Source organism: Nonomuraea sp. B10E15 (genome assembly GCF_039871615.1).
GTDB lineage: Bacteria > Actinomycetota > Actinomycetes > Streptosporangiales > Streptosporangiaceae > Nonomuraea.
Genome location: NZ_JBDPMB010000033.1, coordinates 1 through 55,658 on the forward strand (window position 1 = coordinate 1; position 55,658 = coordinate 55,658).

At 71.1% G+C, this 55,658-nt stretch carries 57 protein-coding genes, 2 tRNA genes and 1 pseudogene (1 of these 60 running past the window's edge); 49 read left to right on the top strand and 11 right to left on the bottom strand.

Going from position 1 to position 55,658, the window contains the following annotated elements; all coding sequences use genetic code 11:
• The first annotated feature begins 192 nt into the window (after positions 1-192).
• The 15 genes from ABGB14_RS46135 (at position 193) to obgE (ending at position 18,589) form a co-directional block, all read left to right on the top strand.
• Positions 193-1,482: a folylpolyglutamate synthase/dihydrofolate synthase family protein gene (locus ABGB14_RS46135; RefSeq protein ID WP_347650321.1), complete on the top strand. Its 1,290-nt coding sequence runs from the start codon at positions 193-195 to the stop codon at positions 1,480-1,482.
• Entirely contained in the window at positions 1,482-1,823 is a 342-nt protein-coding gene (locus tag ABGB14_RS46140; protein WP_347650322.1) for a DUF4233 domain-containing protein, read from the top strand. The genes ABGB14_RS46135 and ABGB14_RS46140 overlap by 1 nt, the downstream gene beginning before the upstream one ends.
• An 11-nt stretch (positions 1,824-1,834) precedes the next feature.
• On the top strand, positions 1,835-3,409 hold the full coding sequence (locus tag ABGB14_RS46145; protein ID WP_347650235.1) for a hypothetical protein: 1,575 nt from the start codon (positions 1,835-1,837) through the stop codon (positions 3,407-3,409).
• 138 nt (positions 3,410-3,547) lie between these two features.
• The gene (gene ndk / locus ABGB14_RS46150; protein ID WP_020546379.1) at positions 3,548-3,958 is read left to right on the top strand and encodes a nucleoside-diphosphate kinase; all 411 of its coding nucleotides are present in this window, start codon (positions 3,548-3,550) and stop codon (positions 3,956-3,958) included.
• Positions 3,959-4,276: 318 nt separating this feature from the next.
• Positions 4,277-5,308, top strand: coding sequence for a rod shape-determining protein (locus ABGB14_RS46155; RefSeq protein WP_347650236.1), 1,032 nt, complete (start codon positions 4,277-4,279; stop codon positions 5,306-5,308).
• Complete coding sequence (gene mreC, locus ABGB14_RS46160) at positions 5,308-6,186, top strand: rod shape-determining protein MreC (RefSeq protein WP_347650237.1); 879 nt, start codon at positions 5,308-5,310, stop codon at positions 6,184-6,186. The genes ABGB14_RS46155 and mreC overlap by 1 nt, the downstream gene beginning before the upstream one ends.
• A 100-nt stretch (positions 6,187-6,286) precedes the next feature.
• Positions 6,287-6,751 (top strand): rod shape-determining protein MreD, encoded by a 465-nt coding sequence (gene mreD, locus ABGB14_RS46165; RefSeq protein WP_347650238.1) that lies wholly within the window; start codon positions 6,287-6,289, stop codon positions 6,749-6,751.
• Positions 6,748-8,793: a penicillin-binding protein 2 gene (gene mrdA, locus ABGB14_RS46170; RefSeq protein ID WP_347650239.1), complete on the top strand. Its 2,046-nt coding sequence runs from the start codon at positions 6,748-6,750 to the stop codon at positions 8,791-8,793. The genes mreD and mrdA overlap by 4 nt, the downstream gene beginning before the upstream one ends.
• Positions 8,790-9,956 (top strand): rod shape-determining protein RodA, encoded by a 1,167-nt coding sequence (gene rodA, locus ABGB14_RS46175; RefSeq protein ID WP_347650240.1) that lies wholly within the window; start codon positions 8,790-8,792, stop codon positions 9,954-9,956. Before mrdA ends, rodA begins: the two co-directional genes overlap by 4 nt.
• A gap of 67 nt (positions 9,957-10,023) precedes the next feature.
• Positions 10,024-11,934, top strand: coding sequence for a TIGR03960 family B12-binding radical SAM protein (locus ABGB14_RS46180; RefSeq protein WP_347650241.1), 1,911 nt, complete (start codon positions 10,024-10,026; stop codon positions 11,932-11,934).
• A gap of 153 nt (positions 11,935-12,087) precedes the next feature.
• Complete coding sequence (locus ABGB14_RS46185) at positions 12,088-12,840, top strand: TIGR03936 family radical SAM-associated protein (protein ID WP_347650242.1); 753 nt, start codon at positions 12,088-12,090, stop codon at positions 12,838-12,840.
• A 318-nt stretch (positions 12,841-13,158) separates the two neighbouring features.
• Entirely contained in the window at positions 13,159-16,254 is a 3,096-nt protein-coding gene (locus ABGB14_RS46190) for an Rne/Rng family ribonuclease (protein ID WP_347650243.1), read from the top strand.
• Positions 16,255-16,476: 222 nt separating this feature from the next.
• Positions 16,477-16,779, top strand: coding sequence for a 50S ribosomal protein L21 (gene rplU / locus ABGB14_RS46195; protein ID WP_132638318.1), 303 nt, complete (start codon positions 16,477-16,479; stop codon positions 16,777-16,779).
• A gap of 15 nt (positions 16,780-16,794) precedes the next feature.
• Positions 16,795-17,052, top strand: a complete 258-nt coding sequence (gene rpmA / locus ABGB14_RS46200; RefSeq protein WP_132516546.1) for a 50S ribosomal protein L27 — start codon at positions 16,795-16,797, stop codon at positions 17,050-17,052.
• Positions 17,053-17,236: 184 nt separating this feature from the next.
• A complete protein-coding gene (gene obgE / locus ABGB14_RS46205) occupies positions 17,237-18,589 on the top strand; it encodes a GTPase ObgE (RefSeq protein WP_347650244.1) in 1,353 nt (450 codons plus the stop codon).
• A gap of 279 nt (positions 18,590-18,868) precedes the next feature.
• Here the strand turns inward: obgE and ABGB14_RS46210 are convergent, their stop codons facing one another.
• A complete protein-coding gene (locus ABGB14_RS46210) occupies positions 18,869-19,639 on the bottom strand; it encodes an SDR family oxidoreductase (protein WP_347650245.1) in 771 nt (256 codons plus the stop codon).
• 54 nt (positions 19,640-19,693) lie between these two features.
• Between ABGB14_RS46210 and ABGB14_RS46215 the strand changes: the two genes are divergently transcribed.
• From ABGB14_RS46215 to ABGB14_RS46235, 5 genes are all read left to right on the top strand, one after another.
• Positions 19,694-20,293 carry a TetR family transcriptional regulator gene (locus ABGB14_RS46215; RefSeq protein WP_347650246.1) on the top strand — a complete coding sequence of 200 codons (600 nt, stop codon included), beginning with the start codon at positions 19,694-19,696 and terminating at the stop codon, positions 20,291-20,293.
• 1 nt (position 20,294) lies between these two features.
• Positions 20,295-21,422: a glutamate 5-kinase gene (gene proB / locus ABGB14_RS46220; RefSeq protein WP_347650323.1), complete on the top strand. Its 1,128-nt coding sequence runs from the start codon at positions 20,295-20,297 to the stop codon at positions 21,420-21,422.
• 84 nt (positions 21,423-21,506) lie between these two features.
• Complete coding sequence (locus ABGB14_RS46225; protein ID WP_347650247.1) at positions 21,507-22,778, top strand: glutamate-5-semialdehyde dehydrogenase; 1,272 nt, start codon at positions 21,507-21,509, stop codon at positions 22,776-22,778.
• 49 nt (positions 22,779-22,827) lie between these two features.
• Entirely contained in the window at positions 22,828-23,016 is a 189-nt protein-coding gene (locus ABGB14_RS46230) for a hypothetical protein (RefSeq protein ID WP_347650248.1), read from the top strand.
• Positions 23,017-23,097: 81 nt separating this feature from the next.
• Positions 23,098-25,170, top strand: a complete 2,073-nt coding sequence (locus ABGB14_RS46235; protein WP_347650249.1) for a protein kinase — start codon at positions 23,098-23,100, stop codon at positions 25,168-25,170.
• Between the two features lie 67 nt (positions 25,171-25,237).
• On the opposite strand, the gene ABGB14_RS46240 is transcribed toward ABGB14_RS46235, so the two are convergent.
• The gene (locus ABGB14_RS46240) at positions 25,238-26,260 is read right to left on the bottom strand and encodes a M48 family metallopeptidase (protein ID WP_347650250.1); all 1,023 of its coding nucleotides are present in this window, start codon (positions 26,258-26,260) and stop codon (positions 25,238-25,240) included.
• Positions 26,261-26,356: 96 nt separating this feature from the next.
• On the opposite strand from ABGB14_RS46240, the gene nadD reads away from it, so the two are divergent.
• From nadD to ABGB14_RS46300, 12 genes are all read left to right on the top strand, one after another.
• Positions 26,357-26,974 carry a nicotinate-nucleotide adenylyltransferase gene (gene nadD / locus ABGB14_RS46245; RefSeq protein ID WP_347650251.1) on the top strand — a complete coding sequence of 206 codons (618 nt, stop codon included), beginning with the start codon at positions 26,357-26,359 and terminating at the stop codon, positions 26,972-26,974.
• A 90-nt stretch (positions 26,975-27,064) separates the two neighbouring features.
• Positions 27,065-27,460, top strand: coding sequence for a ribosome silencing factor (gene rsfS, locus ABGB14_RS46250; RefSeq protein ID WP_347650252.1), 396 nt, complete (start codon positions 27,065-27,067; stop codon positions 27,458-27,460).
• The gene (locus ABGB14_RS46255; protein ID WP_347650253.1) at positions 27,457-28,086 is read left to right on the top strand and encodes a histidine phosphatase family protein; all 630 of its coding nucleotides are present in this window, start codon (positions 27,457-27,459) and stop codon (positions 28,084-28,086) included. Before rsfS ends, ABGB14_RS46255 begins: the two co-directional genes overlap by 4 nt.
• Before the next feature lie 121 nt (positions 28,087-28,207).
• Positions 28,208-28,280 (top strand) — tRNA-Ala (locus tag ABGB14_RS46260).
• 566 nt (positions 28,281-28,846) lie between these two features.
• On the top strand, positions 28,847-30,175 hold the full coding sequence (locus tag ABGB14_RS46265) for a hypothetical protein (RefSeq protein WP_347650254.1): 1,329 nt from the start codon (positions 28,847-28,849) through the stop codon (positions 30,173-30,175).
• Between the two features lie 387 nt (positions 30,176-30,562).
• Complete coding sequence (locus tag ABGB14_RS46270; RefSeq protein ID WP_347650255.1) at positions 30,563-31,498, top strand: GNAT family N-acetyltransferase; 936 nt, start codon at positions 30,563-30,565, stop codon at positions 31,496-31,498.
• The gene (locus ABGB14_RS46275) at positions 31,495-32,205 is read left to right on the top strand and encodes a PIG-L family deacetylase (RefSeq protein ID WP_347650256.1); all 711 of its coding nucleotides are present in this window, start codon (positions 31,495-31,497) and stop codon (positions 32,203-32,205) included. Before ABGB14_RS46270 ends, ABGB14_RS46275 begins: the two co-directional genes overlap by 4 nt.
• Positions 32,206-32,216: 11 nt before the next feature.
• The gene (locus ABGB14_RS46280; protein ID WP_347650257.1) at positions 32,217-33,827 is read left to right on the top strand and encodes an ABC transporter substrate-binding protein; all 1,611 of its coding nucleotides are present in this window, start codon (positions 32,217-32,219) and stop codon (positions 33,825-33,827) included.
• A complete protein-coding gene (locus tag ABGB14_RS46285; RefSeq protein WP_347650258.1) occupies positions 33,824-34,804 on the top strand; it encodes an ABC transporter permease in 981 nt (326 codons plus the stop codon). The genes ABGB14_RS46280 and ABGB14_RS46285 overlap by 4 nt, the downstream gene beginning before the upstream one ends.
• A complete protein-coding gene (locus tag ABGB14_RS46290) occupies positions 34,801-35,634 on the top strand; it encodes an ABC transporter permease (RefSeq protein WP_132606084.1) in 834 nt (277 codons plus the stop codon). Before ABGB14_RS46285 ends, ABGB14_RS46290 begins: the two co-directional genes overlap by 4 nt.
• Positions 35,631-36,632 carry an ABC transporter ATP-binding protein gene (locus ABGB14_RS46295; protein WP_347650259.1) on the top strand — a complete coding sequence of 334 codons (1,002 nt, stop codon included), beginning with the start codon at positions 35,631-35,633 and terminating at the stop codon, positions 36,630-36,632. Before ABGB14_RS46290 ends, ABGB14_RS46295 begins: the two co-directional genes overlap by 4 nt.
• The gene (locus ABGB14_RS46300; protein ID WP_347650260.1) at positions 36,629-37,624 is read left to right on the top strand and encodes an ABC transporter ATP-binding protein; all 996 of its coding nucleotides are present in this window, start codon (positions 36,629-36,631) and stop codon (positions 37,622-37,624) included. Before ABGB14_RS46295 ends, ABGB14_RS46300 begins: the two co-directional genes overlap by 4 nt.
• Positions 37,625-37,733: 109 nt before the next feature.
• On the opposite strand, the pseudogene ABGB14_RS46305 reads toward ABGB14_RS46300, so the two are convergent.
• Positions 37,734-38,207 (bottom strand): annotated as a pseudogene (locus ABGB14_RS46305) (SDR family NAD(P)-dependent oxidoreductase); the annotation flags it as partial.
• Here ABGB14_RS46305 and ABGB14_RS46310 point away from each other — a divergent pair.
• Both ABGB14_RS46310 and ABGB14_RS46315 read left to right on the top strand, forming a co-directional pair.
• Positions 38,133-39,044: an NAD(P)-dependent oxidoreductase gene (locus tag ABGB14_RS46310; protein WP_347650261.1), complete on the top strand. Its 912-nt coding sequence runs from the start codon at positions 38,133-38,135 to the stop codon at positions 39,042-39,044. The pseudogene ABGB14_RS46305 and the gene ABGB14_RS46310 sit on opposite strands and share 75 nt — an antisense overlap.
• Complete coding sequence (locus ABGB14_RS46315) at positions 39,041-39,976, top strand: RNA polymerase sigma-70 factor (protein WP_347650262.1); 936 nt, start codon at positions 39,041-39,043, stop codon at positions 39,974-39,976. Before ABGB14_RS46310 ends, ABGB14_RS46315 begins: the two co-directional genes overlap by 4 nt.
• 42 nt (positions 39,977-40,018) lie before the next feature.
• Here the strand turns inward: ABGB14_RS46315 and ABGB14_RS46320 are convergent, their stop codons facing one another.
• The 4 genes from ABGB14_RS46320 to ABGB14_RS46335 form a co-directional block, all read right to left on the bottom strand.
• Positions 40,019-40,351: a hypothetical protein gene (locus tag ABGB14_RS46320; RefSeq protein ID WP_347650263.1), complete on the bottom strand. Its 333-nt coding sequence runs from the start codon at positions 40,349-40,351 to the stop codon at positions 40,019-40,021.
• A gap of 105 nt (positions 40,352-40,456) precedes the next feature.
• On the bottom strand, positions 40,457-40,906 hold the full coding sequence (locus ABGB14_RS46325; RefSeq protein ID WP_347650264.1) for a hypothetical protein: 450 nt from the start codon (positions 40,904-40,906) through the stop codon (positions 40,457-40,459).
• The gene (gene nhaA / locus ABGB14_RS46330) at positions 40,906-42,741 is read right to left on the bottom strand and encodes a Na+/H+ antiporter NhaA (RefSeq protein WP_347650265.1); all 1,836 of its coding nucleotides are present in this window, start codon (positions 42,739-42,741) and stop codon (positions 40,906-40,908) included. Before nhaA ends, ABGB14_RS46325 begins: the two co-directional genes overlap by 1 nt.
• Before the next feature lie 156 nt (positions 42,742-42,897).
• A complete protein-coding gene (locus ABGB14_RS46335; RefSeq protein WP_347650266.1) occupies positions 42,898-43,581 on the bottom strand; it encodes a GAP family protein in 684 nt (227 codons plus the stop codon).
• A 136-nt stretch (positions 43,582-43,717) separates the two neighbouring features.
• Between ABGB14_RS46335 and ABGB14_RS46340 the strand changes: the two genes are divergently transcribed.
• Together ABGB14_RS46340 and ABGB14_RS46345 are read left to right on the top strand one after the other, a co-directional pair.
• Positions 43,718-44,314, top strand: a complete 597-nt coding sequence (locus tag ABGB14_RS46340; protein WP_347650267.1) for a helix-turn-helix domain-containing protein — start codon at positions 43,718-43,720, stop codon at positions 44,312-44,314.
• Between the two features lie 41 nt (positions 44,315-44,355).
• Complete coding sequence (locus ABGB14_RS46345) at positions 44,356-44,733, top strand: hypothetical protein (protein ID WP_347650268.1); 378 nt, start codon at positions 44,356-44,358, stop codon at positions 44,731-44,733.
• On the opposite strand, the gene ABGB14_RS46350 is transcribed toward ABGB14_RS46345, so the two are convergent.
• Positions 44,709-45,203: a DUF523 domain-containing protein gene (locus ABGB14_RS46350; RefSeq protein ID WP_347650269.1), complete on the bottom strand. Its 495-nt coding sequence runs from the start codon at positions 45,201-45,203 to the stop codon at positions 44,709-44,711. The genes ABGB14_RS46345 and ABGB14_RS46350 overlap by 25 nt on opposite strands.
• Positions 45,173-46,531: a DHA2 family efflux MFS transporter permease subunit gene (locus tag ABGB14_RS46355; RefSeq protein ID WP_347650270.1), complete on the bottom strand. Its 1,359-nt coding sequence runs from the start codon at positions 46,529-46,531 to the stop codon at positions 45,173-45,175. The genes ABGB14_RS46350 and ABGB14_RS46355 overlap by 31 nt, the downstream gene beginning before the upstream one ends.
• 44 nt (positions 46,532-46,575) lie before the next feature.
• Here ABGB14_RS46355 and ABGB14_RS46360 point away from each other — a divergent pair, with 44 nt between their 5' ends.
• From ABGB14_RS46360 to ABGB14_RS46395, 8 genes are all read left to right on the top strand, one after another.
• The gene (locus ABGB14_RS46360; RefSeq protein WP_347650271.1) at positions 46,576-47,265 is read left to right on the top strand and encodes a TetR/AcrR family transcriptional regulator C-terminal domain-containing protein; all 690 of its coding nucleotides are present in this window, start codon (positions 46,576-46,578) and stop codon (positions 47,263-47,265) included.
• 11 nt (positions 47,266-47,276) lie between these two features.
• Positions 47,277-47,639, top strand: coding sequence for a hypothetical protein (locus ABGB14_RS46365; protein WP_347650272.1), 363 nt, complete (start codon positions 47,277-47,279; stop codon positions 47,637-47,639).
• On the top strand, positions 47,636-48,013 hold the full coding sequence (locus ABGB14_RS46370; RefSeq protein WP_347650273.1) for a hypothetical protein: 378 nt from the start codon (positions 47,636-47,638) through the stop codon (positions 48,011-48,013). Before ABGB14_RS46365 ends, ABGB14_RS46370 begins: the two co-directional genes overlap by 4 nt.
• A gap of 52 nt (positions 48,014-48,065) precedes the next feature.
• Positions 48,066-48,671, top strand: a complete 606-nt coding sequence (locus ABGB14_RS46375) for an SRPBCC family protein (protein ID WP_347650274.1) — start codon at positions 48,066-48,068, stop codon at positions 48,669-48,671.
• Between the two features lie 121 nt (positions 48,672-48,792).
• Positions 48,793-50,043 (top strand): MFS transporter, encoded by a 1,251-nt coding sequence (locus ABGB14_RS46380; RefSeq protein WP_347650275.1) that lies wholly within the window; start codon positions 48,793-48,795, stop codon positions 50,041-50,043.
• Positions 50,040-50,861, top strand: coding sequence for a metal-dependent hydrolase (locus ABGB14_RS46385; protein ID WP_347650276.1), 822 nt, complete (start codon positions 50,040-50,042; stop codon positions 50,859-50,861). The genes ABGB14_RS46380 and ABGB14_RS46385 overlap by 4 nt, the downstream gene beginning before the upstream one ends.
• A gap of 68 nt (positions 50,862-50,929) precedes the next feature.
• Positions 50,930-51,145, top strand: coding sequence for a helix-turn-helix domain-containing protein (locus ABGB14_RS46390; RefSeq protein ID WP_347650277.1), 216 nt, complete (start codon positions 50,930-50,932; stop codon positions 51,143-51,145).
• Between the two features lie 3 nt (positions 51,146-51,148).
• Complete coding sequence (locus tag ABGB14_RS46395; protein WP_347650278.1) at positions 51,149-51,679, top strand: Clp protease N-terminal domain-containing protein; 531 nt, start codon at positions 51,149-51,151, stop codon at positions 51,677-51,679.
• Between the two features lie 4 nt (positions 51,680-51,683).
• On the opposite strand, the gene ABGB14_RS46400 is transcribed toward ABGB14_RS46395, so the two are convergent.
• Complete coding sequence (locus ABGB14_RS46400) at positions 51,684-52,589, bottom strand: RNA polymerase sigma-70 factor (protein ID WP_347650279.1); 906 nt, start codon at positions 52,587-52,589, stop codon at positions 51,684-51,686.
• Positions 52,590-52,664: 75 nt separating this feature from the next.
• Between ABGB14_RS46400 and ABGB14_RS46405 the strand changes: the two genes are divergently transcribed.
• The 4 genes from ABGB14_RS46405 (at position 52,665) to ABGB14_RS46420 (ending at position 54,720) form a co-directional block, all read left to right on the top strand.
• Positions 52,665-52,737: transfer RNA gene (locus ABGB14_RS46405), tRNA-Ala, on the top strand.
• A gap of 151 nt (positions 52,738-52,888) precedes the next feature.
• The gene (locus ABGB14_RS46410) at positions 52,889-53,323 is read left to right on the top strand and encodes a GNAT family N-acetyltransferase (RefSeq protein WP_347650280.1); all 435 of its coding nucleotides are present in this window, start codon (positions 52,889-52,891) and stop codon (positions 53,321-53,323) included.
• A 29-nt stretch (positions 53,324-53,352) separates the two neighbouring features.
• Positions 53,353-54,183: a maleylpyruvate isomerase family mycothiol-dependent enzyme gene (locus ABGB14_RS46415; protein ID WP_347650281.1), complete on the top strand. Its 831-nt coding sequence runs from the start codon at positions 53,353-53,355 to the stop codon at positions 54,181-54,183.
• A gap of 51 nt (positions 54,184-54,234) precedes the next feature.
• Positions 54,235-54,720 (top strand): WYL domain-containing protein, encoded by a 486-nt coding sequence (locus ABGB14_RS46420; protein ID WP_347650282.1) that lies wholly within the window; start codon positions 54,235-54,237, stop codon positions 54,718-54,720.
• A 69-nt stretch (positions 54,721-54,789) separates the two neighbouring features.
• Here ABGB14_RS46420 and ABGB14_RS46425 read toward each other — a convergent pair whose 3' ends face one another.
• Positions 54,790-54,996 carry a DUF4236 domain-containing protein gene (locus tag ABGB14_RS46425; RefSeq protein ID WP_347650283.1) on the bottom strand — a complete coding sequence of 69 codons (207 nt, stop codon included), beginning with the start codon at positions 54,994-54,996 and terminating at the stop codon, positions 54,790-54,792.
• 98 nt (positions 54,997-55,094) lie between these two features.
• On the opposite strand from ABGB14_RS46425, the gene ABGB14_RS46430 reads away from it, so the two are divergent.
• Positions 55,095-55,658, top strand: the 5' portion of a protein-coding gene (locus tag ABGB14_RS46430) for a metallophosphoesterase (RefSeq protein WP_347650284.1). The gene runs 213 nt beyond the window's last position; the window shows 564 of its 777 coding nt (coding positions 1-564); it begins with the start codon at positions 55,095-55,097; the stop codon falls past the right edge of the window.

The window sequence follows — 55,658 nt, forward strand, 5'->3', positions numbered from 1 at the left end:
GGTACTGCACTCGGGAGGGTGTGGGAGAGTAGGTCACCGCCGGACAATCTTTGTGGAGGGGGTTCCGACGCTGAGCGCGTCGGGACCCCCTCTTTTTGTGTTGGGCCACCTCCGCGGCCAGGCCGCGTCGTGAGCGGTGGGGGCGGTCAGTAGGGTTGGGGTGTGGATTTTCGTGCGGTAGAACGCGCGATCATGGAGCGTGGCGTCGAGTGGGATTTCGAGCCGACGCTCGACAGGATCGCGGCCCTTCTTGACGTGCTCGGCTCCCCGCAGCGGGCGTACCCCGTCATGCACATTGCCGGCACCAACGGCAAGACGAGCACGGCGCGGCTGGCAGAGGCGCTCCTCAGGGAGCGCAACCTCAGAGTGGGGCGGTTCACCAGCCCGCACCTGGTGTCGATGCGCGAGCGGATCACCGTTGACGGTGCGCCGCTGAGTGAGGAACGGTTCGCCGAGGTTTACGAGGAGATCATCCCGTATGTCGAACTGACCGACACACAGGGGCGGCGCATCCAGTTCTTCGAGTTGCTGACGGCGATGGCGTTCGCGGCGTTCGCCGACACCCCGGTCGATGTCGCGGTCGTCGAGGCCGGGATGGGCGGCTCCTGGGACGCCACCAACGTCGCGGACGGCACCGTGTCGGTGATCACGCCCATCTCGCTCGACCACACCGATCGGCTCGGGCCCGACATCCCCAGCATCGCCGCGGAGAAGGCAGGCATCATCAAGGCCGGCTCCACCGCCGTGCTCGCCCAGCAGGAGCTGCCGGCCGCCGAGGTTCTCATGAGACGCGCGGCCGACGTCGGCGCCGTCGTGGCGCGGGAGGGGCTCGAGTTCGGGGTGCTCAACCGCGAGGTGGCGCTCGGAGGGCAACTGCTCACGCTGCGCGGGCTCAAGGGCGTCTACGACGAGGTCTACCTACCGCTTCACGGCGCCCATCAGGCCGGCAACGCCGTCTGCGCGCTGGCCGCCGTCGAGGCGGTGACCGGCGGCGACGACCCGCTCGACGTCGACCTCGTGCGCCAGGCGTTCTCCGAGGTCGCCTCGCCGGGGCGGATGGAGGTCGTGCGGCGTACACCGGCGGTCGTGGTCGACGCCGCTCACAACCCCGCCGGTATGCAGGCGACGTTGGAGGGGCTGCACGAGGCGTTCGACTTCGCGAAGGTCGTCGGCGTGGTCGCGGTCATGCGCGACAAGGACGTCGACGCCTTGCTGGAGTTGCTTGAGCCCGTGCTCGACGAGATCATCGTCACGCGCAACTCCTCTCCTCGGTCGATGACGCCACAGGAGCTGGGGGCCATGGCGGCGCCGGTCTTCGGGGAGGAGCGCGTGCACGTCGTCGACCGCCTCGATGACGCCATCGACCAGGGCATCGGCATCGCCGACGCCGAGGGAGAGTTCAGCGGCACGGGCGTGCTCATCACCGGGTCCGTGGTCACCGCGGGGGATGCGCGGCTGTTGCTGAAGGCGGATGGTTCGTGATGAACTTCGAGGTCACCCCAGGGATGCGGCGGCTCGGCGCCAGCGTGCTCGGCATGGAGGCGATCGTCGCCGGGCTGATCACACCCGTGGCGATCAGCGTCGTCGGGGTTGAGCCGTGGCTCGCGGTCACCGTCGGCATCGGCCTGGCCGTGTTGTGCGTGGTCGCCGCGGGCCTGCTCAAAAAGCCCTTCGGCTACGTTCTCGGGAGCGTCGTCCAGGTGCTGGCCATCTGCGCGGGCTTCCTCGTGCCGGCGATGTTCTTCCTCGGGGCGATCTTCGCCGCACTGTGGATCACAGTGATTATCGTCGCTCGCCGTGTCGAAGGCGCTACTACCCGCTAAAGTCGGCCTACATGGCCGTCCCCCCGATCCACCGGTCGCCGCGCCCGGCTGGCCCCAGGCTTCCATGGCTGCTCGATGCCGTGCTCGGGCTCCTCGTCGTGGCCGCGCTGCCGCTGGCGATCGTCGCGATCCCCAACACACTCTCCGTCGTCGCCAAGCTGCTGCCCGGCGACATCGACCAGATCGGGCTCATGCGCACTCACGGGCTCGCCCTGCCCGCGCTGATGCTCACCGTGCCGCTCGCCTCTGTGGCGTTGCGCCGGGTGAAGGCCGCGCACCTCTTGCTCGCCGGGTTGACGCTGGTGGCGCTCTCCGACGCCGCGGGCGGCTACGCCGGGTCTGAGCTGCTGGTCGGAGCGGTGCGCGTGGTGCGTGGCATCGGCGCGGGCCTGATCCTGCCCGCCACGCTCGCCGCCGTCTGGGATCGGGCTCGGGTGCTGCGCGCCCTGTGGGTGGGCACGTTCGGTCTGAGCCTGCTCGCGGCCCAGGCGCTGGCGCTCTGGCCGCTCGACGCGGTGAGCAGCTGGAAGGTGACGTTGCAGCCCTACCCGTTGGTGACGGGTGTGGCGCTCGCTCTGGCCGCCGTCCACCTCGTCGGATGGATGGTGCTCGGCCGGCCGTCCACGCAGGCGGCCGACGACGAGGACCGCGGCAGGCTGCTGCTGGCCGTCGCGCCGGCGGCGGGCATCGCCATCATGGCGATCAGCACCGCGAACGAAGGCTGGCGGGCGGTCCCGGTCATCGCGCTGGCCGGCCTGGCCGTCGTCGGGTTGCTGGTGCTGGCCTCATTCGGGCCGCCGCCGAACCGTACGCTGTCGTACTCGATGGTGGCGGTGGGCGTGGTGCTCCTGCCGAGCGCGGCGCAGGTCACGCTCATGGAGATGGGCGGGCTCGGCGGGCCGGGGCTGCGCGGGTTGTGGGTTCCGTTCGGGTTGGCCGGGCTGCTCGCCGGCGCGGCGGCTGTGGCCGTGCGGCTGTTCGCCGGGATCGCCGCGCGGTGGCTGGTGCCTCTGGGGCTGCTGGCCATGGTCGCGGGCTTGTGCTCGGTCAGGCTGGTCGTGCCCGCCGCTGACGGGCTGGTGTTGGTGGTGCCGTTCACCCTGCTCGCCGCAGGGGCGGCGGTGGCGCTGACGGCGGCGTCGCAGGAGGTGGGATTCGGGGCGGCGGTCTACGGGCTGTCGTTGTGCTGCGCCGGGGTGCTGGCGGGTTTCCTGCTGGGCACCGGGGTGCAGATGACGATGCTCGACGGGGTGCGCTCCGCCCAGGAACTGGTCGACCGCTTCGTCGGGGCCCTCCATTGGTGGGCGTTGATCGGCGGCTTCCTGCTGGTCGTGGTGATCGCGCTCACCTCGGTGATGGCCCGGCGGCAGGTGAGGGAGGAGGCGCCGTCCCCGCACGAGAGGACGGACGCCCGCGCGGCGGAGCGACCCTGCGCCGGAGGGCCCGCCGATGAGGGTGCTCGAGCCGGCACGCCCCCCGAGTCGGCCTTCGACACGGGCCGGCCGAGGTGGGGTGACGAGCGGCGGCCCGAGCCGCCGGCGGTGCCGCCACAGGCGCATTCGCCCGAGGACACCGCCTCCGCGTAGCGAAACGAGGGTGCGGCACGGGACGGTAAGCTGAGGGCCCTGTCATGGCGACGCGTGGGCCCGTGCCCCGCGGAGCGTTCACCGGGCCAGGTCCGGTGCCTGTCGCCGCGTCCCACTCTGTTCGAAGGAGAACATCAAGTGTCCGAGCGCACTCTTGTCCTGATCAAGCCCGACGGGGTCAAGCGCGGCCTCATCGGTGACGTGATCGCCCGCGTGGAGCGCAAGGGCCTCAAGGTCGTGGCGATGGACCTGCGCACCCTCGACGCCGACACCGCGAAGGCTCACTACGCCGAGCACTCCGAGCGGCCGTTCTTCGGCGAGCTCGTCGAGTTCATCACCTCCGGGCCGCTCGTCGCCATGGTGCTCGAGGGTCCGCGCGCGGTCGAGGCCTTCCGCGCGCTGGCCGGCGCCACTGACCCGGTCAAGTCGGCCCCCGGCACGATCCGGGGCGACCACGCCCTCGAGATCGGGGAGAACGTCGTCCACGGCTCGGACTCGCCCGAGTCGGCCGCCAGGGAGATCAAGATCTTCTTCCCCGACCGTTTCTAGCCGTCTCCCCCTTTCCTGCCGTGCCCGCGTAGCTTTTCGCTGCGCGGGCACGTGGTCTTTTCGACGGTTTCTTTACGGGGGCGCGAGCAGAGTTTTGTCGGAGCGTTCCCATAGTCTTGCCCGCGGTTGGGTGTTGAGACGTCACCGCGGCCGGTCGGATGTTGTGGTGCAATCCGGGCAAAATTGCGGTTGAGGTAGGGGCTGGAGATTTTTGAGGGGCGCGGGGGCTCATTGCGCCCCTCGGTGGGTACGTCACGTTACGATTCGAATTCGATCCGTAGTCATTCGCATTGGACGTTACGGAGGGCTCCGTTCCCCATGGGCAGCAAGCTCGCGTTTCTCGGCCGCGACATGGCGGTCGACCTGGGCACCGCAAACACGTTGGTGTACGTGCGGGGCCGGGGCATCGTGCTAAACGAGCCGTCAGTCGTAGCGATCAACACCGCCACCGGCAAGATCGTGGCGGTCGGCATCGAGGCCAAGCGGATGATCGGCCGTACGCCTGGCAACATCGTCGCCGTTCGTCCGCTCAAGGATGGTGTGATCGCCGACTTCGACGTCACTGAGCGGATGTTGCGATATTTCATCCAAAGAGTGCATCGACGCCGCCACCTCGCCAAGCCGCGCATCATCATCGCCGTGCCCAGCGGCATCACCAGCGTCGAGCAACGTGCGGTGAAGGAGGCGGGATACCAGGCGGGCGCCAGGAAGGTCTACATCATCGAGGAGCCCATGGCGGCCGCCATCGGTGCCGGGCTGCCGGTGCACGAACCCACCGGAAACATGGTGGTCGACGTCGGCGGGGGCACGACCGAGGTGGCGATCATCTCGATGGGCGGCGTGGTCACCAGCCAGTCGATCCGGATCGGCGGCGACGAGCTCGACCAGGCGGTGATCTCGTTCGCCAAGAAGGAATACTCACTGATGCTCGGCGAGCGCACGGCCGAGGAGATCAAGATGGCGATCGGCTCGGCCTGCCCCAACGGCGAGGAGTCGCACGCGGAGATCCGCGGCCGCGATCTGGTCAGCGGGCTGCCCAAGACCATCATCGTGTCGAGCGAGGAGATCAGGAAGGCCACCGAGGAGCCGGTCAACGCGATCGTCGACGCGGTCAAGACCACGCTCGACAAGTGCCCGCCCGAGCTGTCCGGCGACATCATGGACCGCGGCATCGCGCTCACCGGCGGTGGCGCCCTGCTCAAAGGGCTGGACGAGCGGGTCAAGGTCGAGACGGGCATGCCCGTCCACCTCGTCGACAACGCGCTCGACTCGGTCGCCATCGGCTCAGGCAAGTGTGCGGAGGAGTTCGAGGCGCTCCAGCAGGTCCTGGTTCCGGAGTCGCGACACTGATGAGAGACTCCAACCGTGCCCGGCTGATCCTGGGAGCGCTGCTGGCGGCGGCGCTGGTCATCCTGACCATCGACCATCGCACGGGCGACAACTCGCCGCTGCAGCCGCTGCGAGCGGCCGGCGCCTATGTGTTCGGCACGGTGGAGCAACTCGGCGGCGGCGTCGTACGCCCCATCGGCGGGTTCGTGCAGGCGCTGGTGGCCGCGCCAGGCGCTCAGGAGCGCATCGACGCCCTCAAGGCGGAGAACGCCAAGCTGCGGGCGGGGATGCTGGTCGGCAAACTCGACTCCGACCGGGCCAAGGAGCTCAAGGATCTGCTCGGCCTTGCCGGTGCTGGCGGATACAAGGTGGTGCCGGCCAACGTCGTCGCCCGGCGGGGAGCGCCCGGGTTCGAGGACGCCGTGCAGATCGACGCGGGCACCAGCGACGGCGTGCGTACGGAGATGACCGTGCTCAACGGCGAAGGGCTGGTCGGGAGGGTCATCCGCGCGTCGGCGCACAGCTCGACGGTGGTGCTGCTCAGCGATCCCGCCTCGGCCGTGGGGGCGCGGCTGGAAGGGGCCAAAGAGATCGGCGTCGTGCATGGGGTGGGCGAGCACGGGCGGCTCGTGCAGTTCCGGCTCCTCGACTCGACCGCACCGCTGACCAGGGGCGGGCGGATCGTGAGCTTCGGATCGCAGCACGGGAGGCCGTACGTGCCCGGCGTGCCCGTCGGGGTGATCGAGAGGGTGGAGTCGACGCCGGGAGAGCTGACGCGCATCGCCTACGCCAGGCCGTACGCGGATCTGACGGCTCTCGACGTGGTCGGTGTGGTGGTGGGGGCGCCCAAGCGTGACCCGCGCGACGCGGTGCTGCCCCCCAAGGAGAAGGCGCGGTGATCCGGGCGCCGGAAGGGATGACGGTTCTGAGGCAGGAAGGGGCGTCGTCGGGCAGGGCGTACGCCCGGTCCGGTGCGGTCGTCGACGGGGAGGGGTCGCGGTGATCGGGGGGTTGTCCGTGGTGATCGCGTTGCTGGCGCAGGTCATGCTGGTCAACCGGCTGCCGCTGCCCGGCGGGGGCGCGCCTGACCTGGTGCTGCTCGCCCTGATCGGGACGGCTCTGTCGCGTGGGGCCGCGTCGGGCGCGATGGTCGGGTTCTTCGCCGGGCTGCTGGTCGACGTCATGCCGCCGACCGCACACCTGCTCGGCCAGTACGCGTTCGTGCTCGCGCTCGTCGGCTACGTCGCAGGGCACGGCGCGGGCGGGCCGGTGACGACCGTCGTGCTGTGCGTGCTGATGGCGCCGCTGCTGGCGGCCGGCGTGGGCGGGCTGATCTCCGATTCCCGGGTGACGATGTCCACGCTGACCGAGCAGGTGCCCGTCACCGTCGTCTACACGTTGCTGGTCTCGCCGATCGTGATCTGGCTGACCACGCGTGCCGGGCGGGCGAGGTTCTCGACATGATGAGGATGCGGGCGCGGCTGCTGGTGCTGCACGTTCTCGTGTTGACGCTGCTCGTCGTGCTGGCCATGCGGTTGTGGCAGGTGCAGGTGGTGCGCGGGCAGGAGTTCGTGACGCGGGCGACGGAGACCCGGACACGCACCGTGATCGTGCCGGCCGTGCGCGGGCAGATCCTCGACTCGTCCGGTCGGCCGCTGGTGCGCAACAAGACCGCGCTGGTCGTGTCCGTGGACCGTACGCGGCTCTCGAGGATGCCCGACGGCGGCGTGAAGGTGCTGCGCAAGTTGTCCGCGGTGCTCGACAGGCCGGTGGCGCACCTGCAGCAGCGCATCACGCCGTGCGGGCCCGGGATCGCCAAGCCGTGCTGGACGGGCTCGCCGTACCAGCCGGTTCCGCTGGACGAGAAGGTCGACACCCGTGAGGCGCTGCAGATCCTCGAGCGGCAGGAGGAGTTTCCCGGGGTCACGGCGGAGATCCACTCAGTCAGGCAATACCCGGGAGGCAGGGCGGGCGCCCAGATGCTCGGCTACCTCCAGCCGGTCACCGAGGCGGAGCTGGAGAAGCGCGAAGGGCTCAAGGCCAGCTTCTCGGGGGTGGACCTCGTCGGGCGTGACGGGCTCGAATACGTCTACGACGAGGCGCTGCGCGGCAAGGCGGGGCTGCGCAGGGTGCAGGTCGACCGGATGGGCAAGGCGCTCGGCGTCGAGGAGCAGACCACTCCCATTCCGGGCGACCACCTGGTCACCAGCATCGACTCGCGCGTCCAGAACGTGGTGGAGAAGGCACTGGCGCGGGCCATGAAGTCGGCGCCGGCGGCCGACGGCGGGGCCGGGGTGGTGCTCGACGCCCGCACCGGGAGGGTCGTGGCGCGGGCCCGCGCCCCCGGCTACGATCCGGCGATCTGGGCGGGCGGGATCTCGGCGCGCGGGTACCAGTGGCTGATGTCGGAGAAGTCCGGCAAGCCGCTCGTGTCGCGGGCGATCAACGGCCAGTTCGCGCCGGGTTCGACGTTCAAGGTCTCGTCGGTGACCTCCATGCTGCGGGCCGGCTACCCGCTCAACGGCAAATACAGCTGCCCCGGCTCGGTCATGGTGGGCGGACGGGCGTTCAACAACTTCCGCGGCATCCCCCTGGGCACGCTCGACCTGCACATGGCGCTGGTCAAATCATGCGACACGATCTTCTACCAGGCCGCGTTCGAGCAGTATATGAAAGACGGCGGCCGCAACCCGAAGAAGACGCCGAAGGAGGTGTTCGCCAACGTGGCGAGGTCCTTCGGCTTCGGCGAGCCGACGGGTATCGACCTGCCGGGCGAGTCGTCGGGGCGCATCCCCGACCGGGCGTGGAAGAAGGACTTGTGGAACCGCACCAGCGCGGTCAACTGCGAGCGGTCGCGTAAGGGCTATCCGGAGGTCAAGGACCGTGCGCGGGCGGAGTTCCTGAAGCGTCTCGCGCTGGAGAACTGCACCGAGGGGTTCCTGCTGCGTCCGGGTGACGCGGCCAACTTCTCCATCGGCCAGGGCGACGTGCTGGTGACGCCGCTCCAGCTGGCCAGGGCGTACATGGCGCTGGTGACCGACGGAAAGGTGCGCAGCCCGCGCATCGGTTGGGCGCAGGTGAGGCCCGACGGCAAGGTGGTCAAGACCATCGACGTGCCGGTGGTGGGCAAGCTGCCGCTCAGCGAGAAGGAGCGGCGCTACATCAAGAACGCGCTCAGCCAGGTGCCCTCCGACGGCACCGCCGCGGGCGCCTTCGCCGGATTCCCGATGAACAAGGTACGCATCGGCGGCAAAACCGGAACCGCCGAGGTCTGGGGCAAGAAGGACACCGCGTGGTTCGCCTCGTTCGCACCCACCCAGAACCCTCAGTACATCGTGGTCGTCATGATCTCTCAGGGCGGGATGGGCGGCTCGGCGGCGGCGCCGGCCGCGCGCGAGATCTACGAGGGCATCTACGGCATCAAGCGGCCCCCGGCGGTGCCCGGCGGGCGGTTGACGACGCGGCTGCCGACGTTCGCGCCTGACGGAACGGTGGCAAGGGGATGACGGGCCGCACGGCCGCCGTCCGGCGCCCCTCGCTGCTGCGGCGGGTGGCAGGCGAGAACTCGGCCGTGCGGCGCTTCGACGGGCTCATGCTGGTCGCGGTGGCCGGGCTGTGCGTGATCGGCACACTGCTGGTGTGGTCGTCCACCCGCACCTGGGCGCCGGGGGCGACGGGATTGGTCAAGAAGCACCTGCTCAACCAGGCGCTGGGCGTGGTGTTGTGCGGCATCGTGGCCTCTGTCGACCACCGGGCGATGCGGGCGTACGCGCCGCTGGTGTTCCTGATGTCCCTGGTGGGACTGGGCCTGGTGATCACCCCGCTGGGCGCGACGATCAACGGCTCGCACTCGTGGATCCTGCTCGGCGGCGGGTTCGCGGTGCAACCGTCGGAGTTCGCCAAGGTGGGCCTGCTGCTGATCACGGCGATGCTGCTGGCGCAGCCGGCGGAGGGGTCCGACCGGCCGCGCGGGTTCGACGTCGTGCTGGCGCTGCTCGCCGCGGCGCTCACGATCGGGTTGGTGATGCTCCAGCCCGACCTCGGCACGGCGATGGTGCTGGCGGTGATCGCGGCGTCCGGGCTGATCATCGCGGGGGTGCGAAAACGGTGGATCGCGGCGCTGACGATGGTGGCGGGCGCCGGCGTGTTCGCGGTGTTCTACTTCCAGTTGCTGGAGCCGTACCAGGTGGCGCGGTTCACCGCGTTCGTCGATCCCAGCGTGGATCCGCGGGGCGTGGGCTACAACAGCACGCAGTCGCTGATCGCGATCGGCTCGGGACAACTGCTGGGCAAGGGCCTGCTGGGCGGCGGGCAGACGACCGGGCGGTTCGTGCCCGAGCAGCACACCGATTTCATCTTCACGGTGGCGGGGGAGGAGTTCGGCTTCCTCGGGTCCGTCACCGTGGTGCTGCTGCTCGGTGTGGTGCTGCTGCGCGGGCTGAAGATCGCCAGGCAGTGCGAGGACCGGTTCGGGACGCTGGTCGCGGGGACGATCGTGTGCTGGTTCGCGTTCCAGATGTTCATCAACGTGGGGATGACGATCGGGATCATGCCGATCACCGGGTTGCCGCTGCCGTTCGTGTCGTACGGCGGCACGGCCACGTTCGCCAATCTCATCGCGGTCGGGTTGTTGCAGGCCATCAGGGTGCGCGGTCATTCGTTCACCTGAAGGCCCCTGGAGGGCGGAGCATCGGCCCGGGACCTGTCACCGTCTGAACGCCGCTACCCTTGACGGTATGCCTGTCGAGTCGATTTTCCACCGCCTGGAAGCGTTGCTGCCGAAGGTGCAGAAGCCGATCCAGTATGTCGGGGGCGAGCTCAACTCGACCGTCAAGGACTGGGACTCCGCCGAGGTGCGGTGGGCGCTGATGTATCCCGACGCCTACGAGGTGGGCCTGCCCAACCAGGGCGTGGCGATCCTCTACGAGATCCTCAACGAACTGCCGGGCACGCTGGCCGAGCGCACCTACGCGGTCTGGCCCGACCTCGAGGCGCTCATGCGCGCCGAGGGCATCCCGCAGTTCACCGTCGACGCGCACCGGCCGGTGCGCGCCTTCGACGTGCTCGGGGTGTCGTTCTCGACCGAGCTCGGCTACACCAACATGCTGACCGCGCTCGACCTGGCCGGCATCCCGCTGACGGCGGCCGACAGGGGCGACGACGACCCGATCGTGCTCGCGGGGGGCCACGCGGCCTTCAACCCGGAGCCGATCGCCGACTTCCTCGACGCGGCCGTGCTCGGCGACGGGGAGCAGATCTCCATCGCCATCTCCGAGGTCGTCCGCGAGTGGAAGGCGGAGGGCCGCCCCGGCGGCCGTGACGAGTTGCTGATGCGGCTCGCCGAGTCGGGTGGCGTCTACGTCCCCAAGTTCTATGACGTCGACTACCACCCTGACGGCCGCATCAAGCGGGTCGCGCCCAACAAGGCCGACGTGCCGTGGCGGGTGCACAAGCACACCGTGATGGACCTCGACGAGTGGCCCTACCCGAAGAAGCCGCTGGTTCCGCTGGCGGAGACGGTGCACGAGCGGTTCAGCGTGGAGATCTTCCGCGGCTGCACGCGCGGTTGCCGGTTCTGCCAGGCGGGCATGATCACCCGGCCGGTGCGCGAGCGTTCGATCACCACGATCGGCGCCATGGTCGAGAACGGCGTCAAGGAGTCCGGCTTCAACGAGGTCGGCCTGCTGTCGTTGTCGTCGGCCGACCACTCCGAGATCGCCGACGTCGCCAAAGGCCTGGCCGACCGCTACGAAGGCACCAACACATCGCTGTCGCTGCCCTCGACCAGGGTCGACGCGTTCAACATCGATCTGGCCAACGAGTTCTCCAGGAACGGCAGGCGCTCGGGCCTGACGTTCGCGCCCGAGGGCGGCTCCGAGCGCATGCGCAAGGTGATCAACAAGATGGTCACCGAGGAAGATCTGATCCGCACGGTCACCACGGCCTACTCACAGGGGTGGCGGCAGGTCAAGCTCTACTTCATGTGCGGGCTGCCCACCGAGCAGGACGAAGACGTGCTCGGCATCGCCGACCTGGCCAAGAAGGTCATCAAGGCGGGCCGCGACATCACCGGCAGCCGGGACATCCGCTGCACGGTCTCCATCGGCGGTTTCGTGCCCAAGCCGCACACGCCGTTCCAGTGGGCCGCCCAGGCCGACCACGAGACCGTCGATCGGCGGCTCAAGGCGCTGCGCGACTCGCTCAGGGGCGACAAGCAGTACGGCAAGGCCATCGGTTTCCGCTACCACGACGGCAAACCCTCGATCGTCGAGGGTCTGCTCTCGCGCGGCGACCGCCGCGTTGGCGCCGTGATCCGCGCGGTCTGGGAGAGCGGCGGCAGGTTCGACGGCTGGAGCGAGCACTTCTCCTACGAGCGCTGGATGGCGGCGGCCGAGCAGGCCGGCGTCGACGTCGCCTGGTACACCACGCGCGAGCGGGAAGAGAACGAAATCCTCCCGTGGGACCATCTCGACGCCGGGCTCGACCGCGAATGGCTCTGGCAGGACTGGCAGGAGGCCGTTACCGGCGGTGAGGTCGAAGACTGCCGCTGGACCCCGTGCTACGACTGCGGAGTCTGTCCCACCATGGGGACGGAAATTCAGATCGGCCCTACCGGGCGAAAACTCCTTCCTCTGACGGTGGTCTAGCGCGCTCAGTGGGCGAGCCGTGTCACGGCGTACACGTACACACGCCGGCGCGGCTTATCCTGAGTGGAAGGAACTCTTACAAGGGAAGGACGACAAGCTCTGAAACCTGTTCCCGAAGGGCCTCCGCCCGCGCCCACGGTGCAGCGCCTGCGTGTGCGTTACGCCAAGCGCGGCCGCCTGCGCTTCACCAGCCACCGCGACATCTCGCGGGCCGTCGAAAGAGCGGTCCGCCGTGCCGGCATTCCGGTGGCCTACAGCGCGGGCTTCTCGCCTCACCCGAAGATCTCCTACGCGGGCGCGGCGCCGACCGGCGTCGCCAGCGAAGCCGAATACCTCGAGATCGGTGTTACCACGCCGTGCGTTCCGGAGCAGGTCAAGTCCGGCCTCGACGGGTCGTTGCCGCCCGGGCTCGACGTGCTCGACGTTGTGGAGGCGGGGCCTGGTGGTCTGGCCGACCGCTTGGAGGTCTCCGACTGGGAGGTGCGGCTGCCCGGTGCCGACCGCGAGCTCGCCGAGGTGGCGGTGGAGAAGTTTCTCGCGGCAAGCACGGTGGACGTCGAGCGCCTCACCAAGAAGGGCCCCCGCCGCTTCGACGCGCGGGAGGCCGTCCTGAGGCTCGTGGTGTCCGAGGGAACAGACAGAACCGCAGCTCAGGTGCATGGACAACCGTGTGTCATACTGCGCATGGTTGTTCGGCACATGACGCCTGCCGTTCGACCCGACGATGTGCTCACAGGGCTGCGCCTTGTGGCCGACTTCGCGCCGCCGGTTCCCCCCGAGGTGACCAGGCTGGCGCAGGGGCCGCTCGACGCCAGCACCGGTGCGCTTGCCGACCCGCTCGACCTGGACCGCGACACGACGCGCGGCGGCGAGGCGGGACCGGCGGGTGAGCACGTCGCCGGTTAAGGAAGTGCCCTGCGCGAGCCGGGCACGACCGTTGACAGGACTTGGCGCCGGCGCCTCCTCATCGGGGGAGCCGGCGGACAACGAGACACGAGGGCTCCTGCGCGGCGCGGCGACGCGCCCGGGAGCTGACGGGAGAGCGCCCGCATGCTCGACAACGAGCCCAACGCCGGGGCCAATGGCCCTGACGGGGAGACAATTGAACAGCCCGAGGTGACCAGGCGTCGCCGTTCCGCCAGCCGGCCCGCGGGTCCGCCGCCGGAGCCCGACGAGCCTGCCTCAGTCCCGGTCACCGTCGCAGCCGCGCAGGCGGCGCCGTCGGTGGCTGAGGTGCAGCCGGTGCAGATCAACGCCGTGCAGCGTGCCGCCGGTGAGCCCGCACCCGAGATCGTCGCGGAGACCGCCGCCACGAGGGCCGCGCCCGCGAGCGCCGATCGTCCCGGCACGGCCGGCGGCGCTGACACGGCCGGAGCTCCGAGCAACGGCGACACGGCCGACGGGGTTCGAAGCGCCGGCGACACTGGCGAGGCCGCAGGCGCCGGCGGCACGGTCGCTGAGGCCACGGCCGGTGGCACGGTTGCCGGAGCTCCCGACGCGAACGGTGGAGGGATGAGCGCCGCAGGTGCCGCTGACGCCGGCACGGTCGAGGGTGCGCCGGCGGCCGAGAAGCCCAAGAGGGCCACGCGGACACGGTCCACGGCCACGACGACGCGCCGGCGTACCACGAAGAAGGCCGCGGAGGCGGAGGCCGAAGAGGCGGGAGCGCTCCCCGAGAGCGCGGCGCCCGCCGAGGAGGCCCCGGCGAAGCGGCGCAGGACCCGCAAGAAGGCTGAGCCCGAGTCCGGCGCGGTCGCCGAAGAGCCGGACGGCGTGACGCCCGCCGGTGGCGCGGTCGCTGTGGGCGCGCCCACAGGCGGTGCCGAGGCCGCCGCCCCGTTCGGCACGGACGAGGGCGCCGGCGGCCGTGACACCGAGGACCTGGCCGCTGACGTCGCCGCCGTGGCGGCCGGCGAGGCCGAGGTCTCGCAGGCCGGCGCGCGGACGGCGGTCCCGGCGGACGCACGGGCCGGTGCGGGGACGGTGTCCGAGGCCGAGGGCCCGTCGGCCACGGCATTCGAGGCCGGGCGTTCCGGGGGGGACGTCGAGGTGGCGCCCTCCGGCGCGGACGTGGCGCCTTTCGCGGCCGCCGGCGCGCAGGACGGCACAGGGGACGACGAGGACATCATCGAGATCCTGCCCGAGGACGAACCGCTCGACGACGAGCCCGCGGGGGAGGACCTCGACGAGGACGTCGACCGTCCGAGCCTGCTCGCCGACCCGTTCGGGCTGACCGCGCGCAGGCAGGACGAGCCGGGCGCCGCCTTCCAGCGCCCCGCGGCCATCTTCGCGCCGTTGTTCCAGGCGCCCGATCCCAGCAAGGCCAAGCCGGCCGTCACCAGGCGAGCCGAGCCTCCGCAGCCGGTCGCCGAGCCTGAGGAGGCGGAGGAGCCGGTCGACGAGACCGCGAACGAGGACGAGCCCGACACCGACACCTCCGACGAGCAGGAAGAGGAGGGCGGCGGCCGTCGCCGTCGTCGCCGTCGCGGCGGCAGGGGCCGTGGCAAGTCACGCGAGCGCGACGAGTCCGAGGACTCCGACGAGCAGGAAGAGGACTCCGACGAGGGGCAGAGCGAGGAGTCTCAGGAAGAGGAGACCTCCAGCTCGCGCCGCCGCCGCCGGCGCCGGCGCCGTGGCACGGACGAGGGCGTGGAGCCGGCCGGCGACGACCCACCGAACACGGTGGTGCGCATCCGCGCGCCGCGCTCGGGACGTTCGGCCGGGCTCGACACCGCCACTGACGGCGTGCAGAGCGTGCGCGGCTCGACCAGGCTCGAGGCGAAGAAGCAGCGCCGCCGCGAGGGGCGCGAGCTCGGGCGCAGGCGCCCGCCGATCATCACGGAGTCGGAGTTCCTGGCCCGCCGCGAGTCCGTCGACCGCATGATGGTGGTGCGCAGGCAGGGCGACCGCACCCAGATCGCGGTGCTGGAGGACGGCGTGCTCGTCGAGCACTACGTCAACCGCGAGGCCAGCCAGTCCTACGTCGGCAACGTCTACCTCGGCAAGGTCCAGAACGTGCTGCCCTCGATGGAGGCGGCGTTCGTGGACATCGGCAAAGGCAGGAACGCCGTCCTGTACGCCGGTGAGGTGAACTTCGACACGGCCGGTCTCGAAGGCCAGCCGAAGCGCATCGAGTCGGCGCTGAAGTCGGGCCAGTCGGTGCTCGTCCAGGTCACGAAGGACCCGATCGGGCACAAGGGCGCGCGGCTCACGTCGCAGATCAGCCTGCCAGGCCGCTATCTGGTCTACGTCCCCGACGGGTCGATGACCGGCATCAGCCGCAAGCTGCCCGACAAGGAGCGCGCACGGCTCAAGAGCATCCTGAAGAAGGTCATGCCGGAGAACGCCGGCGTGATCGTGCGCACCGCCGCCGAGGGCGCCTCGGAGGAGGAGCTGGCCCGCGACGTGGCCCGCCTGTCCGCGCAGTGGGAGAACATCCAGAAGAAGGCGAAGTCGGCCAGCCCGCCCGAGCTGCTGTCCGCCGAGCCCGACCTGACGATCAGGGTCGTGCGTGACGTGTTCAACGAGGACTTCACCTCGCTGGTCGTGCAGGGCGACGACGCCTGGGACACCGTCGACGAGTACGTGAAGTACGTCGCGCCGCATCTGGGCGAGCGCCTGTCGAAGTGGGACGCCGGTCAGGGTGACGTGTTCGAGTCGTACCGGATCGACGAGCAGCTCGCCAAGGCGCTGGAGCGCAAGGTGTGGCTGCCGAGCGGCGGCTCCCTGGTGATCGACCGCACCGAGGCGATGACGGTCGTCGACGTCAACACCGGCAAGTTCACCGGCCAGGGCGGCAACCTCGAGGAGACCGTCACGCGCAACAACCTGGAGGCGGCCGAGGAGATCGTCCGCCAGCTCAGGCTCCGCGACATCGGCGGCATCATCGTCATCGACTTCATCGACATGGTGCTCGAGTCCAACCGCGACCTGGTGCTGCGGCGCATGCTGGAGTGTCTGGCCCGCGACAGGACCAAGCACCAGGTGGCCGAGGTGACCTCGCTGGGGTTGGTCCAGATGACCCGTAAGCGGGTCGGTCAGGGCCTGCTGGAGGCGTTCTCGACGGTCTGCGACTGTTGCAACGGGCGCGGCCTGATCATCTCCACGGAGCCGGTCGAGGCCAAGCCGGAACCGCGCGGCACGCAGGGCAAGATGGCCGTGGAGAAGGCGGTCGCCGACAAGGTTTCCGCGGCGAAGGTCTCCGGCAACCGTGATACTGTGACCGGTGCGCTTGAAGAAGTCCCCGCTGAGGACGACCAAGCCAGCCAGACTTCCGGCAGGGGGCGGAGACGCTCCCGCCGAGCCAAGTCAGCCGAGTAGCTTCGGCAGACTTCCGACGTTCCGTCCGGTTCGCCTAGGGCGCCGTTAATCCGGTACCCTGGTGAATCGGTGCGTCAGGTGACGTGCCCTGTTGGCGCGCTTACTCGGTTCGTCGGTTTTGACAGGCCGAATGACAGGCGCAGCATTCGGAGTCAGCGGCCATTCCCGCGCGGGGTGGCCGGGGTTCGCAGTGCAACAGTGAGTCAGTAGAAGGGTTCCGCGGTGTACGCGATCGTTCGTTGCGGCGGCAGGCAGCAGAAGGTCTCCGTCGGTGACGTCCTCGAGGTGGACAAGGTCGCCGGCGAGGTCGGCTCTTCGGTTTCGCTGCCGACGGTGCTCGTCGTCAACGACGGCGATGTGACCACGGAGGCGGGCAAGTTCACGGTCAACGCCGAGATCCTCGGCGAGACCAAGGGCCCCAAGATCCGCATTCTCAAGTACAAGAACAAGACCGGTTACAAGAAGCGCCAGGGTCACCGCCAGCGGTACACCCAGGTGAAGATCACCGGCATCGACCAGGCCTGATCGGGAGTTTGAGAGATGGCACACAAGAAGGGCGCGTCGTCCACCCGGAACGGCCGTGACTCCAACGCTCAGCGCCTGGGCGTCAAGCGCTTCGGCGGCCAGCTGGTCAACGCGGGCGAGATCATCGTCCGCCAGCGTGGCACCCACTTCCACCCCGGCGACAACGTGGGGCGTGGCGGCGACGACACGCTGTTCGCGCTGGCCGCCGGTCACGTGCAGTTCGGTGTCAAGCGCGGGCGCCGGGCCGTCAGCATCGTTCCCGTCACGGAGTAGTTTCCTCCCGGGTTTTCGCCGCCAAGGGGTGGATCGATCGAGTGTCGATCCACCCCTTGGCGTTGTGCGGGGATGTTCTGCGGCCCCGCGCTTGTTGAACAGGCGACCGCCCGGCGTGAGGACTGCCGCCGGGCTCGTTGACGCAGTGGAGATGCCCCTGCCGGGGTGATGGAGAGGGTGCTTGATGCCGGACTTCGTGGACCAGGTGGTCCTGCACATCAAGGCCGGTGACGGGGGGAACGGGTGCGCCTCCATCCACCGGGAGAAGTTCAAGCCGCTCGGCGGCCCCGACGGGGGCAACGGCGGGCGGGGTGGCGACGTCGTCCTCGAGGTCGATCCCAACACCGCGACCCTGCTCGACTACCACTACCGCCCGCACCGCAAGGCCGGCAACGGCAAGCAGGGGCAGGGGTCCAACCGTGACGGCGCCAACGGCGACGAGGTGGTCCTGTCCGTGCCCAACGGCACGGTGGTGAGGGACAGCGCCACGGGCGAGGTGCTGGTCGACCTCGTGGGGGTCGGCACGCGCTACGTGATCGCCCAGGGCGGGCACGGCGGGCTGGGCAACGCGGCGCTGGCCACCACCCGGCGCAAGGCGCCCGGGTTCGCGCTGCTCGGCGAGCCGGGCGACGAGCTCGACGTCATGCTGGAGCTCAAGAGCGTCGCCGACGTGGCGCTGGTCGGGTTCCCCAGCGCCGGGAAGTCGTCGCTGATCGCCGCGCTGAGCGCGGCCAAGCCCAAGATCGCCGACTACCCGTTCACCACGCTCGTCCCCAACCTGGGCGTGGTGACGGCCGGCGACACCGTGTTCACCGTCGCCGACGTGCCGGGGCTGATTCCCGGGGCGTCGCAGGGCAAGGGCCTCGGGCACGAGTTCCTGCGCCACGTCGAGCGGTGCGACATGCTCGTGCACGTCATCGACTGCGCCACCATGGAGCCGGGGCGCGATCCGATCACCGACTACGAAGTGATCGAAGCGGAGTTGCGGGCGTACGGCAAGCTCGACGACCGGCCGCGGCTGGTCGTCCTCAACAAGGCCGACGTGCCCGACGCCAGGGAACTGGCCGAGATGGTCGCGCCGGAGTTCGAGGCGCGAGGGCTGCGGGTCTTCACGATCTCGGCCGCCACGCACGACGGGCTGCGCGAGCTCACGTACGCCATGGGCGAGTGGGTGGCCGCCGCCAGGGCCGCCAAGCCGGTCGAGGAGCCCACGCGGCTGGTGATCCGGCCCAGGCAACTCGGGGACGCCGGCTTCCGGGTGCGACGGGTCAACGACAACCTGTTCCAGGTCACCGGCGAGAAGCCGGAGCGGTGGATCAGGCAGACCGACTTCAGCAACGACGAGGCCGTGGGTTATCTCGCCGACCGGCTCGAACGGCTCGGGGTGGAGGAGGAACTGGCGAAGGCCGGCGCCCGTGCGGGGGTCGAGGTGGTCATCGGGCCCATGGAGGGCGGCTACGTCTTCGACTGGCAGCCCACGCTCCACGCCGAGTCGGTACGGCAGGGTCCGAGGGGCTCCGACGGCCGCCTCGGGTAGGCCCTCTTCTGGTGTGCCCGATCCGTCCCTGCCGGGCGGGTGCCCGCGCAGGGCGGTGGCGGCGGGCGGCAGGTGCCTTCGGGACGCTCGTGGGCGGGGAGCCTGGTCCGTGCCAGGTGTTGGTCCCGTGGTGGATCAGTGTGGCGGGTCGCGGTTGTTCCCGTCCCGCTGGGGCTTGTGTCTGGCTCCGAGGGCTTGTCCGCCGGGGGGGCACGGCGTGATGGCGTCCGGCGTGCGACGGTCACGACGAGGGGCCGGCTGGAGGCCGCCCCTGCCCGGTCAAGGGCGGAGGGTGGCTTCGGCGCCGCCGTCGGCGTAGAGGATCTGGCCGGTCATGAACGCGTTGTCCGGGCTGACCGTCCAGGCGAGCAGGGACACGATCGCGGAGACGGGCCCGGGGAATCCGAGGGGCTGGGGCATCATGGAGGAGACGAGCGCGCGGGTGGCCGGATCGTCCAGGAACATCGTCCTCGCCGACTCCGTGTCCACCACGCCCGGTGCGACCGCATTGAGCGGAATGCCGGCCTCTGCCCAGGCAGGGCTGACGGCGGCCCGGCGGAGCCAGCGGTTGAGCGCCAGCTTGGTGGACGGGTAGACGATGCGCCCCCGGCCGGCCTCGACGGCGGTCGTGACGGCGGCCACGGCGGCCTCCTCGTCCATGGACAGGCACGCGCCGACGATGGAGTCGTCGGCGGCCACGATCGCGCTCAGCGAGGAGACGGCGACCGCCCTGGGCCGGTCCGATGCGGCCAGAAGGGGCCGGAGGCGCTCCAGCGTCGCGATCGTGCCGAAGAAGTTGAGCCGCGCGGTGAGCGGCGACGGGGCGGCGCTGCCGGCCACGGCGATCAGGCCGTCGACCCGGCCGTCCGAGGCCGCCGCCACCCCTGAGGCGAGCTGTTCGCGGCCCTCCGGGGTGGTCAGGTCGGCGGTCACCTCGGCGTCGCGCACGTCGCAGCGGATTACCCGGTCGCCGCCCTTCTCCAGGTGGTCTGCGGTGGCGGCGCCGATGCCCGACGCGGCCCCGGTGACGACGTAAGTACGGATTCCCATGGACAAATTACTATATCGAATGAATAGATACAGTCAATGTAGTAATGTGGCGTCATGGCGGACGGGCTGAGGGAGCGGAAGAAGCGGCGTACGCGCGAGGCGCTGACAGCGGCGGCGGTGGAGCTGTTCCGGCGGCAGGGCTACGAGGCGACGACCGTCGCCCAGATCGCGGCCGCGGCCGACGTGTCGACCAGGACGTTCTTCCTGCACTTCCCCACGAAGGAGGACGTCGTCCTGTCCGACGCCGGCACGCGGGTCGAGCTGGCCGTACGGACCATCGAGGGGCGGAGGCCGGACGAGCCGCTGCCCGACGTGCTCGCCACGGCGGTCGAGCGCATGATCAGCGAGGTCGCCGGCTCTGACCTGGCCACCGGGATGGCCGACGTCCGGGTGGAGCTGACGCTGACCGTCCCCGACCTGCAGGCCCGGATGATGCGGCGGCTGCTGGACGCGCAGCGGCGCGTCGTCGACGCGTTGTGCCGGAGCTATCCGGAGGAAGACGACGAAGTGGTCGTCGGCGCGATGGTGGGGGCGATGATGGGTGCGGTGACCTCGGCGGCCGCGTACGCGCTGCGCCGGGGTGACACGCCGGAGGAGGTCACCGCCGCCATGCGCGCGGCGGCCGGGCGCGTCGCACGTTCCAGCAGCCGATAAGCTGCCAGACGTGCGGGAACAGCTCAGCTCGGCGTCCAAGGTCGTGGTCAAGGTCGGCTCCTCCTCGCTCACCACCCCCCAGGGCATGATCGACGTCGACCGGGTCGACGCGCTGGTGGATGTGCTGGCGGCGCGGCGCCTGGCCGGAACGCAGATCGTCCTGGTCTCCTCGGGAGCGATCGCGGCGGGCCTCGGCCCGCTGGGGCTGACCGCGCGACCACGTGACCTGGCCACCCAGCAGGCGGCCGCGTCCGTCGGGCAGGGTGTGCTCGTCGCCCGCTACACCTCCTCCTTCGCCCGCTACTCCCTGCGCGTCGGCCAGGTGCTGCTCACCGCCGACGACATGATGCGCCGCGCCCACCACGCCAACGCCCAGCGCACTCTCAACCGGCTGCTCGAGCTGGGCATCGTGCCCATCGTCAACGAGAACGACACGGTGGCCACCGACGAGATCCGCTTCGGCGACAACGACCGCTTGGCGGCGCTGGTGTCGCACCTGATCCACGCCGACGCCCTGGTGCTGCTGTCGGACGTCGACGCGCTCTACGACGGCCCGCCGAGCCGCAGCGGCTCGCGCCGGCTGACGGAGATCCGCGGCGCCGGCGACCTGATCGGGGTCGAGCTCGGCAGGAACGGCGCGGCCGTGGGCACCGGCGGCATGGTGACCAAGGTGCAGGCGGCCAGGATCGCCACCGGGGCCGGAGTGCCCGTGGTGCTCACGGCGGCCGCTCACGCGGCCCAGGCGCTGAGCGGAGCGGACGTCGGCACCTACTTCCACCCCGGCGGCCGCCATCCCGGCACGCGCCTGCTGTGGCTCGCGCACGCCACCACCGGGCGCGGCCGGCTCCACCTCGACCAGGGCGCGGTCGACGCCATCGTGGGCCGGCGCAAGTCGCTGCTGCCGGCAGGGGTGACGTCGGTGGAGGGCGAGTTCGCCGCCGGCGACCCCGTCGACCTGTGCGAGCCGAAAGGTCTCGTGGTGGCACGCGGCCTGGTCAACTTCGACGCTGCCGAGATCCCCGGCCTGCTCGGGCGCTCCACGTGGGAGCTGGCGAGCACGCTGGGTCCGGAATACGAGCGCGAGCTGATCCACCGTGACGACATCGTCATACTGGAAGCCCACAGTTGAGAGCCGGATGCCCGACCGACGGGCCCCGGTGACGAAGGACGGACGGGGCGCCGGGCGCCCCGGGCAGCGGAGCGGAGCGGAGCCATGAGCACAGAGTTCCTGAAGGTCGCCCACGCGGCGCGAGAGGCCGCCGCCGAGCTGGCCCCGCAGCCTCGGGCGCCGAAGGACCGGGCGCTGCGCGCCATCGCCGACGCGCTGGTCGCGCACGCGGCGCCGATCCTCGAGGCCAACGCCAAGGACGTCGAGCAGGCCAGGTCCCAGGGCACGGCCGAGGCGATGATCGACCGGCTGCGGCTCGACGAGGCCAGGATCGCGGCCATCGCCGAGGCCGTGCGGCAGGTCGCCGACCTGCCCGACCCGGTCGGCGAGGTCGTGCGCGGCGCCACGCTGCCCAACGGCCTCGAGTTGCGCCAGCTCAGGGTGCCGCTGGGGGTGATCGGCATCATCTACGAAGGCCGGCCCAACGTCACCGTCGACGCCGCCGCCCTCTGCCTCAAGAGCGGCAACGCGGTGCTGCTGAGGGGCTCGTCCAGCGCCCACTCCTCCAACGCCGCCTTGGTGCGGGTCATGCAGGACGCCCTGGCCGGCACCGAGGTCCCGGCCGGGGCCGTGCAGCTCGTCCCCGGGCTGACCCGCGACTCGGTCAAGGAGCTCATGCGCGCCCGCGGCCTGGTCGACGTGCTGATCCCGCGCGGCGGAGCGTCGCTGATCAACTCGGTGGTCGAGGAGTCCACCGTCCCGGTGATCGAGACCGGCGTCGGCAACTGCTCCGTCTACGTCGACGCCGACGCCGACCTCGACCTGGCCGTGCAGATCCTGGTCAACGCCAAGGCGCAGCGGCCCTCGGTGTGCAACGCGGCGGAGACGTTCCTGGTGCACGCCGACGTGGCCGACGCGTTCGTGCCCCGGGCGCTGCGGGCCCTGGCCGAGGCGGGCGTGACCGTCCACGGTGATGCGAGGATCGCCGCGTACGGCGAGGTCGTGCCGGCCACGGATGACGACTTCCGCGCCGAATACCTCTCGCTCGACATCGCCGCCGCCGTCGTCGGCTCGCTGGAGGAGGCGGTGGCCCACATCAGGCGCTACGGCTCCGGCCACACCGACGCCATCGTCACCAGGTCGCAGGGGGCCGCCCGCAGGTTCGTCGCGCTCGTCGACTCGGCGGCCGTGGCGGTCAACGCCTCGACGAGGTTCACCGACGGAGGCGAGTTCGGCTTCGGGGCGGAGATCGGCATCTCCACACAGAAGCTGCACGCGCGCGGCCCGATGGGGTTGCCCGAGCTGACGTCCACCAAGTGGATCTACACCGGTGAGGGGCATTTGCGCACGTCGGAGGGCACGGTGGTGGCCGGTTAACCGGCGTGTCGGCATGGCCGGCGCCTGACGACGCGGCTTGACTGGGGGCATGGAAATTGTCGTCGCCCTCGCCCTCATGGCCGCGGTGTTGTTCGGCGCCGACCGGCTGCTGCTCCGGCTGGAGAGCCGTGGCCGGGTCAACTGGCGCAGGAACAATCGCAGGCGGCTGTCCGAGGCGCCCACAGCCGAGCTCGACAGCATGTTGTCCGGCGGGCCGGCCACTCACGCGCGCCATTAACCTTCGGCGTGCCTCACGCGGTGACTCGCGTCACGGCGCTAGGGTTGTGTCCCTTATGGGCGCGCCGGGCGGGGAGGGACGGTGAGCAAGCTCGGCAAGGTGGGGCCGTACACCCTGGTCGAGCGGCTCGGCCGCGGCGGCATGGGAGAGGTCTATCTCGCCTCGACCCGTCGTGGCGAGCACGTCGCACTGAAGGTCCTGCACGACCTTGCCGAGGACGAGACCTCGCGCATCAGGCTGGAGCGCGAGGTCCGCGCGCTGCGCAGGGTCGAGAGCCCCTACGTCGCCAAGGTCCTCGACGCGGACCTGGGCTGCGCGCGCCCCTACCTGGTCATGGAGCACATCGAGGGCGCCACGCTGCTCGACCGGGTACGCCAGAACGGCCCGCTCGACGACGCCGACCTGGTCGACCTCGCCCAGGGCATCGCGGCGGCGCTGGCGATCATCCACGCGGCCGGAGTCGTCCACCGCGACCTCAAGCCGGGCAACATCATCATGGGCGCCGGCGGGCCGGTCCTGATCGACTTCGGCATCGCCCAGGTGCTCGACGCGACCCGGCTCACCATGACGGGCACGTTCCTCGGCACGCCCGGCTACACCGCGCCGGAGATCTTCGCCGACGAGCACGTCGACTCGCCCGCCGACGTGCACGCGTGGGCGGCCACGGTGGCGTTCGCGGCGACCGGGCGGCCGACGTTCGGGCGGGGCACGGCCGAGGCGCAGATGTACGCGGTGCTGAACGGGCAGGCCGACCTCAAGGGCGTGCCCGTGCAGCTGCTGCCCCTGCTGCGGGCGGCGCTCAACAGGGAGCCGGGCAAGCGGCCGACGGCGGCGTTGCTGGCCGATCGGCTGTCGCGGCTGGCCAGGGCGGCGAGCGGGGCCGATCAAGAGCCCGCGGCGAGCGGTGGGCGGGCCGTCGAGGCGGCCGAGGAGGCCGGCAAGGGCACGGCCGTGCGCAGCCGCACGACGGAGGACTCGGCGCGCGGACGGGCCGGCGGCACGGGTGCGGACGGCAAGGTGCCCGCGCCGCGGGGCCGTACGAGCGCCGACGGCAAGGGCGCGGCGGCGCGCAGCCGTGGCAACGCGGACGGCGCGGCGGTCCGGAGCCGGGCGGCCGGGGACGGTCCCGCGGCGCGCAACCGCGCGAACCCGGACGGTTCCGCCGCGCGCGGCCGGACAGGCGCTGACGGTGCCTCTGTTCGTGGCCGCGCGGGCACGGACGGGGCCGCGGCGCGGAGCCGGGCGAGTACGGACGGTTCCGCGCGGAGCCGGACAGGCGAGGACGGGGTTGCACGGAACAGAGCGAGTACGGATGGATCCGCGCGGAGCCGGGCGGGTGCCGATGGGGCCGCGCGGAACAGGACGAGTACGGACGGGGCCGCACGCAACCGGGCGGGCACGGACGGAGCCGCGGCACGGAACCGCACGGACGGGGTTGCTGCGGCGCGGAGCCGTGTCCAGGCCGAAGGGAAGGTGCCCGCGCCGCGGAGCCGAGCGAGCGTCGACGGCAAGGTCACGGGGCCGCGCGCCAAGGTGACCGCGCCACGTCAGCGGACGGCGGCGGCCGTACGCGCGAGGGCCGCGACCAAACCGCAGGACAAGCGGAAGACGGGCCTGCGTTCCGAATCGTCCACCACGCTGCCCGCGGGCAACGGCGCCCTGCTGCTGCTCGCCGCGCTGGCGGTGCCGTGCGTGGTGACCTCGGTGATCTGGCCGATCGCCTCCATCGCCATCACGACGGTGCTCGTGGTGCTGACCAGGACCCTCTGGATGAGCCACTGGCTGGTCAGGAACCGCAGCTCACGGGCCACGCGCGTGGCCCTGCGCGTGCTGCTCTTCCCGCTCGCGCTCGCGGCGGCGGCGACGACGGCCGCCGTGTGGCCTGGCGTGCCCGTCGCGGTGGCGTCGGGCGGGGCGCTCTGGGCGACCGGCGGGGGTCAGATCGACGCTGACTGGTGGCAGCAGCCGGCGCCGGTGACCGTGGCCGGCGTGGTGTTCGGCATGTTGTGCGGTGGATTCGCCGGGCGCGAGATCGAGCGCATCGGCCAGCGCCTGCCCGATCTGCGCAGGGAAGGGCTGCGCGCACTGGCCGTGCTGGGCGGGTTCGTCGCCCTGTGCGCGGCCGCCGTGCGCGCCATCGCCCTGCTGCTCTGATCCGCCGTCGCCGTGCGCGGCGGATCACGCGGTCGATCACGCTGATCGGCCGCGTGCGGCGCTCCCGTCAGCCCTGGCCGCCGTCGCGGCGGGAGAAGCGGTTGAAGATGCGCTCGCCCGCGTTGACGGCGCCCTCGGCCACGTCGCGCAGGACGCCGATGAACGGGTCCTGCGACTGCTGCCACGAGGCGCGGTAGGACTCTGCCGCAGCCTTCATCTCGTCGGTCACCCGGGCGTTGGCGTCGTCTTCCCTGCGCGGGTAGTCGCCGCCGATGATCCGGTCGTACTCGCCGCTGCGCTGCCACTTGTCCAGCTCCGCCACGCGCACCACCGCGAACGGGTGGGTGGTGCCGAGCAGGTTGAGCACCTTGAGGAAGCCGTCGCGAAGGTCGCCCGCGGTGTCGTATTCCTGGTACTGCGCGAGGAACGCCTCGATGTTCATCTCGTGGGTGTAGTCGCCGCCGGCGAGCTTCATCAGCGCGCGCTTGGCCGCCTCGGGGTTCTGTCCCGTGAGCAGGCCGCCGCGGTCGGAGGACAGCTCGGACTTGCGGTACCACTCCTCCAGGCCCGCGACGATCGCGCGCAGGCCGATGTAGCCGAGCGGGATCCAGGCGACGCGGGTGGCGAGGCGGGTGAGGATGTCGAGCATCGTCCGGTAGACCGCGTGCCCCGACAGGATGTGCGAGGTCTCGTGGCCGATGACGAAGCGCTGCTCCTCCTCGTTCATGAGGTTGAGCAGGCCGGTGGTCACGACGATGAACGGGTCGTCGAAGCCGATGGCCTTGGCCTGGACCTGCGGGTCCTGCTGGACGTAGATCTCGGGGATCCGGTGCAGGTCGAGGGTGTAGGCGGCGTCGCGGCCCATGTCGTAGAGCGAGCGGAACTGGGTCTCGCTCACGCGTACGGCCGACGCAAGATACATCAGGCGCAACCGGCGCTCGCTGACGAGGCCGGACATCTGCTTGAGAACTGTGTCGAACCCACTCAACTTACGCAGAGCGACCAGGGCGGACCGGTCTGCGGGGTGTTCGTAGGCTCGGGACGATATGCCGGGCAGTTGGACGCGGTTGCGGTCCGGGGTGGTCGTCATGCCCGGCATGCTACGTCCGCAACCGAAGCGATGCGCGGACATCACTCAGGGGGGTGCCATCATGTTGTCGTAGGACGTCCGCGTAAGGTCCGATTCATGATGAACGCGCCTGGTATCCAGGGGAAGCGGCGAGTGGGCGTGATGGGCGGGACGTTCGATCCCATCCATCATGGACACCTTGTCGCGGCCAGCGAAGCGGCCCACCATTTCCATCTCGACGAGGTCGTCTTCGTACCGACCGGACGGCCGTACCAGAAGTCCGAGCGTGAGGTCTCGGCGGCGGAGGACCGCTATCTGATGACGGTCATCGCGACGGCGTCGAACCCCCGCTTCTCCGTGAGCAGGGTGGACGTGGATCGCCCTGGCCCTACCTTCACTATCGACACATTGCGTGATGTATCGGACGTTTATGGTCCGCAGACCGACCTTTTCTTCATCACCGGCGCCGACGCCCTCGGCGCCATCCTCGGCTGGCAGGACGCCGGCGAGTTGTTCGAGCTGGCCCACTTCGTCGGCTGCACGCGCCCCGGCCACACGCTGCACGACCCCGGCCTGCCCGACGGCAAGGTGACGCTGCTGGAGATCCCCGCGCTGGCCATCTCGTCGTCGGAGTGCCGCCAGCGGGTCGCCAAGGGCGAACCGATCTGGTATCTGGTGCCTGACGGGATCGTGCAGTACATCAACAAGCGCGGGCTCTATCACGCCACCGGCTGAAGGTCGTCACGCTGTGGGTGAGGGGTTTCGGCCCGGAAGGGTACGCTCAACATAAGGCTTGCTGCCGACACAGGAGGACAGACCCGCATCGTGACCGCATCTGACAGATCCGTCCAGCTCGTGCGCATCGCCGCGGAGGCCGCGGCCGACAAGCTGGCCGATGACATCCTCGCATACGACGTGAGCGAACAGCTCGTCATCACCGACGCCTTCCTGCTCTGCTCCGCCACCAACGACCGTCAGGTACGCGCCATCGTCGACGAGATCGAAGAGCGGCTGCGCACCGAGGCCGACGCCAAGCCCGTGCGCCGAGAGGGCGAGCGCGAGGGCCGCTGGGTGCTGCTCGACTACATCGACATCGTCGTGCACGTCCAGCACGAGGAAGACCGTACGTTCTACGCGCTCGAGCGCCTCTGGAAGGACTGCCCGGCCATCACGCTGCCGGAGAGCGTCATGCAGGCCAATCTGCAGCGGGCCCGCAGTTGAGTAAAAGGATCGTGTGTCTGCGTCACGGGCAGACGTTGTGGAACGTCGAGCGGCGCTTCCAGGGCCACTCCGACATCCCTCTCGACGAGACCGGCATGGCGCAGGCGGCCAGGGCCGCGTCGCTGCTGGCATCGCTGCGTCCCACCCTGATCGTCTCCTCCGACCTCCAGCGGGCCAACGACACCGCGCTGGCGCTCGGGCGGGTCGTCGGGCTCGACGTGGCGGTCGACAAGGACTTCCGCGAGCGCGGCGGTGGTCAATGGGAAGGGCTGACGCGCGAGGAGATCGCCGCGCGCTGGCCCGACGAGTACGCCGCCTGGGAGGCGCCGGACGGAGAACCCGTCGGTGACGTGGCCGCCCGGGTGGCGGCCGCGATGCGCAAGTGGGCCGGCCGCCTCGACGACGACGGGCTGCTCGTCGTGGCCTCGCACGGGGCCGCGCTGCGGCTCGGGATCTGCGAGCTGCTCGGGCTGCCGGAGGAGCTGTGGCCGGCGCTCGGCGGGCTGGGCAACTGCTCCTGGTCCGTGCTGCAGGAAGGGCGCAAGGGCTGGCGGCTGCTGGAACACAACGCGGGCACCCTGCCGGAGCCGGTCAACAGTGACGACCGGCCGGAGGCCGTGGCCTGAGGTCCGTACGGCTCGGGGGCCGTACGGGAGCGTTCCGGTGTGCCCGCGCGATTAGGAGAATCGCGGCGGATGGCTATATGCTCTCCGAGCGCCGCAACGGGTGTGCTCGGAGCGGTGATCAGGGGCTATGGCGCAGTTGGTAGCGCGCCTCCATGGCATGGAGGAGGTCTGGGGTTCGAATCCCCATAGCTCCACCCGCGGGGTCGGCATGAGAACGGCGGTGTCCTTCAGGGGCGCCGCCGTTGTTCGTATGTGCGGCCGGGGCGCCGATCCGGCGACGGAGGTCGCGCGTGCACCCGGCTCGACCGAACCGTGACCGGGTTGTCGGGTGTTCGCCTGACACGCCCGCGTGCGGGCCGTCCGTAGGCTCGGACCCGGCCACGGTTCGAGCGCGGGGGCGGACGCATGCCTGGCCGCCGAAGGACGGCAGGCCCCCCTCGTGCTCCGTCGGACACGGCCTTTCGGCTGGTGTGGCCACCCGGTCAAGGTTCTGCCGCTCTGCTGTGAAGGGTCGCTGATGTCCACCCCATTCCCGCCGTCTCCGGGGCACGGCCCCTCAGGGCCGCCGTACGGGCCTGGCGCGCAGGGGATGCCGGGGCAACAGGGCGGTGGCTTCCCGCCGATGGGGCCCGGAGGGCAGGGTCCGCGGCCGGGCGGTCCCGGCGGGCCGGGTCAGAGCGGTCCTGGAGGGCCGTGGCCGGGCGGTCCTGGGCGGCCTCCTCGGCGCAACGGCGGTGGGAAGGGGCCGCTGATCGCCATCGTGGCCGTGCTCGCCGTCGTCCTGATCGGCGGGGCGGCCGGAGGGTGGCTGCTCATCCAGCAGTTCAGCGACGGACCAGGGCCGCCGCCCGACCCGTCCGGCAAGCGGCCCAGACTGGTGCGGACGCCCTCGGCGACCCCGGCCGCCGAGGCGGTGAAGCTGCGGCCGATCACCGGGTCCCAGCTCTGCGACGCCATCCCGGACGCCCTGCGCAAGAGCCTCGTCACCGACGGCAAGTACGGCGGGAGGGACGCGTCCACCGGGGCCGCCGCGGAGGACGACAAGCAGGCGAGCTGCGGGTGGCGAAACAACAAGATGGACGTCGGCGGCGGCGTCATCGGCCATCGCAGCCTGAACATCTCCGTCCAGGCCAGGAGCTCCGACACCCGGAACGCGATCGCGTACGCCAAGGACCGCTTCGAGCGGGACAGGAAGGCGCACGAAGGGCGCGTCAACGTACGGGACGGGCAGCGGATCGACGGGAAGACCTCCGGCTCGTCGTTCGGCGAGACCATCAAGCTGGACCACGGCGACGCCTCGTACAGCCAGAGCTCGATCGGGCACAGCGGCCTGTCCGCCGAGGTGTACGTCCGGCAGGGGCCGTGGCTGATCAAGGTCCGGTACGGCGGCAGCAACCGTTCCGGCCGGAAGTACCCGTCGGGCGACGAGGTGCGCGCCGCGGCCGGCAAGGTCGCCGAGCGCATCACCGCGGAGATGGCCAAGGACGCCTCGAAGGTCAAGGTCGGCGGGCCCTGCGGGATCCTCAGCGTCGCGGACGTGCAGTCGGCGTTCTTCCCCGCCGTCACGGGGCCGTCCGTGGGCGACAACGACGGGCGCATCAAGCAGACCACCTGCACCTGGGCCATCCAGGAGGCGGTGAAGCACGAGCCGGGCCAGGAGTACACCACCAGGGGCGGAAGCCTGCGCGTCCACGTCGTCGACTGGGGGAAGGACGGCAGCAGCGGGTCGGACTTCCAGTTCGATCGTGATGCCAGGAAGTACGACCGCTACCGCGCCAAGGGCGGCATCGGCAACAGCGTGAGCCACACCACGTACGGGCCCAGGGAGGAGCTCTCGGGGCTCGGGGAGAAGGCGTTCGCCGTGGTGTCCTCGACCACCACGCCGGGCGAGCAGGACGAAGAACCCCGGCAGGAGTTGCTGATCAAGGTTCTGTCCGGCGAGCGTACGGTCGAGTTCTCCTTCAGGGGCACGACGGCCGGCGGCGGCATCGTCGAGGCCGACGACTACGAGAAGCCGGTCTTCGAGCCCGCGGTCGCCAAGTCCGCCGTGACGCAAGTGGCGAAGGCGTTCCTCGCCGGACCGAAATGACCGGCGGCGCGGAGGGGTCCGGCGCCACGGGCGGGCGGCGGCCCGGGCGCCCGTTCGGGGGCGCCCGGGGCTGACCGCCGAGGTCACGAGCTCGCCGGGTGGACAGGGGGTTGCCCGCCCGGCGGGGGAGCGTGCTGGAGGGGCGCGGCCCCTCCAGCACGCATTCCTCACGCGGGCGCGGCGCCTGGAACCGGTGCGCGGTCCGGTCACCCGGGCGGGTGAGGGCTGGGACAAGCAGGGCGAATGGGCAACCGTCCATAGTTACCGCACGCGAAACTAATTTTCCACATTTACTGCGAGATGGAAAATTTCTTCCTACATCGCTTGACCTGGGCGGTTAACACTGGGAAAGCTGTGGCGGGACAGCAGCAGCGTGAAAGGACCCCCATGGTGACTGTCCGCGCGTTCGCGCCCGGCGACGAACGCTCCCTGGTGGACGCCTGGAACAGGAGCATGCCAGGAGATCCCACCACCTCCGGATGGTTGCGGGACTGCGTGCTGCTCGACCCGAACTTCGACCCCGAGGGCCTGCGGGTGGCCGTGGTGGACGGGCAGGTGGTGGGCTGCGCGTACGCCGTCCGCAGGCTGACGCCCCTTGCCCCCGGCACCGATCTGGAGCCGGAGACCGGCTGGATCCCGTTCTTCTTCGTCGCGCCGGAGCATCGCGGCGGCGGGCTGGGGCGGCGGCTGGTGGGGGAGGCGCTGGCGTTTCTGGAGGGCGCCGGCCGAACGCGGGTGGATTTTTCGTCCTATACGCCGAACTACGTGCTGCCGGGCGCCGACCCGGAGCTCTACCCCGCCGGCTTCCGGCTGCTGGAGTCGCTGGGCTTCCGTACGCTGTACTCGCCGGTCGCGATGGACCGCACGCTCGTCGGCTACGTGACGCCGGAGGACGTGCACGAGCTGCGCGCCAGGCGCGAGAGCGAGGGGTACGTCTTCCGCAACCCCGCCGTGGGCGAGCTGCCGGAGCTGATCCGTTTCGCGGCCGACGCCTTCAACCCCGACTGGGGCGAGGCGATCCGCCACCACCGCGACCCCGATCGCATCGTGATCGCGAAGAAGGACGGGATCGTGGGCTTCGCCCTCTACGCGGCCTACCGCGGCATCCCCGAGCGGTTCGGCCCCTTCGGCGTCGACCCGGGGCAGCGCGGCACCGGCCTCGGCAAGATCCTGCTCCATCTCACCATGACGATGATGCGGGCCGAAGGGCTCCACTCGTCGTGGTTCCTGTGGACCGGCGAGACCAGCCCCGCCGGCCACCTCTACACCAAGGCCGGTTACGAGATCACCAGGCGGTTCCACGTGATGAGGCGAGAAGCATGACGCACGTTCTGGCCATCGGCGCCCACGCGGGCGACCTCGACCTGACCGCGGGCGCCGTGCTCGCCCAGCACGTCCTGCGCGGCGACCGCGCGACGCTGCTGCACCTGACGCTCGGCGAGCGCGGCCATCCCCGCATGTCCGTGGCCGACTACGCCAAGCAGAAGCGCGAGGAGGCCGAGACGTTCGCCGAGCGGATCGGCGCCGGCGTGCGCTTCCTCGACTACGAGGACGGCCTGCTCCCCGAGGACGACGAGGTCAAGATGCGCGTCGGCGACCAGATCAGGGAGCTGCGGCCGGACGTCATCCTGACCCATTGGGGCGCGTCCATCCACAAGGATCACGCTCGCACCCACCGCATCGTCGAGGACGCCCGCTTCTACGGCGGGCTGAAGACCCTCGAACGCGAGCAGCCCGCCTACTGGGCGAGCGAGCTCTACTACGCCGACAACTGGGAGGACGCCGAGGGTTACGCCCCCGACGTGTTCGTCGAGCTCAGCGAGGAGGCGTACGAGATCTGGTCACAGGCCATCACCGGCTACGCCTACGCCAGGGGCGAGACCTACGGCTTCCCCTACGTCGACTACTACCGCGCGCTGACCGTCGTGCGCGGTGCACCAGCCGGATACGGCCGCGCGCAGGCGTTCGCCGCCCCGAAGGGCTCGCGCGTCCTCCGGACGAAGTATTTCGGAAAGGCAGCCCCCCAATGATCAGGCCCCCCGTGAAACGTCTGCTGGCGGTGCTCGCCGCCCTCACCCTCGCCGGCTGTTCCGGCGGCGGAGGCTCCGGCGGGAGCGGTGAAGGTGAGAACGCCCCGCCGCTGATCATCCACGCCGTGGACGCGGGCACGTTCCAGGAGGACTTCAACCCGTACCACCTCGAAGGCGTGAACTTCGGGACGAGCGGGATGATCCACGAGACCCTCATGTACTTCAACAAGCTCAAGCCCGGCGAGATCACGCCGTGGCTGGCGCTGAAGCACGAATGGTCCGACAAGGGCAAATCCCTCACCTTCACCCTTCGCCAGGGCGTGAAGTGGTCCGACGGGAAGCCGTTCACCGCCGACGACGTCGCCTTCACGTTCCAGATGCTCAAGGACAACCCGGAGCTCAACAGGAACGCGCTGGAGATCACCGGCGCCGAGGCGCTGGCGCCGGACAAGGTGCGGATCGACTTCGAGAACACCTCCTACGCCAAGCTGTTCAACATCGCCGGCAACTCGCCGATCGTGCCCAAGCACCTGTGGGAGAAGCAGAAGGACCCGGTCACCTTCACCAACTCCAAGCCGGTCGGCACCGGCCCCTACACGCTGTCGAAGTTCTCGGCCCAGCTGTACGAGATGGTCAAGAACCCGTCCTACTGGCAGCCGGGCAAGCCCGAGGTGCCGGTGCTGCGCTTCCCCGCCTACACCGCCAACGCCGTCCAGACGGCGCTCCAGCAGGGCGAGGTCGACTGGGCGGGCGCGTTCGTGCCGGACATCCAGAAGATCTACGTGCAGGGCAAGCCGGAGCAGAACAAGTTCTTCTTCCCGCCCGAGGGCGTGGTGACGCTGCTGCCCAACCTGACCCATCCGATCCTGTCCAAGCCGGAGGTGCGCCAGGCCATCAGCCTCGCCATCGACCGTGACAAGATCGTCCGGGTGGCCGAGCGCGGCTACACCAAGGTCGCGCATCCGACCGGCGTGCCGATGCCGGGCGGGGAGGCGTACGTGCCGCCCGAGTACAAGGACGCCGCGTTCAAGGTGGACCTGGCCAAGGCCAAGGAACTGCTGAAGGGCGTCGATCCGGCCAAGCTGAAGTTCACGCTGCTGGTGCCCTCACCGTTCACCGACTGGGTCAACGCCGCCCAGCTCATCCGGGAGGACCTCGCCAAGATCGGCATCACCGTCGACACCAGGGGCGTGGCGTTCCAGGACTGGGTGTCCAAGGTCGGCAAGGGCAACTACGAGCTGTCGATCAGGGCCACCGCGTCCGGGCCGACCCCCTACTACCAGATGCGCTCGATGCTCTTCGGCGGCCTGGCCGAGCCCGTCGGCGAGTCGGCGACCGGCAACTACCAGCGCTGGAAGGACTCCGAGACCGACCGCCTGATCGAGGACTACGCCGCCACCGAGGACGAGGCCGAGCAGCAGAAGGCCACGCAGGGGCTCGGCAAGATCATGGTGGAGAAGCTGCCCACGCTGCCGCTGTTCTACAGCCCGTCGTGGGCGCAGTACCGCACGAACAAGTACGTCGGCTGGCCGTCCGAGCAGGACCCGTACGCGATGCCGTCGCCCTACACCTCGCCCGACGCCGCCGTGGTGCTGCTGCATCTGAAGCCGGCCGCCAAGTGAGGTTCCTGGCTCGGCGGCTCGGCTTCTACCTCCTGACGGCCTGGGCCGCCATCACGCTCAACTTCCTGATCCCCCGGCTCATGCCGGGGGATCCGGTGGAACTGCTCGTGGCCAGGATGAAGGGCAACGTCGAACCGGAGGCCATCGACGCGATGCGCCGCGCGTTCGGCATCAGCGACGCGAACCTCTGGCAGCAGTACCTCGACTACCTGGGCAACCTCGCGCGCGGCGAGCTGGGCCGCTCGATCACCTTCTTCCCCACCGAGGTGTCCACGGTCATCGCCGACAGCCTGCCGTGGACGGTCGGGCTCGTCGGCGTGGCCACCCTGATCAGCTACCTCATCGGCACCTCGCTGGGCGTGCTCATGGCGTGGAAGCGCGGCACCTGGCTCGACGGGGTGCTGCCCGCGGCCACGTTCATGCACGCGGTCCCGTACTTCTGGGTGGCGCTGGCGCTCGTGTTCGTCTTCGGCGTGACCCTGCAGTGGTTCCCCGTGTCGAGGGCGTACGGGCTGGACGTGATGCCCGGCATGACCGGCGAGTTCGCGGCGAGCGTGCTCTACCACGCGGCGCTGCCCGCCGTCACGATCGTGATCGCGTCGATGGCCGACCGCATCCTCGGCATGCGCAACGTCATGGTGACGACGCTGGGCGAGGACTACGTGGTCATGGCCGAGGCGAAGGGGCTGACCTCGCGGCGGGTCATGTGGGCGTACGCGGCCCGCAACGCGATCCTGCCCAACATCACCAGCTTCGCCCTCTCGCTCGGCTTCGTGGTGGGCGGCTCGGTGCTGACGGAGATCGTCTTCTCCTATCCGGGGATCGGGTCGATGCTCCTCAAGGGCGTGGAGAACGAGGACTTCCCGCTCATGCAGGGCATCTTCCTCGTCATCTCCCTGGCCGTGCTCGTCGCCAACTTCCTGGCCGACCTGGCGTACGTCGTGCTCGACCCGCGAACCAGGCAGGAGTCCGAATGAAGATCAAGATCGGCTTCGGCATCCTCGTCTTCTTCGCGCTGATGGCCCTGGTCGGGCCGCTGCTCATCGGCGCCGACCCCGCGGCCACCAGCGAGGACGGGCTCCAGGGCCCGTCGGCGGAGCACTGGCTCGGCACCACGCAGACCGGCCAGGACATCCTCACCCAGATCGTGTACGGGGCCCGCATCTCGATGGGCGTCGGCGTGCTGTCGGCCGTCATCGCCAACCTGCTCGCGATCCTGGTCGGCCTCGTCGGCGGCTATTTCGGCGGCGCGGTGGACGAGGTGCTGTCCGTGCTCACCAACATCTTCCTGGTGCTGCCCGCTCTCCCGCTGATCATCGTGCTGGCCGGCTACCTGCCGCAGCGCGGCGTCGGCTCCGTGGCGGTGGTGATCGCGGTCACCGGCTGGGCGTGGGGCGCCCGCGTCCTGCGCGCCCAGACCCTCTCGGTGCGGCGGCGCGACTTCGTCCAGGCCGCCAGGGCCAGCGGCGAGGGGCCGCTGCGGATCATCTTCTTCGAGATCATGCCCGTGCTGCTGCCCGTCATCGCCACCAGCTTCCTGGCCACCGTGGTCGCCGCGATCCTGGCCGAGGCCGGTCTGTCGTTCCTGGGCCTGGCCGACCTGTCCACGGTCAGCTGGGGCAGCATGCTCTACTTCGCCCAGAACGGGCAGGCGCTGCTCATCGGGGCATGGTGGTGGTTCATCCCGCCGGGATTGTGCATCGCGCTCATCGGCACCGGCCTCGCGCTGGTGAACTTCGGCATCGACGAGATCGCGAACCCCCGCCTGCGCACGGTCAAGGTCAAGGTCCGGAAGGCCCGTACATGAACGTCCTGGAGATCCGCGACCTCGGCGTCGACTACCTGTCGCAGACCGGCGCCGTGCACGCCGTCGCCGACGTCTCGCTCGACCTGCGGCGGGGCGAGATCCTCGGCCTCGCGGGGGAGAGCGGCAGCGGCAAGTCCACGCTGGCCAACGCCGTCGCCCGGCTGCTGCGCCCGCCCGCCGCGATCACCTCCGGCTCGGTGGTCTACCACCGCCAGGACGGCACCGCCGTGGACGTGCTCGCCCTCAAGCGGGACGAGTTGCGCGCCTTCCGCTGGAAGGAACTGGCCGTCGTCTTCCAGAGCGCCATGAACTCGCTCAACCCGGTCAGCACCGTCGGCGCCCAGATCGACGACGTCCTGCGCATCCACGCCCCCAAGATGCCCCGCAACGACCGGACGGAGCGGGCCGTCGAACTGCTGCAGCGCGTCGGCATCAGCGCCGACCGGCGGCGGTCGTACCCGCACGAACTGTCGGGCGGCATGCGGCAGCGCGCCGCCATCGCGATCGCGCTCGCCCTCAACCCCGAGGTCATCATCATGGACGAGCCGACGACGGCGCTCGACGTGGTGGTGCAGCGCGACATCCTCCACGAGATCAGGGCACTCAGGGAGGAGTACGGCTTCGCGGTCGTGTTCATCACGCACGACCTGTCGCTGCTCATGGAGATCTCCGACAGGATCGCCATCATGTACGCGGGCCGCGTCGTCGAGACCGGCACCGCCGGGGCGCTGCACAGGGCGCCGCGGCACCCGTACACGCTGGGCCTGCTCCGCTCGTTCCCCCGCCTGCACGGGCCCCGCGAGGAGCTGCTCGGCATCCCCGGCACCCCACCCGACCTGCGTTCGCTGCCGCCCGGCTGCGCCTTCCACCCGCGCTGCGGGAGGGCCATGGAGGAGTGCTCCACGCGGCTGCCCCTGCTGACCGGTGGTTCGGGCGGGGCGGACGGCGAGGTGGCGTGCCTGCTGAACGGCGGCCGCGGTGTGGAGGAAGCATCATGATCGTTCTTGAGGGCCGTAACCTCACCAAGCACTTCACCTCGGCCCGCGGGCCGAGGGAACGGTTCGGGAGGCGGCCGCCCGTGCGTGCCGTGGAGGACGTGTCGATCGCCCTGCGCGCCGGCTCCGTGTCGGCGCTCGTGGGGGAGAGCGGTTGCGGCAAGAGCACGGTGGCCCGGCTGCTCGCGCAGGTCTATCCGGCCACGTCGGGCGAGCTGCTGCTGCGCGGCGAGCCGGTGCGCGCGCATCGCGGGGCGGCGTTCCGCGACTACCGGCGCCAGGTGCAGCTCATCTTCCAGGACCCGTTCTCCTCGCTGAACCCCTTCCACCGGGTGCGCTACCACCTGGCCAGGCCGCTGCGCATCCACGGGCACGCCCGCTCGGACGAGCAGGAGCGCAAGATGGTCGCCGAACTGCTCGAACGCGTCAGCCTCACGCCGGTGGAGCAGTTCATGGACAAGCTGCCCCACGAGCTGTCCGGCGGGCAGCGGCAGCGGGTGGCCATCGCACGGGCGCTGGCCGTCCAGCCCGTCGCGCTGATCGCCGACGAGCCCGTGTCGATGCTGGACGTGTCGATCAGGCTCGGCGTGCTGCGGCTGCTGGAGGAACTGGCCAAGGAGAGCGGGCTGGCGCTGCTGTACATCACGCACGACATCGCCAGCGCGCGCTACTTCGCCGAGGACATCACCGTGATGTACGCGGGCCGGCTCATCGAGAGCGGGCCCAGCGAGGCGGTCACCCAGTCGCCCCGGCACCCGTACACGCGGCTGCTGCTGGAGTCGGCGCCCGACCCCGACCGGGTGACCCCGCCCGACGCGACCCGGCACGGCGAGCCGCCCAGCCTCATCGCCCCGCCCGGCGGGTGCCGTTTCCATCCGCGCTGCCCGGTGGCGCTGCCCGTGTGCTCGAGCGAGGCGCCGGGACGTACGGAACTGGGGGAGGGCCGCTGGACGCACTGCTGGCAGGCGGAGACGCCGGAGCCCGTGGCGCGGTGATGTCCCGTTGTGGTCGTTGCTGTCCGTGGCGACGTAGCGCAACCACGGCCACCTCGTCCCCGATCCACTTCGCGGCCTCCTGGACGGTGGCCGGGTCGGTGACGTCCAGGACGACCGCGTACGCGTCGCCGCCCTCCGCCCGCACCGCCGCCGCGCTCTCCTCACCGCGCCGCGCGTCCCTCGCGCCGATCAGAACCGTCATGCCCAGCGCGGCGAGCTGGTCGGCGGTCGCCCGGCCGATTCCCTTGTTCGCCCCGGTGATCAAAGCCAGTTTCTGGTTGTCGTTCATGGCCGAGCTCCTGTCTGGCGTGAGTCGGTCCGTCCCGGGACGGGACAGCCCGGTCGTTCTGTGACACGGAAAACGGGACGGCCGGTTTGAGCCGGTCTCTCCCCGGGATCCGGACGGAGCCACGAGGTCTTTCCCGGAGCTCTCTCCTTCCATGTCACGGAACGACCCGGCTGTCTCGTCCCGGGTGAAAGACACACACGTCGGGACGGATGAGGATTCATGCGGGTATTCGTGGCGGGCGGGACCGGGGTGCTCGGGCGGCGGCTGGTGCCGCAACTGGTCGCGCGTGGCCATCAGGTGACGGCGACGACGACGAACGCGGACAAGCTGGGCCTGCTGGAGGGACTGGGCGCCGACGGGGTCGTGATGGACGGCCTGGACGCGGTAGCAGTGGGGGAGGCGGTGGCACGGGCCAGGCCGGACACGATGGTGCACCAGATGACCGCCATCTCCGGCAAACCTGATATCAAGCACTTCGACCGCTGGTTCGCCACCACCAACCGGCTACGCGTCGAAGGGACGGACCACCTGCTGACCGCCGCGGAAGCGGCCGGCGTGAGCCATTTCGTCGCCCAGAGCTACGGCGCCTGGAACGGCATCCGTACAGGCGGATGGGTGAAGGTGGAAGAGGACCCGCTGGACCCGACGAGCACAGGTCAGGGGGCGCACGCGATTCGCCACCTCGAGGAGGCGGTCGTCAGTGCGGGCGGCGCGGTCCTGCGCTACGGCGCGTTCTACGGGCCGGGGGCCACCGACGACCAGGTCGAACTGGTGCGCAAGCGGCAGTACCCGGTCATCGGCGACGGCGGCGGCCACAGCTCGTGGGTGCATCTCGACGACGCCGCGACCGCCACCGTCCTGGCCGTGGAGCACCAGGCCAGAGGCGTGTTCAACATCGTTGACGACGAGCCCGCCCCGGCCGGCGAGTGGCTGCCCCATCTGGCGGCGTGCGCGGGCGCGAAGCCGCCGATGCGGATCCCCGCATGGCTGGCCCGGCCGCTGGCAGGGAAGACGGCGGTCACCATGATGACCGAGGGACGCGGCTTCTCCAACGCCAAGGCCAAACGGGAGCTCGGCTGGCGGCTGCGCCACCCCTCCTGGCGGCAGGGTTTCAAGGAGGAGCTGACGTGAACCGGGCCGAGGAGTTCGAGGAGCTGCGGCCGCTGCTGTTCTCGATCGCCTACCGGATTCTCGGGAGCGTGAGCGAGGCAGAGGACGCGGTCCAGGAGACCTGGCTGCGTTACGAGGCCTCACCGGCACAGCCCAGGTCGACCAAGGCGTTCCTGGCGGCCACGGTGTCCCGGATCTCGATCGACGTGCTGCGCTCGGCGCGCGTGCGGCGGGAGGAGTACTCCGGCGCGTGGTTCCCCGAGCCGCTGCTGACCGACCCGTATGCGGACCCGGCGCGGTCGGCGGAGCTGGCCGACTCCTTGTCGATGGCCGCCCTGCTGCTGCTGGAGCGGCTCAGCCCGCTGGAGCGCGCGGTTTTCGTGCTGCGCGAGGTGTTCGGGTTCGGCTTCGGTGAGGTCGCCTCCGCGGTGGGGCGTTCGGAGGCGGCGTGCCGCCAGCTCGCCGTCCGGGCGCGCCGCCACATGGACGACGGGCGCGCCCGGTTCGAGGCGGATCGCCGCAAGCGTGACGAACTCGCCGGGCGTTTCTTCCACGCCTTCAGAGAAGGAGACGTGGAAGGGCTGCGCGTGCTGCTCGCCGGCGACGTACGGATGGTCGGCGACAGCGGCGGCAAGGCGCCGCTGTGGGGAGACGGCGTCTTCGGCGCCGGGAACGTGGCCCGGATGCTGGGCGGCATCGCTACGCCGTTCGCACGGATCGGCGGCGTCGTGGAGCCGCACGAGATGAACGGCCAGCCGGGCGCGATCTTCCGCGACCGGGACGGCAAGATCGTCAACACCTTGGCGCTCGACATCCTCGACGGGCAGGTCCAGACGATCCGCGCCGTGCTCAACCCCGAAAAGCTGCGGCACCTGGGCCCGGTGGCGGACGCCTGGGAGGTCGTGCGCGAGGTGAACCAGGCGCGCGGGCCCGGATGGAGCAGCCCTGCCTGACACCGACCCGGGCCGACCTGGGAGACGACCCGGTCATGGACCTCACGCGCGCGTGACGGCGGTCTCCGGCTGGAGGGCCCGCGGCCCGGCGTCGGCGTCGCTCCGCACCCACAACACCGCCGCCACGGCCACCGCCGCGATCAGCAGCACCAGCCCGCCGGCCACGATCACCCACCACCAGCCGGACCTGGGCGGCCTGGCTTCGTAGACGGGAACGTCGGGCAGCATGTCAGGGGTGTAGGGCAGGCGCTGCGTGTACGGCGACTCCGGCGGGCCCTGCGAGGGCGGGCCGGGCGGCGGGACCGGGTGCGGGAAGCGATGCCTGATCGTCCGGTTGGGATCAGGTTCCTGCCCGTCTGGCTGCTCTCGCGTCATGATCCCCCCACGCGCTTGTGAGTAAGGCCCACATTGTCACACTTCCGGGGGATATTCCGTCTACATGACACGACGGAAGCCGTGCGACAGAGCGGCCGGCGGCCGCTAACCCTGGCCGCCGCCGTAGGGCGGCTGCTGCCAGCCCTGCTGCGGGGGCTGCTGGGGGTAAGGCTGCTGCGGATGGGGCTGCTGGTGCTGGATCGGCTGCTGCTGCCAGCCCTGCGCCTGGCCGGGCTGCGGGTGGTGCGGCTGCTGCGGGTCGCGCCGGGCGATCACGCCCGCGATCAGCAGGCCCGTGCCGGTCGCGTTGAAGAGCATGCCGAGGGCGCCGATGAGCATGGCGGCGCCGCCCGCGCCCAGGGCGTCGTACAACGAGGTGGCGATGAACCCGAGGACGACGTTGACCAGCACCCCCACGAGCAGCACGGCGCAGCCCGCCATGCCCAGCGTCGCGCCGCGCCCATGGGCGCGGCGGTTCATGGCGGTCACGATGACGCCGCCCACCAGCACGACGACCATGACGAGGGGGAAGATGATCGTGATCACGTTGAGCATCAGGCCTTCTCCGGGGGTTGCGGGGTCTCAACGACGGTAGTGGATCGGCGGGCTTCGTCCACCGCCTTGCCGATGGAGCCGAGATCCAGGGCGCCCTGATAGCGCACGCCGTTGAGGAAGAGGGTGGGGGTGCCGCGCACGCCGCTGTCGCGGCCCGAACTCTCGTCGATGGCGATCCTGGCGGTGTGGCGGGAGACGTCCGTCCAGGGCTCGACGTCGATCTGGGCGGCGTAGTGCTCGAGGTCCGCGTCCGTGAGGAACCGCTGGTTGTCGAAGAGGATGTCGTGCATCTCCCAGAACCGTCCGGCGTCGTCCGCGGACTCGGCCACGACCGCCGCGGAGGCGGCCCGCGGATGCAGCGTGCGCAGCGGGAAGTGCCGGAACACCACGCGAACGTCCGGGTTCTTCCTGAGCAGCTCGTCCAGCACCGGGTGGAGCCGCCCGCAGTAGGGGCACTCGAAGTCGCCGTACTCCACGATCGTCACCCTGGCCTTCGCCGGCCCGCGCACGTGGTCGCCGGGCCCCACCGGCACCGAGAGCAGCTCGGGCAGCTCCTCCTCGGGCTCCGCGTCGGGCGGCGCGCACACCCCGCCGCGGTCCCACGCCAGCTTGAAGATCAACCATCCCAGCACCGCGGACAGCAGGGACCCCGCCAGAATCCCGATCTTCGCCTGCGACTGGATGCCCGGCTGGTCGTCGAAGGCCAGGTCCACGATGAACAGGGAGACGGTGAAACCGATCCCGGAGACCGCCGCGCCGCCGAACAACTGCCCCCAGACCAGGTTGCCCGGCAGGCTGCCCCACCCGAACCGCAGCGGCACCCACGTGCCCAGCGAGATGCCGACGAACTTGCCCAGCAGCAGCCCCAGCGCCACACCGATCGACACGGGCGAGGTGACGGCGGCCCGCAGGGCCTCGCCGTCCAGCACCACCCCGGCGTTGGCCAGCGCGAACACCGGCACGATCACGTACGAGCTCCACGGCTGCAACCGCAGCCGCAGCCGCTCGTTGACGGAGACGGCCCGCTGCACCCGCACCGTGGCCTCCCTGGCGGCCTGCGCGCTCGGCGAGCTGGTGAACGAGTGCACGGCCTCGCCGGCGAGCAGCAGCTTCTGGTCGGTCGGCGCGTAGACGAAGACCAGGACGCCGAGCGCGATGCCGACCAGCGTGGGATGGATCCCGCTCTCCAGCGTGGCCACCCAGAGCCCGAAGCCCAGCACGATGTACGCGGGAGCCCGCCAGATCTTCAGCTTGCGCAGGGTCAGGATGGCGGCGAGCAGCCCGAACGCGGTGAGGAGCGCGGGAACGGACAGGCTGTCCGTGTAGAACAGCGCGATGACCAGGATCGCCAGCACGTCGTCCACGATGGCCAGCGTCATCAGGAACGCCCGGAGCGGATCGGGGCAGCGGGCCCCCACGACGGCGAGCACGCCCAGCACGAACGCGGTGTCGGTGGCGATCGGCACGCCCCAGCCGACGGCTCCTGGCCCGCCGAAGTTCAGCAGGAGGTAGATCCCGGCCGGGACGAGGATCCCGCCCAGCGCCGCCACGGCCGGCACGGCGAGCAGCCGGCGGTCGCGCAGCTGCCCGAGCCGCACTTCGTACGACACCTCTAGGCCGATGAGGAAGAAGAAGACCGCCATCAGGCCGTCGTTGACCCAGTGCCGCAGGTCGAGGGAGAACAGCGCGTCATCGAAGGAGATGCCTGTCGGTATGTGCCAGAAGGCCTCGTACGTGTCGCCCCACGGCGAGTTCGCCCACAGCAGGGCGAGCACGGTGGCGGCGAGCAGCACGGTCGTGCTGCCCGCTTCCGTCCTCAGAAACGCCCGCAACATGACAGTTCACCTCCAGGTGTCCGATCCTAAAGGTGCCTGGAAAACCGCCTTCGAGCTGCCCGGCCGGGACCCTGCCGGCGGGCCGTTCGGCGGGCCATCCGACTGGGCCGTCCGACTGGGCCGTCCGACTGGGCCGCGGGGCGCACGCGGCCGCGGTCACCGGAAGAACAGGACCACCGCCGCGTCCCGCGCCAGCAGGAACCCGACGATCGCCAGCCCCCAGCTCAGGGCCGAGGCCGCATGCCTGGCCAGCCACGCGCGCAGCCGCTCCAGCTTCGGCTCCAGCCACGCACCCGCGACGCCGCGCAGGCCCATGAGCGCCAGCGGTGGCGCGATCATCACCCCCACGTACGCCGCCAGCAGCGGCACCCACTGCCCGGCCGCCAGCCCGGAGGTCGTCATGACGCCGATCGCGGCCAGGTACGGCACCATCGTGGCCACCTCGAGCACTCCGGCCGTCAGCCCCAGCAACACCATCGTGCGCGGCCCGCCCACCCGCGGCTCGAACCGGCGCTCCGGCTTGCCGAGCCTCGCGCGCCGCTTCGGGTCGAACCTGAAGCTGAGCGCGAACAAGCCGGCGCCCAGCGCGAGCTGCACCCAGGAGGCGGGGCCGCTGCGCAGCACGTCGCCGAAGGCGTCCATCGCCGTGGACAACCCCAGCATGAGCGCGACCCCCACCAGGAAATAGAAGCCCGCCACGGTGGCCAGATAGATCAGCAGCCGCGACACCCGCGACCTGCCCGAGGCCAGCAGCAGGTAGACGGGGATGCCGAGGGTGCCGAAGCTGGTGCTGTCGACGACCGCGAGGGCGGCGAGGGTGAGCAGCAGGCCGATCGTCATACCGTCGATCCTCGCGGGCGCGGCCGGGCGCCGCCTCCTCCGGCGGAGCGAAGCCGGCGTACATCCTTCTGCTCACCCGCCCGCCCGGCGGTACTGTGGGCCGTCGCTACCGCCCGGCACCGGCGAAGGAGATCCGATGAAGAGCCGACGGTGGGGCCGGTCGAGCGGCACCCGCGACACGCTGCTTCGCGCCGCCCGCGAGGTCTTCCTGGCCAAGGGGTACGCCGAGGCGACCGTCGCCGACATCGTCGAGGCGTCCGGCATCAGCGTCGGCAGCCTCTACCACCACTTCGGCGGCAAGCCCGGCCTGTTCCTGGCGTTGTGGGAGCAGTTCGTGCGCGGGCAGGAGGAGCGCGCCTCCAAGGCGGCCAGGGCCGCGGACGGCGCCGCCGAACGGTTCCTCGCCGGCGCCCGCGCCTACCTGGAAGGCTCGTGGGAGCACCGCGAGGTGGCCAGGTTGTTCCTGGAGAACGACGGCCCCGCCGAGTTCGTCACGCTGCGCCGGCAGCGCGGCCGCGACTGGATCGGCGGCAACAAACGCCTGCTCGGCCTGGCGGACACGCGCGAGAGCCACGTACTCGTCGTGCTGCTCACGACCATGATGGGCGAAGCGGGCCGCGAGGTGGCCGCGTGCGAGAGCGGCGAGGACGCCAGGTTGACGATCGACGAGGCGATCCGCCTGGTGAGACGGCTGCTCCCTACCTCCGGCGGCGTATCCGAGCCGTCTCCTTAGGGACGACGACACGGCGTGCGACCGGTGCGAGCGTGGACCGCATGGACGCTCTCCGCAGGGCGCTGGGCTGGCTGTCCGCCTGCTACGCGCTGGTCTTCCTGTCGTTCGCGCTGCCGCACTGGGGTGTCGTGCCCGGCCTGATGGGCGAGCCCGTGATCATCCCGGCCGCGGTCGTCGAGACGCTGTGCGTGGCCGCCGTGCTCGCCGGCGCTCGCGGCGCGCTGGCCGGGCGCTCCTGGGCCTGGAACGGGCTGATCTACAGTCACGCGGCGGCGCTGGGCGGGGTGGTGCTGGGCATCCTGGCCACGGCGCTCGGCGGGGCCGGCTCGGCGCTGCTCACGTGGTATCACGGCTCGATGGCGGCCGTGCTCGCCGCGGGCCTCGCCGGAGCCTTCTACTTCTCCAGCGTGCGCAGGTAGGCGGCGGCCTCGTCGAGCCGGTCCTCGCCGAACACGCGGATGCCGTCGAGCTCGAGCAACGCCGTCGTGACGCCCTGACCCGGCGTGCGGCGCCCTTCGAAGGTGCCGTCGTAGACGGACAGCCCGCCGCACGAGGGGCTGCCTTCCTTGAGCACCGCCATCCGGATCCGGGACGAGCGCGCCAGCGCGAGCGCCGACCGCGCGCCTGACAGGAACGCGGCCGTCACGTCGGAGCCGTCGGCCGCCAGCACGCGCGCCGCGCCCGAGAGCACGGCCGCGCCGCCCGCGCCGCACTCGATCTCGGCGGCCGGGCGCGGGACCGGCAGCCCGCCCTCGACCTCTGGGCAGAACGGCACCAGCCGTCCCTCCGCCCGCCACGTGGCGAGCAAGGCGTCGGAGCTGGTCTTCGCGCCGCCGTCGTAGCGCACCCTGCGCCCCATCAGGCAGGCGCTGACGAGGATTCTTTCCACGACTTCGATCCTATGAGCGCGATCGGCACCAGCGAGACGGCGGCCAGCGCGATGGTCACCCAGAACGCGTGCGCGAACGGCTGGGCCGCGCCGCCCCTGGTGGACGACTGCAGCACCACGGTGAGCACCGCGACGCCGAACGGCGCGGCGAGGCGTACCGCGATCGTGCTGAGCGTGGTCGCGGCCGGGATGGCGGCCTGCTCCAGCGTCCTGAACGCGGCGGCCATCACCGACGTGGACACCAGCCCGTGCCCGAGCCCCAGCCAGAACATCGCCACCGGGCCCGCGTCGAGCAGGACGAACGCCATGATGCCCGTCACCGCCACGACGACGCCCGCGGCGCCCGCTCCACGAGGACCCCGGCTGTCGGTGAGCTTGCCCGCCAGCGGCATCGTGAGCGCCGCGCCGACGCCCATCGGAGCCAGCAGCAGGCCCGCCTGCAGGGCGCTGCCGCCCTCGGCGAGCTGGCTGTGGAGGGGTACGAGCACGGTGAAGCCGAACAGGGCCGCCGAGTAGCACACCAGCGCGCACACCGCCGCTGCGAACGATCGGTCGGCGAGCAGCCGCAGGTCCAGCAGCGCCCCTGAGGCCCGCAGCGAGCGCAGCACGAACGCGGCGACCAGCGCCACGCCGATCCAGAGCGCGGGGTGCGCGGGCGACGAGCCGTTGCCCACCTCGGACAGCCCGTGGACCAGTGCGGCCAGGCCCGGCGAGAGCAGTGCGAGGCCCACCACGTCGAGGCTGCGCGGGCTCGCGCCCGGCTCGCGGGGCAGCAGCACGTACGCGGCCACCAGCGCGACCGCGCAGACCGGCACGTTGATCAGGAACAGCCAGCGCCAGCCGAGACCCTCCACGATCACTCCGCCGAGCGGCGGCCCCAGCACGGGCGCGAGCATCGCCGGGACCGAGATCATGGCCATCGCGCGGCCCATCCGCTCCCGCCCGGCCGCCTGGGCCAGCAGCGTCTGGCCCACCGGCAGGAGCAGGCCACCGCCCAGTCCCTGCACCGCGCGGAAGGCGACCAGGCTGCCGACCGACCAGGCGGCGGCGCTGAGCGCGGATCCCGTCACGAACAGCACGAGCGAGAGCAGCCAGACGTTCCTGCCGCCGAACCTGCCGACCGCCCAGCCGGTGACGGGGACCGTCATCGACAACGCCAGCAGGTAGCCGGTGACCGCCCACTGCATGGTGGCGAGCGTCGTGTGGAAGTCGCGGGCCAGGGCGCCGAGCGCGACGTTGACGATCGTGGTGTCGAGCATCGTCATGATGACGCCCATGAGCACGACCAGGCCGGTGGCGCGGAGGGGGTTTCGTACGGCGTATCGCATGTCGTACAGCGTATCAATTCCGTACGGTGTCTAGAATCAGGCTTGTGAGTTCCGTCTGGTCCCGCCCCGAGCCGCCCCGCCGTCCCGCGCTGAGCAGGGAGGCGATCGTGACCGCCGCCGTCGCGATCGCCGACGCGGAAGGGCTGGCCGCGGTCTCCATCCGGCGCGTCGCCGCCGAGCTCGGCGCGCGCGCCATGACGCTCTACTCGTACATCGAGCGCAAGGAGGACCTGCTCGCGCTCATGCACGACGCGATCGCCGCCGAGGTCCTCGTCGACGAGCCGCTGCCGGACGACTGGCGGGAGGCGCTGCTGCTGCTCGCCCGGCGCGAGCGCGAGATGGTGTTGCGCCATCCGTGGCGGGTCGAGCTGATCTCGCAGCGGATCGAGGTCGGGCCCAACGGGCTGCGTCACGTGGAGCAGAAGTTGTCCGTGTTCGACGGGCTCGGGATCGACCGGCTGACGGCCTGGCGGATCCTGGCCGCGTTCGCCGACTACATGACCGGGTTCGTGATCAGGGAGGCGACCGACCGCCGCGCGCCCAGGCGGCAGGGCATCAACGACGCCGAGCGGGCCGCCGCCGCCGAGCCGTACATCAGGGAGCTGATCGACGGCGGCGAGTTCCCCCGGCTGGCGCCGATGATCGAGGAGGGCGTGCGGGGCGCCGACGACAACTTCGAGCGCGGGCTCTCCTGGGTGCTGGACGGAATCGAGGCCGGCCTGCACGGGCGATAGCCTTACCTGCGATGAACACCGTCGTCTCCACGATCGTCATCGCCGGCTCCCTGCTGCTCATGCTCGTGAGCCTGGTCGTCGCGATCCGCAACCGGCCGATGGGCATGGTGCTGCTGTCCGGGTTCGCCCTGCTCGAGGTGGCCCTGCTCGTCCAGGCCGGCCTCGTGATCGCGGCGGTGGCCGGCGGAGCGGGGCCCGGCGACAAGGTGACGCTGTTCGGCTACATCGGCGGCGGGGTGCTGATCCCGCCCGCCGGGGTGTTCCTGGCGCTGGCCGAGCGGAGCAGGTGGGGGCCGGCCATCCTGGTCGTGGCCGGGTTCGCGATCGCGGTGATGAACGGGCGGCTGCTGCAGATCTGGCAGGGCGTGGCGTGAGCGCCACCGTCGGCTCCGGGCCCGGGCGCGCCCTGATCGCCGTCTACGGGCTGTTCTCGCTGGCCGCGGGCGCGCGGGCGGCCGTGCAGATCGCCGGCCGGTTCTCCGAGGCGCCGCTGGCCTACTCGCTGTCGGCCTTCGCGGCGCTCGTCTACATCGTGCTCACCGTGGCGCTCGCGCGGGGAGCGCGCGGCCTGGCGCTGGCCGCGCTCGGCATCGAGCTGGCCGGCGTGCTGATCATCGGCACCGCCAGCCTGGTGGATCCGTCGGCGTTCCCCGACGAGACGGTCTGGTCGGCGTACGGCCGGGGTTACCTGTTCATCCCGCTCGTGTTGCCGCTGGTGGGCTTCTACTGGCTGCTGCGCCGTCGGTGACGGCGGCCCCCGCGGCGTTATCGCCGTGCCCGCCGGGGCAGTGGCTGATCCCATGAGCAGTATCGAACACTCCGTAGACGTACAGGCCCCCATCTCGGCGGCCTACAACCAGTGGACGCAGTTCGAGAGCTTCCCCGAGTTCATGGAGGGCGTGGAGTCGGTCAAGCAGATCGGCGACACGCGCACGGCGTGGGTGGTGGAGATCGCCGGGGTGAGGCGCGAGTTCGAGGCCGAGATCACCGAGCAGCACCCCGACGAGCGCGTCGCCTGGCGCTCGGTCGACAAGCCGCACCAGGCGGGCGTGGTGACCTTCCACCGCGTCGACGACGCGAGGACCAAGGTCACGCTCCAGATGGAGTACGACCCCGAGGGCTTCGTCGAGACCGCCGGCGACTGGCTGCAGATCGTCCGCATGCGCGTCACGAACGACCTCAACCGCTTCAAGGAGTTCATCGAGTCGCGAGGCCGCGAGACGGGCGGCTGGCGCGGCGACGTGCCGGGGCCGCACCAGCGCGGCTCGACGTACGGCGGGGAGCAGTCCGTGCCGCCCGGCACTGTCGGCGGCGGCGGGGCGCCTCCCGGGGGCACGCTCCCGCCTCCCGGGCCGGTGCCGCCGCACGGCCAGCCCCCCGAAGGGCCGCCGCGTCCCCTTCTCTGACCGGAGCATCGTCCACCGGCATCGCCCCCGGGCCCCGCGAGGCTCGGGGGCTTGTCATGGGTCAGGAATAAAGCGGCCTTTAGCTCCTGTTAGGCTGATGATTCATCCCATGATTTGATGAATGGAGGATCTCCGGCGTATGAGCGTGCTCGCCCAGGAGTCCAGAGGCCGTACCAGCTCTCTCGCGTGGCTCCTCGTGCTGGGGATCGTGCTCGCCGCGCTCAACCTGCGCACCGCCGTCACCAGCGTGGGGCCGCTGCTCAACCAGCTCGCCGGCGCGCTCGGCATGACGAGCGTCGGCACCGGCGTGCTCACGACGCTGCCCGTGCTGGCCTTCGCCAGCGTCGGCGCGATCACCCCCACGCTCGCCAGGCGCGTGGGCGAGCACCGGTTGCTGCTGCTCGCCCTCGTCACGCTCGGCGTGGGCATGCTCATCAGGTCAATGGTGGGCTCCGCCGAGATATTCCTGCTGAGCAGCGCGGTCGCGCTGTCCGGCGGAGCCGTCGGCAACGTGCTCATCCCGACGCTGATCAAGAGGCACTTCCCGGCCCGCACCGGGATCATGACCACCGTCTACACCACGGCGCTGGCCGCCGGCACCATGCTCGCCGCCGCCGCGACCGTGCCGATCGAACGCGCGTCAGGCGACTGGCACATCGCGCTCGGCGTGTGGGCGGCCCTGGCCGCCGTGGCCGCCGTTCCATGGCTCGCGCTGCTGCGCAGCGAACCGGAGCGGGACGCGGGCGCCGGGGACGCGGGCATCCGCCGGATGGTCAGGAGCCGGCTGGCGTGGACGGTGGCGATCTATTTCGGCACCCAGGCGATGATCGCGTACATCATGTTCGGCTGGCTTCCCACCATCCTCGTCGACGGCGGCTACACCACGTCGCAGGCCGGGGTGATCCTGGGGGTGTTCACCGCGCTGAACATCCCGGTCTCCATCGCCACGCCCATGGTCGCCTCCCGCTTCCGCGACCAGCGACCCGTCGTGGTGGGGCTCGTGGCGTTCTACGCGGCGGGGTTCCTCGGGTTGTGGTTCGGGCCCGCGTCCATGGCGCCGGCCTGGATCGTGCTGGTGGCCGTGGGCATGGGCTCGTTCCCGCTGGCGCTGATGATGCTGGCGCTGCGCACCCGCACGCCGGAGGCCACGGCCGGGTTGTCGGCCTTCGGGCAGAGCGCCGGCTACCTCATCTCGGGTGCGGGACCGCTGCTGGTCGGCGTGCTGCGCGAGGCCACCGGCGGGTGGGCGCTGCCGTACACGATGATCTTCCTGGTTCTCGTGGCGCAGCTCTGCACCGGCCTGTACGCGGGCCGCGACCGCTACCTGGAGGACGAGCGGCCGCCCGCCACGGCTGGGAAGATCGGCGGATGAGATCCACTGTCGTCACCTTCCCGTCCGGCCGGGTCGGCGGCCGTTCGACGATCGAGGGGGCCGTGCCGGTGGGGGACCGGCACGGCCTGGTCGTCGCCGAGACGCCCTTCCACCCCCTCGACCACACCTGGCCCGACCAGCCCGCCGACCGGGGCACGCTCGCGGGCCTGCCGGTTCTCGACTGCGTGACAGGGGCCCAGTCGAGCACCGGCGAGGTGTTCGCCGGCGAGGACATTCCGGTGCGGCGCGGCGCCGAGGGGTGGGAGTGGCTGGTCCTGCACCTCACCGAGTCGCCGTTGCCCGTGGGGGCAGAGGTGGAGCTGGAGGTGGACGCCGGCTTCCGTGCTGGGCTCTCGGCCGGCCACACCGCCTGCCACCTGGCCGCGCTCGCCCTCAACGCGGCGCTGGCCGACCGCTGGCGCAAGGAGCCGGCGCTCGACGGGCTCGGGCGGCCCGACTTCGACCAGGCGGCGATCGCCTCGTCGCGGATCGTGCCCCGCGGCAGCGTGGACGTCTACCGCCTGGGCAAGTCGTTGCGGAAGAAGGGTTTCTCCGCGGAAGGGCTGGACCTGGCGCAGCTCACCCGGCGCGTGAACGAGCAGCTCGCCGCCTGGGTGGAGGCCGGGGCGCCGGTCGCCGTCGACGTGCCGGGGCCGGAGCTGACGGCCCGGCGCACGTGGCGGTGCTCGCTGCCGGAGGGCGAGGCGTCCATCCCGTGCGGCGGCACGCACGTGAGCACCACGGCGGAGCTGGGGCGGGTCGAGGTCGCGTTCACGCTGGAAGAGGCGGCCCTGACCATGCGCACCACCTGCGCCTAGCCAGGCCCGCACCGATGCGTCGTCAGCATATGCTGACACGCGGGCGCTTGTCAGCATATGCTGACGCTATGGACGTCACCGAAGTGGCCGGGAGGGCCGCCGGCCGCGACCCCGAAGTGGGGCTGGCGGCGGTGGCCGCTCTCAGGGCCCTGCTGGAGGAACTGGAGGCGGCGCACGTCTCCAGCGCCCGCGCCCAAGGTTGGTCCTGGGAGCGGATCGCCGACGCGCTGGGAGTGCGGCGGCAGACCGTCCACCGCAAGCACGCCCGCAGGACGAGGAGGTAAGACGTGTTCGCCAGGTTCACCGAAGACGCGCGCAGGGCCGTGGTGCGGGCGGGGATCCTCGCGCTCGACGCCGGGCGGCCCACGCTCGGCGCCGACCAGCTGCTGCTGGGACTGGCCGAGGTACGCCCGTTCGCGCTCGCGTCGTTCACCGCCCGCGCCGCCGACGTGCGCGAGCGCGTCGGCGCGGGCGACCCGCGGGCGCTGCTGGCCACGATCGGCATCGACCTCGACGCGGTGCACCGCCGCACCAGGGCGGGCACGGACGAACCCGGCCTGTGGAGCCTGCGCCGCTCGCGGGTCCGCCCGCTGCGCGTCACCCTGTACGGGCCGCTCGGGCAGCTCCCGCTGGCCATGCACGCCAGGAAGGTCATCGAGGTGGGGGCGTGGCGGCCGGGGCCGGTCACGGGGGAGCGGCTGCTGTGGGGCCTGCTCGCCGACCCCGCCAACGGCGCCGCCGCGATCCTCGCGGACGCGGGCGTGGACCTGCCGGCGCTCGTACGGGAGGCGGGCATCCCCACCCGCCGCGCCGCCTGACCGGTCAGCCGGCCTCGCTCGCCGTCGGCTCCAGATGAGCGATCTTGTCCGGGTTGGCGATGAGGTAGATCGTGCTGATCCTCCCCTCCGAGACCTCCAGCGAAATGACCGACACCACCCGCCCGGCCGCCGAGAGCACGATCGCCGGGGCGTTGTTCAGCACCGCGGAGCCGAACGAGATCCCCTCCGACCGCGCCACGCCGACCGAGGCCAGGAAGCGGGCGAAGTTCACGGGGCGGCCGATCGACAGCAGGAAGCGGCCGACGTTCTCCGCCCCCGTGATGGTCCGCAGCGCGGCCCTGGCCTTGCCGCCGCCGTCGGTGACCATCGTGATCTCGTCGGCGAACATCGCGATCAGCGTGTCCAGGTCTCCCTCCGCCGCGGCGCTGACGAACCGCTGCGTCATCCGCCTGCGCTGCTCACGGTCCACGTCGAACCGCGGCCGCTTCTCGCGTACGTGCTCGCGCGCCCGCCGGGCGAGCTGCCTGGTGGCCGGCTCGCTGCGTGCGATGATCTCCGCGATCTCGGCGAACGGCAGGTCGAACGCCTCCCGCAACACGAACACGGCCCGCTCGAGCGGCGACAGCGTCTCCAGAACCACGAGCAGCGCCATCTCCACGGATTCGGCCAGCTCGGCGTGCTCGGCGGCGTCCGGGGCGGTGCTGATCGGCTCGGGCAGCCACGGCCCGACGTACGACTCGCGCCGCGACTTCACCCACCGCAGCCGGTCGACGGCCAGCCGCGACGTCACCCTGACCAGATAGGCCTTGGCGTCGTCGACGCCCGCCTCGTCCACCCTTGACCAGCGCAGCCACGCCTCCTGGACGACGTCCTCGGCGTCGGCGACGCTGCCGAGGATCCGGTACGCGACCCCGGCCAGCAGGCTTCTGTGCTCCTCAAACGTCGACATGACGTCTAAGACGTATCACGAGTGCCCCGGTGTGACACGAGGGCTCCGGATCTCCTATACACTTGGTGATCGCAAGGGGCTATGGCGCAGTTGGTAGCGCGCCTCCATGGCATGGAGGAGGTCTGGGGTTCGAATCCCCATAGCTCCACAACATCGTTCAGCTCCGGCCTTCGTCTGATGACGGGGGCCGGTTCCGTTTCCGGACGAGGCCTGCCGCCGATCGCGAGGCCCCGGGACGGCCGGCGAAGCCTCCGGGCGAGAGATATCCTTTCTGACCCAGAGGGCAGGGAGTCTCATCAGTGGTGGTCATCGCTCCGGAGCGGTCGTTCGACGAAGCCGAGGTTTTCGCACTCTACGACTCGGTCGGCTGGGGGCCGTGGACACGTGACATCGCCAAGGTCTGCCGGAGCCTGGCGAACTCGCACCTGGTCATCACCGCCAGGGACGAGGAGGGGCGGCTTCTCGGGCTGGCGCGGACGGTGTCGGACGACGAGATGATCTGCTACGTCCAGGAGTTGCTGGTCGACAAGGAGTTTCACGGCCGGGGCATCGGGCGGCGGCTGCTGGAGCACCTGAAGGAACGTTACGCGCACTGCCGCTACTTCATGCTGACCACCGATCACGAGTCCACGCCGGAAGGGGTGGCCAACCACGCCTTCTACCGGCGCCTCGGCCTCATCGAGCACCACGAGCAGAAGTTGTCGGCGTTCGGGCTGAGAGTCGGAGAAGGCTGACTTTCCGCCGGTTGCGTAATGTTGGCGATATGACGATCTTCGGCCCTGCCATCGACGTACGCCCGCTGTTCCCGCGCGAGCGGCGGGCCCTGCTGGACCTCCTCGGCGGGCTCGCGCCGGAGGACTGGTCGAGGCCGACGGTATGTCCCGGATGGGACGTCCACGACGTCGTCGCCCACGTGCTGAACGACTACATGCGGCGGCTGTCGGGCAGCCGCGACGGCTACGGCCGTGCCGTCTTCGCCGACGACGAGACGCTGCCCGCCTACCTGGCCCGCGTCAACGGCCAGTTCGCCGAGGCGCTGCGCCAGATCAGCCCGCAGGTGATGATCGACCTGCTCGGCCGGCTCGGCGGCCAGCTCGACGACCTGTGGGCGGCCCGCGACCTGGGAGGGCCCGCCGACCTGGACGTGTCCTGGGCCGCCACGGACGTCGGCAGCCCGGCGTGGCTCGACATCGGGCGCGAGTACACCGAGTTCTGGGTGCACCAGCAGCAGGTGCGCGACGCCGTCTCCGCTCCCGGGGCCGACGACCCCGCCCTGATGGGGCCGGTGCTGGACGTCTTCGCCCGGGCCCTGCCGTACACACTCCGCTCGGAGGAGCGCCCGGAGGGGACCACGGTCGTGCTGGAGGTGACCGGGCCCGCCGGCGGCCGGTGGTCCGCCACCAGAGGCGCGGGCCGGTGGAGCCTGTCCCAGGCCGGTGCGGAGCCCGCCGCCCGCGTCTCGATGGACCAGGACACCTTCTGGCGCCTGGCCACCAGGGGCGTCACCCCCGACCAGGCCCGCGAGCGCGCCGACATGACGGGTGACCCGGCGCTCGCCGCGTCGGTCGCCACGCTGCTGGCCATCGTCGCCTGAGCGCTTCCCCGGTCAAAGTGCGCACCGGCTGAGCACTTCGGACCGCACGTCATGCGAGCCGACCGACTTGTCGCCGCCCCGCTCCTCATGCAGGCCCGCGGCGTCAGGCCGGTGTACGAGCGCCGCGCCGGCGAGCGCACGCAGCGGCTGGCCGATCCCTGGGGGCTCGTGGACAAGGACGGCATCTGGTACGTGGCGGCCGGGACCGAGCGGGGTCAGCGTACGTTCCGGGGGGACCGGATCGTCTCCGCCACCGTGACGGACCTGCCCTTAGAACGGCCGGAGGGCTTCGAGCCGGCGCGGGCGTGGGAGCGGGTCGTCGCGGAGATGGAGCAGCGGCGCTCGCAGACGTCGGCGACGGTGCTGGTCGCCGAGAGGTTCGCGCCCATCCTGCGTGACCACTTCGGGCGCCACTGCGAGGGCGAGGAGAGCTCGCCGGGAGGGCGGGCCCGGCGCCGGTCAGGGCCGAGCCGGCCAGGATCGGCGCCGATCTCGTCGAGCGCTACGGCGAACGACCTCGCCCGCGTGCGCGCATGAGTGAGGCGAGCCAGGCGTTCGGGCCGGAGGCGTCGACCCCGGCCCGGGCGCGGGGGAGCGGGATACGATTCAGTAGTGCCGGTGGTGATGTCTCCGCGACCCCAGCGTCTTGCCTATGTGGAAGCCGCCCGGCAGGTGCACGGACACGTGGCGGCGGCCGTCGGGGCCGGTCGTGACCCGGAAACGCCGGTTGCCGAAACTGTGGCCGACGCCGTGCCGCGACAGGTTGATCCGGAACGGCCCCACCTTGATCGACTTTCTGTAGTGCCAGCCCAATGCCCCTCCTCCTGCTTCGTACGCTCATCCGGAAGAACGACCGGGCCGTGCGCGGGGTTCCTCCCGCCGGGCCGTGACCATCGGAAGGATCCGCGCTCATGATCGTGATCGCCCACCTGAGCGACATCCACATCGGCGCCACCCCCGACGCCGTCGCGCGCGCCGACAGGGTGATGCGCTACCTGGACGCGCTGCCGTACGACCTCGACGCGGTGCTGGTGACCGGCGACCTCGCCGATCACGGGCTGGCCGAGGAGTACGAGCAGGCCGGGAAGGTGCTCACCTCGCGTCACCCCGTACTGGCCGGGCCCGGCAACCACGACGTGCGGGGGGAGTTCCGCCGGGTCCTGCTCGGTGAGCCGCACCCAATGGTCCGCGCCGGCGACGGATCCCGGCCTGGGCCCGTCAACCAGGTGCTCCGCACGGGCCGCGCGATCTACGCCATGTGCGACTCGTCCATCCCCGGCGAGAACGCCGGGCGGCTGGAGGACGAGACGATCGCCTGGCTCGAAGGAGTGCTGGACGGCGCCGACCGCCCGGTGTTCGTGGCCTTCCACCATCCGCCGGTGACGCTGCAGAGCCCGCCGCTGGACGGGATCAGGTTGCACCGGCCGGAGCGGCTGGAGGAGGTGCTCACCGGCCGTGCGGACGTGCCGGCCGTG

Excerpts from the sequence above, each read along its gene's own strand:
- ABGB14_RS46135 (WP_347650321.1), top strand. The coding sequence starts at position 193 with ATGGAGCGTGGCGTCGAGTGGGATTTCGAGCCGACGCTCGACAGGATC.
- ABGB14_RS46140 (WP_347650322.1), top strand. The coding sequence starts at position 1,482 with ATGAACTTCGAGGTCACCCCAGGGATGCGGCGGCTCGGCGCCAGCGTG.
- ABGB14_RS46145 (WP_347650235.1), top strand. The coding sequence starts at position 1,835 with ATGGCCGTCCCCCCGATCCACCGGTCGCCGCGCCCGGCTGGCCCCAGG.
- ABGB14_RS46155 (WP_347650236.1), top strand. The coding sequence starts at position 4,277 with ATGGGCAGCAAGCTCGCGTTTCTCGGCCGCGACATGGCGGTCGACCTG.
- mreC (WP_347650237.1), top strand. The coding sequence starts at position 5,308 with ATGAGAGACTCCAACCGTGCCCGGCTGATCCTGGGAGCGCTGCTGGCG.
- mrdA (WP_347650239.1), top strand. The coding sequence starts at position 6,748 with ATGATGAGGATGCGGGCGCGGCTGCTGGTGCTGCACGTTCTCGTGTTG.
- rodA (WP_347650240.1), top strand. The coding sequence starts at position 8,790 with ATGACGGGCCGCACGGCCGCCGTCCGGCGCCCCTCGCTGCTGCGGCGG.
- ABGB14_RS46180 (WP_347650241.1), top strand. The coding sequence starts at position 10,024 with ATGCCTGTCGAGTCGATTTTCCACCGCCTGGAAGCGTTGCTGCCGAAG.
- rpmA (WP_132516546.1), top strand. The coding sequence starts at position 16,795 with ATGGCACACAAGAAGGGCGCGTCGTCCACCCGGAACGGCCGTGACTCC.
- obgE (WP_347650244.1), top strand. The coding sequence starts at position 17,237 with ATGCCGGACTTCGTGGACCAGGTGGTCCTGCACATCAAGGCCGGTGAC.
- ABGB14_RS46210 (WP_347650245.1), bottom strand. The coding sequence starts at position 19,639 with ATGGGAATCCGTACTTACGTCGTCACCGGGGCCGCGTCGGGCATCGGC.
- ABGB14_RS46215 (WP_347650246.1), top strand. The coding sequence starts at position 19,694 with ATGGCGGACGGGCTGAGGGAGCGGAAGAAGCGGCGTACGCGCGAGGCG.
- ABGB14_RS46225 (WP_347650247.1), top strand. The coding sequence starts at position 21,507 with ATGAGCACAGAGTTCCTGAAGGTCGCCCACGCGGCGCGAGAGGCCGCC.
- ABGB14_RS46230 (WP_347650248.1), top strand. The coding sequence starts at position 22,828 with ATGGAAATTGTCGTCGCCCTCGCCCTCATGGCCGCGGTGTTGTTCGGC.
- ABGB14_RS46240 (WP_347650250.1), bottom strand. The coding sequence starts at position 26,260 with ATGACGACCACCCCGGACCGCAACCGCGTCCAACTGCCCGGCATATCG.
- nadD (WP_347650251.1), top strand. The coding sequence starts at position 26,357 with ATGATGAACGCGCCTGGTATCCAGGGGAAGCGGCGAGTGGGCGTGATG.
- ABGB14_RS46270 (WP_347650255.1), top strand. The coding sequence starts at position 30,563 with ATGGTGACTGTCCGCGCGTTCGCGCCCGGCGACGAACGCTCCCTGGTG.
- ABGB14_RS46275 (WP_347650256.1), top strand. The coding sequence starts at position 31,495 with ATGACGCACGTTCTGGCCATCGGCGCCCACGCGGGCGACCTCGACCTG.
- ABGB14_RS46290 (WP_132606084.1), top strand. The coding sequence starts at position 34,801 with ATGAAGATCAAGATCGGCTTCGGCATCCTCGTCTTCTTCGCGCTGATG.
- ABGB14_RS46295 (WP_347650259.1), top strand. The coding sequence starts at position 35,631 with ATGAACGTCCTGGAGATCCGCGACCTCGGCGTCGACTACCTGTCGCAG.
- ABGB14_RS46300 (WP_347650260.1), top strand. The coding sequence starts at position 36,629 with ATGATCGTTCTTGAGGGCCGTAACCTCACCAAGCACTTCACCTCGGCC.
- ABGB14_RS46310 (WP_347650261.1), top strand. The coding sequence starts at position 38,133 with ATGCGGGTATTCGTGGCGGGCGGGACCGGGGTGCTCGGGCGGCGGCTG.
- ABGB14_RS46320 (WP_347650263.1), bottom strand. The coding sequence starts at position 40,351 with ATGACGCGAGAGCAGCCAGACGGGCAGGAACCTGATCCCAACCGGACG.
- ABGB14_RS46325 (WP_347650264.1), bottom strand. The coding sequence starts at position 40,906 with ATGCTCAACGTGATCACGATCATCTTCCCCCTCGTCATGGTCGTCGTG.
- nhaA (WP_347650265.1), bottom strand. The coding sequence starts at position 42,741 with ATGTTGCGGGCGTTTCTGAGGACGGAAGCGGGCAGCACGACCGTGCTG.
- ABGB14_RS46335 (WP_347650266.1), bottom strand. The coding sequence starts at position 43,581 with ATGACGATCGGCCTGCTGCTCACCCTCGCCGCCCTCGCGGTCGTCGAC.
- ABGB14_RS46340 (WP_347650267.1), top strand. The coding sequence starts at position 43,718 with ATGAAGAGCCGACGGTGGGGCCGGTCGAGCGGCACCCGCGACACGCTG.
- ABGB14_RS46345 (WP_347650268.1), top strand. The coding sequence starts at position 44,356 with ATGGACGCTCTCCGCAGGGCGCTGGGCTGGCTGTCCGCCTGCTACGCG.
- ABGB14_RS46355 (WP_347650270.1), bottom strand. The coding sequence starts at position 46,531 with ATGCGATACGCCGTACGAAACCCCCTCCGCGCCACCGGCCTGGTCGTG.
- ABGB14_RS46365 (WP_347650272.1), top strand. The coding sequence starts at position 47,277 with ATGAACACCGTCGTCTCCACGATCGTCATCGCCGGCTCCCTGCTGCTC.
- ABGB14_RS46375 (WP_347650274.1), top strand. The coding sequence starts at position 48,066 with ATGAGCAGTATCGAACACTCCGTAGACGTACAGGCCCCCATCTCGGCG.
- ABGB14_RS46380 (WP_347650275.1), top strand. The coding sequence starts at position 48,793 with ATGGAGGATCTCCGGCGTATGAGCGTGCTCGCCCAGGAGTCCAGAGGC.
- ABGB14_RS46385 (WP_347650276.1), top strand. The coding sequence starts at position 50,040 with ATGAGATCCACTGTCGTCACCTTCCCGTCCGGCCGGGTCGGCGGCCGT.
- ABGB14_RS46390 (WP_347650277.1), top strand. The coding sequence starts at position 50,930 with ATGGACGTCACCGAAGTGGCCGGGAGGGCCGCCGGCCGCGACCCCGAA.
- ABGB14_RS46400 (WP_347650279.1), bottom strand. The coding sequence starts at position 52,589 with ATGTCGACGTTTGAGGAGCACAGAAGCCTGCTGGCCGGGGTCGCGTAC.
- ABGB14_RS46415 (WP_347650281.1), top strand. The coding sequence starts at position 53,353 with ATGACGATCTTCGGCCCTGCCATCGACGTACGCCCGCTGTTCCCGCGC.
- ABGB14_RS46420 (WP_347650282.1), top strand. The coding sequence starts at position 54,235 with ATGCGAGCCGACCGACTTGTCGCCGCCCCGCTCCTCATGCAGGCCCGC.